Source organism: Streptomyces sp. NPDC048389 (genome assembly GCF_040706335.1).
Classification (GTDB): domain Bacteria; phylum Actinomycetota; class Actinomycetes; order Streptomycetales; family Streptomycetaceae; genus Streptomyces.
This window is the reverse complement of record NZ_JBEZKP010000019.1, coordinates 1-56,636: the sequence shown is the minus strand read 5'-3', so window position 1 is coordinate 56,636 and position 56,636 is coordinate 1. Positions and strand designations below refer to the sequence as shown.

At 70.4% G+C, this 56,636-nt stretch carries 53 protein-coding genes, 2 tRNA genes, 1 pseudogene and 1 riboswitch (1 of these 57 running past the window's edge); of the genes and pseudogenes, 35 read left to right on the top strand and 21 right to left on the bottom strand.

All coding sequences use genetic code 11. The features are described 5' to 3' along the window. From AB0903_RS16090 to AB0903_RS16070, 5 genes are all read left to right on the top strand, one after another. Positions 1-521 carry the 3' portion of an ATP-dependent DNA helicase UvrD2 gene (locus tag AB0903_RS16090; protein WP_366703133.1) on the top strand. 1,711 nt of this gene lie to the left of the window's left edge, so the window shows 521 of its 2,232 coding nt (coding positions 1,712-2,232); its start codon lies beyond the left edge, outside the window; the stop codon is at positions 519-521. Between the two features lie 163 nt (positions 522-684). Then, complete coding sequence (locus AB0903_RS16085) at positions 685-1,008, top strand: hypothetical protein (protein WP_366703131.1); 324 nt, start codon at positions 685-687, stop codon at positions 1,006-1,008. Between the two features lie 170 nt (positions 1,009-1,178). Next, entirely contained in the window at positions 1,179-1,547 is a 369-nt protein-coding gene (locus AB0903_RS16080; protein WP_366703129.1) for a WhiB family transcriptional regulator, read from the top strand. Then, positions 1,544-1,867, top strand: a complete 324-nt coding sequence (locus tag AB0903_RS16075) for a hypothetical protein (protein WP_366703128.1) — start codon at positions 1,544-1,546, stop codon at positions 1,865-1,867. The genes AB0903_RS16080 and AB0903_RS16075 overlap by 4 nt, the downstream gene beginning before the upstream one ends. A 299-nt stretch (positions 1,868-2,166) precedes the next feature. Then, positions 2,167-2,367 (top strand): hypothetical protein, encoded by a 201-nt coding sequence (locus AB0903_RS16070; protein ID WP_366703126.1) that lies wholly within the window; start codon positions 2,167-2,169, stop codon positions 2,365-2,367. A gap of 7 nt (positions 2,368-2,374) precedes the next feature. Here the strand turns inward: AB0903_RS16070 and AB0903_RS16065 are convergent, their stop codons facing one another. Together AB0903_RS16065 and AB0903_RS16060 are read right to left on the bottom strand one after the other, a co-directional pair. Then, positions 2,375-3,730, bottom strand: a complete 1,356-nt coding sequence (locus tag AB0903_RS16065) for an AarF/UbiB family protein (protein ID WP_366703124.1) — start codon at positions 3,728-3,730, stop codon at positions 2,375-2,377. Positions 3,731-3,795: 65 nt separating this feature from the next. Then, the gene (locus AB0903_RS16060; protein WP_366703122.1) at positions 3,796-4,938 is read right to left on the bottom strand and encodes a ThiF family adenylyltransferase; all 1,143 of its coding nucleotides are present in this window, start codon (positions 4,936-4,938) and stop codon (positions 3,796-3,798) included. A gap of 223 nt (positions 4,939-5,161) precedes the next feature. Between AB0903_RS16060 and AB0903_RS16055 the strand changes: the two genes are divergently transcribed. The 4 genes from AB0903_RS16055 (at position 5,162) to AB0903_RS16040 (ending at position 9,012) form a co-directional block, all read left to right on the top strand. Beyond that, the gene (locus tag AB0903_RS16055; protein ID WP_366703120.1) at positions 5,162-5,785 is read left to right on the top strand and encodes a M48 family metallopeptidase; all 624 of its coding nucleotides are present in this window, start codon (positions 5,162-5,164) and stop codon (positions 5,783-5,785) included. A gap of 107 nt (positions 5,786-5,892) precedes the next feature. Next, entirely contained in the window at positions 5,893-7,542 is a 1,650-nt protein-coding gene (locus AB0903_RS16050; protein ID WP_366703118.1) for a TerD family protein, read from the top strand. A gap of 14 nt (positions 7,543-7,556) precedes the next feature. Next, positions 7,557-8,237 (top strand): AIM24 family protein, encoded by a 681-nt coding sequence (locus AB0903_RS16045; protein WP_366703116.1) that lies wholly within the window; start codon positions 7,557-7,559, stop codon positions 8,235-8,237. Between the two features lie 19 nt (positions 8,238-8,256). Next, the gene (locus tag AB0903_RS16040) at positions 8,257-9,012 is read left to right on the top strand and encodes an AIM24 family protein (protein ID WP_366703114.1); all 756 of its coding nucleotides are present in this window, start codon (positions 8,257-8,259) and stop codon (positions 9,010-9,012) included. Between the two features lie 56 nt (positions 9,013-9,068). Here the strand turns inward: AB0903_RS16040 and AB0903_RS16035 are convergent, their stop codons facing one another. Both AB0903_RS16035 and AB0903_RS16030 read right to left on the bottom strand, forming a co-directional pair. Then, the gene (locus tag AB0903_RS16035; protein WP_366703112.1) at positions 9,069-9,641 is read right to left on the bottom strand and encodes an NUDIX hydrolase; all 573 of its coding nucleotides are present in this window, start codon (positions 9,639-9,641) and stop codon (positions 9,069-9,071) included. Continuing rightward, on the bottom strand, positions 9,638-11,164 hold the full coding sequence (locus AB0903_RS16030; protein ID WP_366703110.1) for a zinc-dependent metalloprotease: 1,527 nt from the start codon (positions 11,162-11,164) through the stop codon (positions 9,638-9,640). Before AB0903_RS16030 ends, AB0903_RS16035 begins: the two co-directional genes overlap by 4 nt. Before the next feature lie 191 nt (positions 11,165-11,355). Here AB0903_RS16030 and AB0903_RS16025 point away from each other — a divergent pair, with 191 nt between their 5' ends. The 4 genes from AB0903_RS16025 to AB0903_RS16010 all read left to right on the top strand — a co-directional run bounded on the left by AB0903_RS16025 (position 11,356) and on the right by AB0903_RS16010 (position 14,653). Continuing rightward, the gene (locus AB0903_RS16025) at positions 11,356-12,483 is read left to right on the top strand and encodes an SDR family oxidoreductase (RefSeq protein ID WP_366703108.1); all 1,128 of its coding nucleotides are present in this window, start codon (positions 11,356-11,358) and stop codon (positions 12,481-12,483) included. Between the two features lie 122 nt (positions 12,484-12,605). Further along, entirely contained in the window at positions 12,606-13,064 is a 459-nt protein-coding gene (locus AB0903_RS16020) for a molybdenum cofactor biosynthesis protein MoaE (protein WP_366703106.1), read from the top strand. A 219-nt stretch (positions 13,065-13,283) separates the two neighbouring features. Beyond that, positions 13,284-13,466 carry a hypothetical protein gene (locus AB0903_RS16015; RefSeq protein ID WP_366703104.1) on the top strand — a complete coding sequence of 61 codons (183 nt, stop codon included), beginning with the start codon at positions 13,284-13,286 and terminating at the stop codon, positions 13,464-13,466. A 98-nt stretch (positions 13,467-13,564) separates the two neighbouring features. Continuing rightward, complete coding sequence (locus AB0903_RS16010; protein WP_366703102.1) at positions 13,565-14,653, top strand: PDZ domain-containing protein; 1,089 nt, start codon at positions 13,565-13,567, stop codon at positions 14,651-14,653. A gap of 275 nt (positions 14,654-14,928) precedes the next feature. Here the strand turns inward: AB0903_RS16010 and AB0903_RS16005 are convergent, their stop codons facing one another. Continuing rightward, complete coding sequence (locus tag AB0903_RS16005; protein ID WP_366703100.1) at positions 14,929-15,486, bottom strand: PPA1309 family protein; 558 nt, start codon at positions 15,484-15,486, stop codon at positions 14,929-14,931. 136 nt (positions 15,487-15,622) lie between these two features. On the opposite strand from AB0903_RS16005, the gene AB0903_RS16000 reads away from it, so the two are divergent. From AB0903_RS16000 to AB0903_RS15985, 4 genes are all read left to right on the top strand, one after another. Further along, positions 15,623-18,592, top strand: coding sequence for a UPF0182 family protein (locus AB0903_RS16000; RefSeq protein WP_366703209.1), 2,970 nt, complete (start codon positions 15,623-15,625; stop codon positions 18,590-18,592). A 42-nt stretch (positions 18,593-18,634) separates the two neighbouring features. After that, positions 18,635-18,708: transfer RNA gene (locus tag AB0903_RS15995), tRNA-Met, on the top strand. A 205-nt stretch (positions 18,709-18,913) separates the two neighbouring features. Next, complete coding sequence (locus AB0903_RS15990; protein ID WP_366703098.1) at positions 18,914-21,211, top strand: sel1 repeat family protein; 2,298 nt, start codon at positions 18,914-18,916, stop codon at positions 21,209-21,211. 45 nt (positions 21,212-21,256) lie between these two features. Further along, positions 21,257-21,330, top strand: a tRNA-Met gene (locus AB0903_RS15985). A 220-nt stretch (positions 21,331-21,550) separates the two neighbouring features. Here AB0903_RS15985 and AB0903_RS15980 read toward each other — a convergent pair. Further along, positions 21,551-21,967 (bottom strand): transcriptional repressor, encoded by a 417-nt coding sequence (locus AB0903_RS15980; protein WP_366703096.1) that lies wholly within the window; start codon positions 21,965-21,967, stop codon positions 21,551-21,553. A gap of 161 nt (positions 21,968-22,128) precedes the next feature. Between AB0903_RS15980 and AB0903_RS15975 the strand changes: the two genes are divergently transcribed. Further along, on the top strand, positions 22,129-23,580 hold the full coding sequence (locus AB0903_RS15975; RefSeq protein WP_366703094.1) for a catalase: 1,452 nt from the start codon (positions 22,129-22,131) through the stop codon (positions 23,578-23,580). A 91-nt stretch (positions 23,581-23,671) separates the two neighbouring features. Here the strand turns inward: AB0903_RS15975 and AB0903_RS15970 are convergent, their stop codons facing one another. Both AB0903_RS15970 and hisN read right to left on the bottom strand, forming a co-directional pair. Then, the gene (locus AB0903_RS15970; protein ID WP_366703092.1) at positions 23,672-24,067 is read right to left on the bottom strand and encodes a CBS domain-containing protein; all 396 of its coding nucleotides are present in this window, start codon (positions 24,065-24,067) and stop codon (positions 23,672-23,674) included. 197 nt (positions 24,068-24,264) lie between these two features. Continuing rightward, a complete protein-coding gene (gene hisN, locus AB0903_RS15965) occupies positions 24,265-25,065 on the bottom strand; it encodes a histidinol-phosphatase (protein ID WP_366703090.1) in 801 nt (266 codons plus the stop codon). A gap of 151 nt (positions 25,066-25,216) precedes the next feature. On the opposite strand from hisN, the gene AB0903_RS15960 reads away from it, so the two are divergent. Next, on the top strand, positions 25,217-25,990 hold the full coding sequence (locus AB0903_RS15960; protein WP_366703088.1) for a helix-turn-helix domain-containing protein: 774 nt from the start codon (positions 25,217-25,219) through the stop codon (positions 25,988-25,990). Here AB0903_RS15960 and AB0903_RS15955 read toward each other — a convergent pair. The 4 genes from AB0903_RS15955 to AB0903_RS15940 all read right to left on the bottom strand — a co-directional run bounded on the left by AB0903_RS15955 (position 25,956) and on the right by AB0903_RS15940 (position 29,599). Next, complete coding sequence (locus AB0903_RS15955; RefSeq protein WP_366703086.1) at positions 25,956-26,279, bottom strand: multidrug efflux SMR transporter; 324 nt, start codon at positions 26,277-26,279, stop codon at positions 25,956-25,958. The genes AB0903_RS15960 and AB0903_RS15955 overlap by 35 nt on opposite strands. A gap of 108 nt (positions 26,280-26,387) precedes the next feature. Next, on the bottom strand, positions 26,388-27,401 hold the full coding sequence (gene rsgA, locus AB0903_RS15950) for a ribosome small subunit-dependent GTPase A (protein WP_366703084.1): 1,014 nt from the start codon (positions 27,399-27,401) through the stop codon (positions 26,388-26,390). Positions 27,402-27,405: 4 nt separating this feature from the next. Further along, positions 27,406-28,767, bottom strand: a complete 1,362-nt coding sequence (aroA, locus tag AB0903_RS15945; RefSeq protein WP_366703082.1) for a 3-phosphoshikimate 1-carboxyvinyltransferase — start codon at positions 28,765-28,767, stop codon at positions 27,406-27,408. 97 nt (positions 28,768-28,864) lie between these two features. Beyond that, a complete protein-coding gene (locus AB0903_RS15940; protein WP_366703080.1) occupies positions 28,865-29,599 on the bottom strand; it encodes a M50 family metallopeptidase in 735 nt (244 codons plus the stop codon). 50 nt (positions 29,600-29,649) lie between these two features. On the opposite strand from AB0903_RS15940, the gene AB0903_RS15935 reads away from it, so the two are divergent. From AB0903_RS15935 to AB0903_RS15895, 9 genes are all read left to right on the top strand, one after another. After that, on the top strand, positions 29,650-30,465 hold the full coding sequence (locus AB0903_RS15935) for an SOS response-associated peptidase (RefSeq protein WP_366703078.1): 816 nt from the start codon (positions 29,650-29,652) through the stop codon (positions 30,463-30,465). A gap of 250 nt (positions 30,466-30,715) precedes the next feature. Next, the gene (locus tag AB0903_RS15930) at positions 30,716-31,351 is read left to right on the top strand and encodes an alpha/beta family hydrolase (RefSeq protein WP_366703076.1); all 636 of its coding nucleotides are present in this window, start codon (positions 30,716-30,718) and stop codon (positions 31,349-31,351) included. Between the two features lie 248 nt (positions 31,352-31,599). Further along, positions 31,600-32,265, top strand: coding sequence for a sigma-70 family RNA polymerase sigma factor (locus tag AB0903_RS15925; protein ID WP_366703207.1), 666 nt, complete (start codon positions 31,600-31,602; stop codon positions 32,263-32,265). Continuing rightward, on the top strand, positions 32,262-32,558 hold the full coding sequence (gene rsrA, locus AB0903_RS15920) for a mycothiol system anti-sigma-R factor (protein ID WP_100109000.1): 297 nt from the start codon (positions 32,262-32,264) through the stop codon (positions 32,556-32,558). Before AB0903_RS15925 ends, rsrA begins: the two co-directional genes overlap by 4 nt. A 243-nt stretch (positions 32,559-32,801) precedes the next feature. Next, complete coding sequence (locus tag AB0903_RS15915) at positions 32,802-34,241, top strand: HD-GYP domain-containing protein (RefSeq protein WP_366703074.1); 1,440 nt, start codon at positions 32,802-32,804, stop codon at positions 34,239-34,241. 85 nt (positions 34,242-34,326) lie between these two features. Then, positions 34,327-35,547, top strand: a complete 1,221-nt coding sequence (locus tag AB0903_RS15910) for an HD domain-containing protein (protein WP_366703072.1) — start codon at positions 34,327-34,329, stop codon at positions 35,545-35,547. A 145-nt stretch (positions 35,548-35,692) separates the two neighbouring features. Then, entirely contained in the window at positions 35,693-36,673 is a 981-nt protein-coding gene (locus tag AB0903_RS15905; protein WP_366703205.1) for a hypothetical protein, read from the top strand. An 83-nt stretch (positions 36,674-36,756) separates the two neighbouring features. Beyond that, complete coding sequence (def, locus tag AB0903_RS15900) at positions 36,757-37,392, top strand: peptide deformylase (RefSeq protein WP_366703070.1); 636 nt, start codon at positions 36,757-36,759, stop codon at positions 37,390-37,392. Positions 37,393-37,571: 179 nt separating this feature from the next. Further along, a complete protein-coding gene (locus tag AB0903_RS15895; protein WP_366703068.1) occupies positions 37,572-38,309 on the top strand; it encodes a D-Ala-D-Ala carboxypeptidase family metallohydrolase in 738 nt (245 codons plus the stop codon). An 80-nt stretch (positions 38,310-38,389) separates the two neighbouring features. Here AB0903_RS15895 and AB0903_RS15890 read toward each other — a convergent pair whose 3' ends face one another. Both AB0903_RS15890 and AB0903_RS15885 read right to left on the bottom strand, forming a co-directional pair. Next, complete coding sequence (locus AB0903_RS15890; RefSeq protein WP_366703066.1) at positions 38,390-39,418, bottom strand: ribonucleotide-diphosphate reductase subunit beta; 1,029 nt, start codon at positions 39,416-39,418, stop codon at positions 38,390-38,392. Further along, entirely contained in the window at positions 39,418-41,778 is a 2,361-nt protein-coding gene (locus AB0903_RS15885) for a ribonucleoside-diphosphate reductase subunit alpha (protein WP_366703064.1), read from the bottom strand. Before AB0903_RS15885 ends, AB0903_RS15890 begins: the two co-directional genes overlap by 1 nt. Before the next feature lie 132 nt (positions 41,779-41,910). Further along, positions 41,911-42,042, bottom strand: a riboswitch (cobalamin riboswitch). A 111-nt stretch (positions 42,043-42,153) separates the two neighbouring features. Between AB0903_RS15885 and AB0903_RS15880 the strand changes: the two genes are divergently transcribed. Further along, on the top strand, positions 42,154-42,738 hold the full coding sequence (locus AB0903_RS15880; RefSeq protein WP_366703062.1) for a Uma2 family endonuclease: 585 nt from the start codon (positions 42,154-42,156) through the stop codon (positions 42,736-42,738). Between the two features lie 52 nt (positions 42,739-42,790). On the opposite strand, the gene AB0903_RS15875 is transcribed toward AB0903_RS15880, so the two are convergent. From AB0903_RS15875 to AB0903_RS15860, 4 genes are all read right to left on the bottom strand, one after another. Beyond that, a complete protein-coding gene (locus tag AB0903_RS15875) occupies positions 42,791-43,291 on the bottom strand; it encodes a GNAT family N-acetyltransferase (protein ID WP_366703060.1) in 501 nt (166 codons plus the stop codon). Positions 43,292-43,380: 89 nt separating this feature from the next. Next, positions 43,381-45,015 (bottom strand): monocarboxylate uptake permease MctP, encoded by a 1,635-nt coding sequence (mctP, locus tag AB0903_RS15870; RefSeq protein WP_366703058.1) that lies wholly within the window; start codon positions 45,013-45,015, stop codon positions 43,381-43,383. Beyond that, on the bottom strand, positions 45,012-45,293 hold the full coding sequence (locus tag AB0903_RS15865; protein ID WP_366703056.1) for a DUF3311 domain-containing protein: 282 nt from the start codon (positions 45,291-45,293) through the stop codon (positions 45,012-45,014). Before AB0903_RS15865 ends, mctP begins: the two co-directional genes overlap by 4 nt. A gap of 177 nt (positions 45,294-45,470) precedes the next feature. Further along, positions 45,471-46,235, bottom strand: coding sequence for a GntR family transcriptional regulator (locus tag AB0903_RS15860; RefSeq protein ID WP_366703054.1), 765 nt, complete (start codon positions 46,233-46,235; stop codon positions 45,471-45,473). 512 nt (positions 46,236-46,747) lie between these two features. Between AB0903_RS15860 and AB0903_RS15855 the strand changes: the two genes are divergently transcribed. The 6 genes and pseudogenes from AB0903_RS15855 (at position 46,748) to AB0903_RS15830 (ending at position 54,073) form a co-directional block, all read left to right on the top strand. Further along, on the top strand, positions 46,748-48,052 hold the full coding sequence (locus tag AB0903_RS15855) for a sugar ABC transporter substrate-binding protein (RefSeq protein WP_366703052.1): 1,305 nt from the start codon (positions 46,748-46,750) through the stop codon (positions 48,050-48,052). 124 nt (positions 48,053-48,176) lie between these two features. After that, a complete protein-coding gene (locus AB0903_RS15850; protein ID WP_366703050.1) occupies positions 48,177-49,187 on the top strand; it encodes a sugar ABC transporter permease in 1,011 nt (336 codons plus the stop codon). Beyond that, positions 49,184-50,098, top strand: coding sequence for a carbohydrate ABC transporter permease (locus AB0903_RS15845; RefSeq protein WP_366703048.1), 915 nt, complete (start codon positions 49,184-49,186; stop codon positions 50,096-50,098). The genes AB0903_RS15850 and AB0903_RS15845 overlap by 4 nt, the downstream gene beginning before the upstream one ends. A 9-nt stretch (positions 50,099-50,107) precedes the next feature. Beyond that, entirely contained in the window at positions 50,108-51,643 is a 1,536-nt protein-coding gene (locus AB0903_RS15840; protein ID WP_366703046.1) for a glycoside hydrolase family 3 N-terminal domain-containing protein, read from the top strand. A 94-nt stretch (positions 51,644-51,737) separates the two neighbouring features. Continuing rightward, positions 51,738-52,187: pseudogene (locus AB0903_RS15835) on the top strand (SIS domain-containing protein); the annotation flags it as partial. Between the two features lie 410 nt (positions 52,188-52,597). After that, positions 52,598-54,073, top strand: coding sequence for a PAS domain-containing sensor histidine kinase (locus AB0903_RS15830; RefSeq protein ID WP_366703203.1), 1,476 nt, complete (start codon positions 52,598-52,600; stop codon positions 54,071-54,073). Between the two features lie 225 nt (positions 54,074-54,298). On the opposite strand, the gene AB0903_RS15825 is transcribed toward AB0903_RS15830, so the two are convergent. The 3 genes from AB0903_RS15825 to AB0903_RS15815 form a co-directional block, all read right to left on the bottom strand. After that, positions 54,299-54,556, bottom strand: coding sequence for a WhiB family transcriptional regulator (locus AB0903_RS15825; RefSeq protein ID WP_003953983.1), 258 nt, complete (start codon positions 54,554-54,556; stop codon positions 54,299-54,301). A gap of 319 nt (positions 54,557-54,875) precedes the next feature. Beyond that, positions 54,876-55,844 (bottom strand): diacylglycerol kinase family protein, encoded by a 969-nt coding sequence (locus AB0903_RS15820; RefSeq protein ID WP_366703044.1) that lies wholly within the window; start codon positions 55,842-55,844, stop codon positions 54,876-54,878. A 102-nt stretch (positions 55,845-55,946) separates the two neighbouring features. Next, on the bottom strand, positions 55,947-56,372 hold the full coding sequence (locus AB0903_RS15815; RefSeq protein WP_366703042.1) for a hypothetical protein: 426 nt from the start codon (positions 56,370-56,372) through the stop codon (positions 55,947-55,949). Between the last annotated feature and the right edge of the window lie 264 nt (positions 56,373-56,636).

Here is a 56,636-nt window from a genome sequence, read left to right as displayed (position 1 = left end):
TGGGAGTCACCCGTGCGCGGCTGCATCTCTCCCTCTCCTGGGCTCTCTCGCGCGCCCCCGGCGGCCGGGCCTCGCGCCGCCCGACCCGCTTCCTGAACGGGCTTCGTCCCGGCTCCGCCGCTGCCGGGCCCCGAGCGGCGGGCGGCGCCGGCGGTGTCGAGCGCGGCGGCGGGCGCCGCAAGCGCCGTGGTCCGGTTCTCTGCCGGGTCTGTGGCAAGACACTCACGGACGCCGGCGAGATGAAGCTGATGCGCTGCGAGGACTGCCCCTCGGACATGGACGAGGCGCTGTACGAGCGGCTGCGCGAGTGGCGGGCCGTCCAGGCGAAGGAACTGGGCCAGCCCGCGTACTGCGTCTTCACCGACAAGACGCTGATGGCGATCGCGGAGGCCGTGCCCGGCGACGAGAGCGAGCTGGCCGGGATCTCCGGTGTGGGAGGGCGCAAGCTGGAACGCTTCGGGGATGACGTCCTGACCATCTGCGCAGGTGAAGAGCCTGGCGGGGGTGACGACGACGACTGATACAAACTCGTCGAGAAAATAGTTTGCGCGGGCCCCGGCCAGCCCCATAGGTTCTTAACCACGGAAACAGCGGCTTCTCTGAAGCCCTGTCTTCGTGCTGTACTTACCCGAATAGCGTGACCGGTTCGTCCGGTTCCCGAGACGCCGAGAGGAGGCGATTCCAGTGATCAACATCAACAGCAGCTTCGTCAGCACCGCCAAAGTGACCGATCACTCGGTCGTCTCCGCCTGTTCGCTCGGCTTCTCGTCCGCGTTCCACGGCACCGGTATGTCCGGCATTCCCGCCGCGCTGCCCGTGTCCGGTCTGGGCGGCATGCCCGTCCGGGAGCGCAATGAGCGACCGACCAAGGCACTGGAAGCAGGAGTAGCAGCGGCAGAGGCTCAGACCTACGCCTTTGCGGCGGCCAGTGCCGACACCGAGCAGACGACGCAGCACCACACGAAGTGGGCCTTCCGCGGGCTCGAACCCTGGAGTGATCCAGCCTGATACGGCATCAGGCCGGCGCCTTCAGGGCCGCGGAACCCCACCCGGGATCCGCGGCCCTTCTGTTTTCCCCAGCGGGAGGACAGCGCGAAGGGGCCTCGGGACCAGCAGCATCCGGTACCAACTGCCACCCGGCCCACCGGCCGGAACGACCAGACGAGGAAGAACACACCGTGCAACTCGAAGCGCACGCCCCGTCCGTACCGCCTTCCGAGGCCATCTCCCCGCCCGCTCCTACTGAGGACTCGAACTTGACTCCCCTCACCGCGCTCACCGCGCTCGACGACGCCATCGAGAAGCTGGGTGTACCCGTCCCGTGCCGCTCCTACGACCCGGAGGTCTTCTTCGCCGAGTCGCCGGCCGACGTCGAGTACGCCAAGTCCCTCTGCCGCACCTGCCCTCTGATGGAGGCATGCCTCGAGGGCGCCAAGGAGCGGCGTGAGCCGTGGGGCGTCTGGGGCGGAGAGCTCTTCGTCCAGGGTGTGATCGTCGCCCGCAAGCGGCCGCGTGGTCGCCCGCGCAAGAACCCGGTCACAGCATGAACGCCCTTGGAACCATCGATCGACCCGTCACGCACGACCCCAAGAAGCAGGCCCCGATGACCTCTTCCCCGAGCGAGCCGCAGGGCTCCGCGACCCGAGCTGTCACCACCATTCGCGAGAACGCCTCGCGGCAGAACAGGACACGTGAAATGCAACTCATCCCAGAAGCCCTGGCTCGTGCGCATATGCACGAGCGCCTGCGTGAAGTCGACGCGGAACGCCAGGCCGTGCGCCTGGTTGCCGCCCGACGCATGCAGCGCCGCGCCGAGCGCGCGTCACTGCGCGCCCGTCGCGCCCTGGCCATGGCCGTCATGCACTGACGGCGACGCAGTCCCCGCGGGGGCCGATCCGTTCGGATCGGCCCCCGCGCCGCGTTCCGGCGTGGGCGGGCAGGCGCCGCGTTCTGTCCGGCGTCTGCGCCGTGGGCGGGCAGGCGCCGCGACGTGTTCGCCCTCGGGCCATCGGCGCCCCTGCCCGGCGTCCGTGGCGTTCGGGCCCGGGCCATAGATGTTCCCGCCGGGCGGGGCGGCGGTGCGGTCTGCCTTGGCCACCGGTGTTTCCGCCGGTGCTGCGGTGCGTTCTTCCCGGGGCGGCGAGCCGGCGGCGGTATCGTCGCCAGGTGGAACAGGACAGGGACCCTCAGCCCGAGCAGCCGGGTGGCGATGGCATTGTGTGTGCCGGCTGCGGAACGGTCGCCCAGGAGACGCCGGTGACCTGGACCTGTTCCGTGGAGGACGGTGCCCGGCGCTACTTCTGCGACGACTGCGCCCGCGCCAACCTCAGAGCGATCGAGGGCAGGCTCGACTCGTCGTGGTGGTGAGCGGGCCTCAGGCGCCCTCCGCCTCGGCGACCTCCTCTTCCACCAGGAACCCGGGAAGCCACTCCTCGAGTTCGGCCCGGAGCCGCACCGTCGCGTTCAGCTGGCAGAGCACCCCGATGGTGCTCAGCGTCACACGGTGTATGAGCAAATACGACGGCGGAAGATTGAGCTGCTTGCCCAGCTGATGGGCGGGGGAGCGCACATCGGCGATCCGGGCGGCCTGGGCGCGGATCCAGCCGCGGGTGAACGTGAACTCCTCCACCTCGGCCGGTTCGATGATGGGCACCAGATACTCCAGCACCGCGTCCGGGTCGAGGTCGATGGACTCCTTGACGAAGCCCTCCTCGCACAGCAGTTTGTAGACCGCTTCCGCGTCGCCTTCGAGGGTCATCCGCAGACATTCGCCGATGGTGTCTGGCAACCCGCCCGGCAGCCGGTCCACGGTCCCGAAGTCCATCACCCCCAGCCGCCAGCCGTCCCCTCGGCCGTCGGGCAGCAGCCGGAAGTTGCCGGGGTGCGGGTCGGCGTGGAGCAGCCCCGTGCGCGCGGGGCCGGAAAAGAGGAAGTGGGCCAGGAGCTGGCCCGCGCGGTTTCGTTCTTCGGCTGTGCCGCCGGAGATGACGTCGGCCAGTGGTACGCCGTCGATCCACTCCGTGACCAGGACCTGGTCGCCCTGGTGCACCACGTCGGGGACGAGCACGGCCGGGTCGTCCGCGAATTCCGCGGCGTGTTCCCGCTGAGCCTGCGCCTCCAGTCCGTAGTCCAGCTCTTCGGATACGCGGTCGCGCAGCTCCGAGATCAGCGGCTTGATGTCCATGCCCGGGATGAGTGGCCCCAACAGCTTCGCGAACCTGCTCAGTTGGGACAGGTCGGAGAGCAAAGCCTCCCCCGCTCCCGGGTACTGCACCTTGACGGCGACGTCACGTCCGTCGTGCCACACCGCCCGGTGCACCTGACCGATCGACGCGGCGGCCGCCGGCTTGTCCTCGAAGCTCAGGAAGAGATCACGCCAGTCCTCGCCCAGGCGTTCTTCCAGCGCCGCGTGGACCGTGCGCGTCGGCATCGGAGGCGCCGCTTCCTGCAGCTTGGTCAGAGCGGCACGATAGGGGCCGGCGATCTCCTCGGGCAGCGCCGATTCGAAGACGGACAACGCCTGCCCGAACTTCATCGCACCGCCTTTCAGTTCTCCCAGAACGCGGAACAACTGCTCTGCCGTGCGCTGTTGCAGCTCGCGGGCCACGATCTCGGCCGACTTGCCGCCGATCCGTTTCCCCAGCCCCCATGTGGCCCGGCCGGCGAGGCCCAGCGGCAGGGCTGCCAGCTTGGCGGTCCGGGTGACCGCCTTCCGGGGAAGATCAGACATGCGCCCCTCCAGTTCCCAGACAGCCTGCCGCGGCTTCCGGCGGCGAAGTCCGCCGCCGACCGTGGCTACCGGTTCATTGTCGCGTGCGTCGCTGCGACCGCCGAGGTGTTCCCCCTCTCAGTTTTTCCCGCCGCACCACAGGCGCAGTCGGGATGGGGGTGGACCCGCTCGGCCCGCCAGGACAACTGCGGCAGCGAAAGCTCCCATCTGGATCCCGCGCTCGCGGGTGCTCCGCCGTCGAGGAACGATAGTGCGTGGCAGGCGGCCAGGCCCGACACCGCCGTGGCCAGCGCGACATCGCAGGCCGTCACGGTCCTGCGCCGGCCGGAGCGCCACTGAGCGAGTAGCCGCGGCCTGCCAGGATCGAGATCCGCCCGCCCCCGCTCCATGCAACCCCCGCATGCCGTACAGCCGGGCAGCACCAGGGGGCCGACCACCCCGGTGGCTTCCACAACACCCGTGTAAAGGTGGGGAATGCCGCTCACGGTCCGGTCCTCGGCCTCCTGGACCGTTGGCGCGTACGCGGTCAGCCCGTCACGCGGGGCGAGGACGACCAGGCTGAGCCCCGGCTCCGCACCCGCCGGGTCCCGGGTCTCGCCGGCACGCGGTGGGCCGGCTGGTGCGGCGCGCCGCACCAGCCGCCGGGCTGCCGTGTCCCTGCGGTCCCCGACCGCCTCGGCGGGCAGGCCACCGGGCGCCACATCGGCTGACTCCGTGTATCCGCCGTCCAGCACTTCGACCCGCCCCACGCCGGCGGCCGAGAGCGTCGCGGCGATCGACGCGCCCACCCTGCCGGCTCCGCGCACCTGGACCCGTATGGCCCGCCGGGCTGCCATGATGCCTGCCGCGCCGCCCGGTTCGGGATGGACCACGGACAGCGAGGCGATGTCCGGCCGCAACCGGTCGTGGGCCGCGGCCCGTCTGCGCAGGGCGGCGGCCGCCGGGCCTCCGGCCGTCGGGTCGTCGAGCAGGCCCGCCGCCGTCAGGCGGCTCACGAGAGCTTCCGCTCTGCCGTCCGGCAGGCCCATGGCCCGCGCCTCCTCGCACAGGAGCGGGAGGCCGCGTGTCCCGTCCAGCAACTCCATCAGGGCACCGGTCGCCGTGTCCACCGGTCCCAGAGTCACGGCATGCGCGGGCGTGACTCCGAACTGCACGGACTGGCGGTCGCGCCACGCCCGCCGCAAAACGGGCTTCATCATCGGATGCATTTCCGTATCCCCCGTCGATCTTCGGCTTGGTCCATCCTTTGGCACGGCGGTCTGCGAGCCGCGTTCGAACCGTTGCCAGAATGCAGGGCCGTGGCGAGGCGTGTGAAAAGTTGTCCACAGGCAGGGGGTATTAGTCGTTCAAATGGTGCAGTGATGGGGTGGATCAAGTGGCAGGCGTCCCAGGGACGGGACTTCTCCCACGGACAGCGGGTAACGTCGGAGCGTGTCCGTCAACCCTCCCCCTCGCCTCGCTGGGGAGACCTCGTCGCGCAGCGCGGGAGGTCAGCAGCGCAGCGCGCCACGCCACCCGCCCCGTGGATCGGGGACGAGCGCGGTCGAGGTCCGCCGCAGCGCCCGGCGCAGCAGGACGGTCTCCGCGTACCGGGAGGGCAACCGCACCATCGTATTGATCCCGGCCAGGATGTCGGAGGCGGAGGAACAGCGCTGGGTCGGCGTCATGCTGGACAAACTCGCCGCCCAGGAAAGCAAGCGTGTTATCGGTGACGCCCAACTCACGGAGCGTGCGCAGCGTTTGTCCACCCAGTATCTCGACGGGCGCGCCAGGCCGACATCCGTACGCTGGGTGACGAACCAGAACACCCGCTGGGGTTCCTGCACTCCGGCGGAGGGCAGCATTCGGCTGTCCCACCGGCTGCAGGGCATGCCGGAGTACGTGGTGGACTACGTGCTCGTCCACGAGCTGGCCCATCTGCTCGTTCCCGGCCACGGCCCCCGGTTCTGGCGGCTGATGGAGGCATACCCGCGCACCGAGCGCGCCCGCGGTTATCTGGAAGGCGTCGTCTCCGCCGACCGGCTGCCTCATCTGCCGACCGCTCGCGAAGAGTGACGAGTCGACGGTCCTGTACCGAATGTGTACCGGCTTGGCTCAATGTCGCCCCCAGCGGTTAGCCTGGCGCGACGCATTCAATTCGGGATGGGGGACGGTCGTAACGTATGGCCAGGGAATTCCAACGCGGCCACAAGGCCAAGATCAGTGATCTTACTCCGGGAACGGATCTGTACGTAGGTGTGCAGATCGCCGCTCCTGGTCTGACCTTCGACATCAGTTGCTTCGGACTCGATGTCAACGAGCAGCTGTCCGACGACCGGTACTTCATCTTCTTCAACCAGCCGAAGTCGCCCGAGGAGTCCATTCAGCTGCTCGGTGCGCAGTCCGGCGACACCGAGTCGTTCCGCGTCACGCTCGACCGCATCCCGGCGAACATCCATCGTCTCTCCTTCACCGCCACGATCGACGGTGCCGGCCAGATGTCGCAGGTAGGCCCTGGATACATCCGCATCGTCGCCGGTGGCGAGGAGGTCGTGCGGTACGCCTTCACCGGCTCCGAGTTCACGACCGAGCGCGCCGTGATGCTGGGGGACTTCTACCTCAAGGACGTATGGCGTTTCGCTGCCGTCGGTCAGGGATTCGACGGCGGTCTCGAGGCCCTGCTGAAGAACTTCGGCGGTGAGGTGGCCGAGGAGGAGCAGCAGCCGGCGGCGCAGCAGCCGCAAGGCGCGGCTCCGTCGTTCGCGCCGCCTGCGCAGGCGTCCGCACCGGTACCGGCGTTCGGAGCTCCGGCGGCCCCCGTCGCGGCCTCGGCGCCTCAGGCGCCGCAGCCCGCACCCTCCTTCGGCGCGCCGGCCCCTCAGGCTCTCTCCGCCCAGCAGAATCCGCAGACGCACACCGCGCCGACCATGGCCGCCCCCTTGGCGCCGCCGGCCCCGTCCCCTTATGGACAGCCGCCGCAGCAGCCACAGTTCGGACAGGTCCCCGGACAGCTGCCCGGTCAGGTCCCGGGGCCGCCGCCGCAGCCCGCCATGCCGTCGCCGTACGGTCAGCAGCCCCCCGCCCCGTACGGTCAGCAGCCCCCCGCCCCGTACGGTCAGCAGCCCCCCGGCATGCCCCAGGGCGGTGTTCCCCAGGGCGCCCCGCAGGGCGGCGGCGGTCTGCAGGCGGCCCTGCAGCCGTACCGCGAGACCGCCACGGGTCAGCGGTGGACCCCGCAGAACCAGCAGCTCATGCGCGTGGACCTGACCATGGGCGGCACGCCCGTGCTGGCCCGCCAGGGCAGCATGGTCATGTACCAGGGCAAGGTCGACTTCGGTTACAAGGGCGCCGGTTTCGCGGGCCGCGTCGTCGGCAATGCGACCGGCCAGGAAATGCAGTTGATGCGTTGCAGCGGACGCGGGCAGGTCTTCCTCGCCGAGGACGGAGCCCATCTGCACTCCATCGAGCTGCAGGGTGACGGGATCTGCGTCTCCGCGGAGCACGTCCTCGCCTTCGACGAATCCCTGCAGCACGAGGTCCGCCGCATCGAGGGCCACGGCATCCCCGGCGGTGCGCTGTTCACGATGATGTTCCAGGGCACGGGCACCGTCGTCGTCAAGACGCACGGCATCCCCGTCGTCCTGCCGGTCACGCCCACCACGTTCGCCGACTGCAACGCGGTCGTCGCCTGGTCGGCGGCCTCTCAGGTCATCCTCTCCAGCCAGGTCCGGCTGCGCCGCAACGCGTACCCGGGACACAGCGGTGAGACCGTGAACCTCCAGTTCCGGGGAGCCTCCGGGAACTTCATCGTCGTCCAGCCGTACGAGGTCTGAGGGAGCCCGAAGATATGAACCAGCAACTTGCGGGCTTCGCCCCGACCCCCGTCGCGGCCCGGATGGAGAACCACGGCCGCGCCATGCTGAAGGTCGCCATGGCCACCGGCCAGGACCTGTACGCGCGTACCGGGTCGATGGTCGCCTACGAGGGATTCGTCCAGTACGAGCCCAACCCGCCCGCCGCGCGCCAGATCGCCGCCCAGTGGGTGACCGGCGAGGGCGCGCCCATCATGAAGTGCTCCGGTGACGGACTGCTCTACCTCGCCGACTACGGTGCGGACGTCGTCGTCATCAACCTCAACAACGACTCGCTCTCGGTCAACGGCAGCAACCTGCTGGCCTTCGACGCACACCTCCAGTGGGGCGTCGACAAGGTCAAGGGCCTGGCCAAGTTCGCCGGGCAGGGCCTGTGGAACGTGGAGATCGCGGGGACGGGCTGGGTCGCCCTGACCTCGCGCGGCACCCCGATCGTGGTCGACTGCGGCCGCGGCGAGGACGAGACGTATGTCGACCCCGACGCGCTCGTCGCCTGGTCCCCGAACCTGAAGGTGAAGGGCAAGCGCAGCTTCAAGGCGTCCTCGCTGATCGGGCGGGGAAGCGGCGAGGCGTACCAGATGGCCTTCTCCGGCGAGGGCATCGTCGTCGTACAGCCGAGCGAGGACAGTACCGACCGCCTGCGGATCCGGCACTGAGGGGGAGCGAGAACACATCATGCAGAGCCCACTTTTCAGCTACGCAGAACAGCAGAGCCAGGACCGGTACGTCGTGCAGAACCCGCAGCTGCTGCGGGTCTCGCTGACCGGCCACGACGACGTCCTCGCCCGCAAGGGCGCCATGGTGGCGTACCAGGGACTGGTCGACTTCGACGGGGAGTACCAGTCGAGCAGCCAGCGCCGGGCCCGCGCCAACACCGGTGAGGGCCTCGACCTGATGCGCTGCTCGGGTCAGGGCACGGTCTACTTCGCCAACCTCGCGCAGTACATCCACGTGGTCGACATCGACCAGGAGGGCATGACCGTCGACAGCGCCTACGTCCTGGCGCTCGACTCCACGCTGCACACCGAAGTGATCGCGGTGGACAGCCAGTACGGCATCTCCGGGTCCGGCAAGTACCAGCTCAACATCTCGGGCCGGGGCAAGGTCGCCCTGATGACCTCAGGCCAGCCGCTGATGATGCAGGTCACTCCGGACAAGTACGTCAACGCCGACGCCGACGCCATCGTCGCCTGGTCCACGGGCCTGCGAGTGCAGATGCAGGCGCAGACGCACTCCTCCGGCGTGCGCCGTCGCCGAGGCAGCACCGGAGAGGGCTGGGAGCTCAGCTTCCTCGGCCAGGGCTTCGCCCTGGTTCAGCCCAGTGAGGTCATGCCCCCGCAGAACGCGGACATCGGCCAGGGGGTGCGCGCGCAGTTCGGAACCGGCCAGCACGGCTCCCGCGCCCAGAACCAGAACAACGCCTGGAACTAGTCGGCGCGACGGGCACAGGTAAGGGGCGCTCGCCGAGCGATCGCCCCTTACCTGTGTCAGCCGTCCGTGCCCGCCCGCGCCTGTGTGCCCGGGACGCGCTGAAGAAGCGCCCGTGTACGCTCCACGAGCCGTACGACGGAGGCGTCGGCGACGCCTGCGACCTCGCCGTACCGGAACCAGCGCAGGTCCAGTGATTCGTCGCTGATCGCCGGGGCCGCGCCCGCCGGGGCGAGTGCCGCGTACTGCACGTCCAGGTGCCAGTGGCACGGCGCCGGGATCGGATGGCGGTCGAGCACGACCGGCCCGCCGGGCAGCAGGGAGAGCCCCGCCATCCCGGACTCCTCCGTCGCCTCGCGCAGTGCCGCGCCGGCGAGTGTCGCGTCGTCCGGCTCGCAGTGGCCGCCCATCTGAAGCCACATGCCGAGCTTCTTGTGCAGCGTCAGCAGCACCCGTCCGCGCTCCGGATCGATCACCAGGGCGCTGGCCGTCAGATGCCCGGCGCGGCAGGACTTCCACGTCCCGTCCGGGTGCTGCGCCAGATGGTTCAGATAGGTCTGCCGCAGCTCTGCCTGATCACCTCGGGCGTCGTAGCCCTTGAGCACGAGGACGGCGTCGTCATGAAGGCTCACTTGCCGGTGTCGCCCTCGCCCTTGTCCTCGCCGTTGTCCTCGTCCGTCCCGGGCGCTCCGTCCGTACCGGAGGCTCCCGCGGGGCCGGAGTCGCCCACGGAACCGGTGCCTCCAACGTCGCCGGGCCCGTCCTTGTCGAGCTTCGGTCCCTTGCCCTTGCCGCCGGCCGCCTCGCCGAGCATCTTGTCCAGCTCGGAGAAGTCCAGCTGCTCGCGGTGGACGAAGCCGTCCGGGTCGTCCAGGTCGGTGGCCGTCGGCAGCATGTCCGGGTGCTCCCACAGGGCGTCCCGCCCGTCCATACCGCGTGCGTCCGTGAGCGACGCCCACAGCCGTGCGGCGTCCCGCAGCCTGCGCGGACGCAGCTGGAGGCCGATCAGGGTGGCGAACGTCTGCTCGGCGGGGCCACCGGAGGCACGGCGCCTGCGCAGTGTCTCGCGCAGGGCGCTCGCCGACGTCAGCCGGGACGAGGCCGCCTCGTGCACCACCGCGTCCACCCAGCCCTCGACCAGCGCGAGAGCGGTCTCCAGGCGGGCCAGCGCCGCCTTCTGTTCCGGGGTGTCCTCCGGCTGGAACATGCCCTGCTGGAGCGCTTCCTGCAACTGCTCCGGGTGCGTCGGGTCGAACTGGCCCACGACGTCCTCGAGCTTGGTCGTGTCGACCTTGATCCCGCGGGCGTACCCCTCGACCGCACCGAACAGATGCGAGCGCAGCCACGGCACATGGGCGAACAGCCGCTGGTGGGCAGCCTCCCGCAGGGCCAGATAGAGCCGGACCTCCTCCCTGGGAACCCCGAGGTCCTTGCCGAGCGCGTCGATGTTGAGCGGGAGGAGTGCGGCCTTGCCGGCGGGACCGAGCGGCAGCCCGATGTCGGTCGAACCGACTACCTCACCTGCCAGCACGCCGACGGCCTGTCCGATCTGCTGACCGAACATCGCACCGCCCATCGACCGCATCATGCCGATCAGCGGGCCTGCCATGGCCTGCATCTCCTCGGGCAGCACATCGCCCATGGCGAGGCCGACGCGCTCCGCGACCGGGTCGACGAGCTGCTGCCAGGCCGGGAGAGCCGCCTCGACCCACTCCGCCCGGCTCCAGGCCACGGCGGTGCTCGCGCCCGAAGGCAGCGACGTGGCGCCGTCCAGCCACAGGTCGGCCAGGCGCACCGCCTCCTCGACCGCGGTCCGCTCGACCGGCCCGACGCTGGCGTCCTTGGTGCCGTCCGGGGTGCCCTGGGAGACGGTCTGGCGGGCGATCTGCTTCGCCATGTCCCAGTTGACGGGGCCGCCCTCGTAGCTCAGCATCTGGCCGAGCTGCTGGAAGGCCGCGCCCAGGTCGTTCGGGTTCAGGGAGCCGAACATGGCCGCGAACGGGTTGTCCCCGCCGCTCCCGAAACCGAATCCGAACGGGTCGGCCGGGGACCCTCCGGAGCCCTGGCCACCTTCGCCGGGATTCTTCTTCTTGCCCTCGTCGCCGTTCTCCGGCTCCTCCGGCGGAAGGCCGAATCCGAATGGGGTGTCACTCACGGGTTTCCTCGGCTCGTAGGGCCGCCGGCTTGCTGCCGGCGGCGGCTGCCCGACATCACCACCCAGCGTAGACATCCGAACCGCTTACGGGCTCGGTGCTCCGCCGACGCGTGGCCTGCGGCAGGATGGACGCCACCTGGTGCGTATGCGTGATGCGCTTACGTACTGAAGACAACCGCTGGAGACGCCTGGTGAGTTCCCCAGATCCGCAGGTTCGCGCAGCGCGAAACCACTCAACCCCGGCCACGGGCCGCGGGCCGTCCGGCCGTGGCCCCGTCGTCGCGGTCACCGGTGCCGCCACCGGCGTCGGTGACCTGCTGACCCGGCGCCTCGCCGAGTCCGACGAGGTCAAGCAGGTCGTTGCCCTGGACGAGCGCCGTGGCGAGGTGACCGAGGCGCAGTGGCACATCCTCGACGTGCGGGACCCGGCCATCGCGGAGAAGCTCCGCGGCGTCGACGTCGTCGTGCATCTGGCGCTCGACCTCGGCCTCGAGTCCGATCCCGCCGCGCGCACCGCCTACAACGTCCGGGGCACCCAGACCGTGCTGACCGCGGCCGCCGCCGCCGGGGTCCACCGGGTCGTCCTGTGCACCTCGGCCATGGTCTACGGGGCGCTGCCCGAGAACGACATCCCGCTTTCCGAGGACGCCGAGCTGCGCGCGACGGCGGAGGCGACCGGCGTCGGCGACCTTCTCGAGATCGAGAGACTGGCCCGCCGCGCGCCCCGTGCGCACCCCGGCCTCAACGTGACGGTGCTCAGGCCGGCCGTCCTGGTGGGCGGCACCGACACCGCGCTCACCCGCTACTTCGAGTCGCCCCGGCTGCTCGTGGTCGCCGGGTCGCGTCCGACCTGGCAGTTCTGCCATGTCGAGGACCTGGTGAGCGCCCTGGAGTACGCCGCTCTCGAGAAGGTCGAGGGCGAGCTGGCCGTGGGCTGCGACGGATGGCTGGAGCAGGAGGAGGTCGAGGAGCTCAGCGGCATCCGGCGGATGGAGCTGCCGTCGGCGGTGGCCCTGGGCGCCGCGGCCCGCCTGCACCGGATCGGGCTCACACCCTCACCGGCCGGGGATCTCGCTTACACGATGCACCCCTGGGTGGTGAGCGTCAGCGGCCTGCACGACGCGGGCTGGCGTCCTCAGTGGACGAACGAGGAGGTGCTGGCCGCGCTCCTGGAGGAGGTGGAGGGCCGCCACACGGTGGCCGGCCGTCGTCTCGGCCGCAAGGACGCCACGGCCGCGGGCGCCGCAGGTGCGACCGTAGCGCTGCTGGGCACGGCCGCCCTGGTCCGCCGGGCGCGCAAGGCACGCCGGAGGTTCTGAGGAGCAGGGTGCCGGGCCGCCGGTGCGGGTGCGGGAATTGTGCGAGGCTCCAAGGAGGACCGACCCCGAACGGTTGAATGGGCTATTCCGCGTTGTCGGTGCGGTACGGCACGATGGACGCCATGGCACGCACGCACGACCATCCAGGTGAGCAGGCGGCGACGGACCCGATCCGTCTGCTGGCGGTCCGGGACACGCCGCTGTCCCTCGACGAGGTCTTCACGGCGGTCGGCGACGACGCCGCGGGCGGCACGGCGCTGTTCGTCGGCACCGTGCGCAACCACGACGGTGGCGCCGACGTCGACTCCCTCGGTTACTCCTGCCACCCCACGGCGGAGGCGGAGATGCGCCGCATCGCCGAGAAGGTCGCCGCGGAGTACCCGGTTCGGGCGCTGGCCGCCGTGCACCGTGTGGGTGACCTGGCGGTCGGTGACCTGGCCGTGGTCGTCGCCGTGTCGTGCCCGCACCGGGGCGAGGCGTTCGAGGCATGCCGGAAGCTGATCGACGACCTCAAGCACGAAGTGCCGATCTGGAAGCACCAGCGCTTCTCGGACGGCGCAGAGGAGTGGGTCGGCGCGTAGCGCCGTCGTCGGGGGGTGGTGGTCGGGCGACGGGTGGGCGGGTCGGCGCGTGGCGATCCGCTCCGTGTCGGCGAGTCCGCGCCGATGAGCGGCCCTGAAACCCGGTCGGTTCTCATCCGCCCGATTTGCGTAACCGCACCCCTGCCGTGAGCGTTGAAGCGGCGGATGACTAATCTGCTGATCAGTCGGTGCTTTGGCGCATGGGGTAGGGAGGTCGCGATGGCAGTTCTGGCCTGGTTGCTGATTCCGCTGTTCGCTGTTGTCGGTGCTGCGATATGGGCGGGCTGGGCGTCCAGAAACCGTACGAGCGGTGATATCGCGGAGCTCGCAGGGTATGCCCGCTTCCGTGACGCGATGGAGCGGGCCGCCTCCCCCTCCGACACCGACGCCGTCCGCCCCTGACCCTTTGATCGAACCGACCGACCGTCCCGCGCCTCCGAGGGTCCCGGACGGACCGGCCCCGACGGTGCGTACACAGGCATGTCCCGTACTGTCGTTCCATGCCACGCCGCACCGCGACGATGCTCGCCTCCACGCTCATCTTCATTGCGCTGCTCTGCGCGGGCGTGTTCCTCACAGTGCCGTACGCGAAGATGTCCCCCGGTCCGACGGTGAACACTCTCGGGACTGTGGAGGGCGAGCCGGTGCTCGACATCTCCGGCCGCAAGACTTACCCCACGGCCGGTCATCTCAACATGACGACGGTCCGGGTCACCGGCGCCGAATACCGGATGAACCTCCTCGAGGCCGTCTACGGCTGGGTGGCACACGACTACGTCGTCGTGCCGCACGACACCCTCTATCCGAACGGGAAGACCGAGGAGGAGTCGACCCAGGAGAACGCCGAGGAGTTCAGCCAGTCGCAGGAGAGTGCCAAGGTCGCCGCCCTGCGTGAGCTGCAGATCCCCGTGAAGGCGCGCGTCGTCGTCTCCTCCGTCGTCAAGGGTTCGCCGTCGCAGAACAGGCTGCACGCCGGTGATGTGATCCGAGCCGTCGACGGTACGCCCGTCAAGCAGCCGGAGGACGTGGCGAAGCTCGTCGTGAAGCACGAGCCCGGTGAGAAGGTCGTCTTCACCGTCGTGCCCGCCGACGAGGCCGCCGCCGCGGAGAAGGCGGGCAAGGATCCTGAGAACACCGAGAAGATCACGGTCGAGACGGTGAAGGCCGAGGACGACGGCCGGGCGATCGTCGGGATCCAGGCCGGGACCGACCACACCTTCCCGTTCGAGGTCGACATCAATCTGGCGGACGTCGGAGGCCCCAGCGCCGGTCTGATGTTCGCTCTCGGCATCGTCGACAAGCTCACGTCCGGGGAACTGACCGGCGGCAACTTCGTCGCCGGTACCGGCACCATCGACGATGCCGGCAAGGTCGGACCGATCGGCGGTATCGAGATGAAGCTGGTCGGCGCGCGCAAGGCGGGTGCGGAGTACTTCCTCACACCGAGCGCCAACTGTGCCGCCGCGGCCTCCGACACCCCCGACGGGCTGACGCTGGTGAAGGTGGACACCATCAAGGACGCACGGGCCTCCCTGGCGAAGATCGATACGGGTGACACCGCCGCACTGCCGAGTTGCTCGGCGGGCTGACCGCCGGGCCCGTGTCGAAGGCCCCGATCTCGCTGCCGAAGGCCCCGAGGCGTCGGCCCAAGGCCCCGAGGCGTCGGCCCAAGGCCACGAGGCGTCGGCCCAAGGCCACGATCTCGCTGCCGAAGGCCCGACCTCCTACCCAAGGCGACGAGCCGCGGTCGAAGCTCCGCGGTCGAAGCTCCGCGAGGCGGCAGCCGCGCACCACGACGCCGCGCACGTGCTCACCGTAGGCGACGCCGCCCCCGACCGTCGGGGCCCGGCGTCGCCTCACGGGTCTATGTCTCGAAGGTCGCGTGCAGGGCCTCGGCCAGTCCCGGAACAAGGCCCGCTCCGGTGAGCACCTCGTTCGGGGAGTCCTTGGCGCGCAGCCGCAGCGCGGACTCCCTGCTGCCGTCGCGCAGGACGGCCACCGTCATCCGGACCTCCTGCCGGTCCGGGTGTTCGGCCACCCACTTGGTGAGGGCCGTGTCGTCGAGACCGACCGGTACGTCCGACTCCGCCGAGGGCGGCAGCATCAGCCGTTCCACGGTCAGGGCGCAGCCGGCGACCGCGTCGGGCCACGCGATGGTGCCGAGGAATTCGTCCAGCGGGGTGCCGGCCGGGATCTCGTCCTGCTCGACGGGGGTGAGGGGCGCGGCCTGCTCGGCGGCGTCGAGACCGAGCTGTGAGGCCAGCCCCGGCTCCTGGGATCGCAGCTGAGCGGTGTCGACGAGAGCGAAGAGCCGGGCCGGCTGATCCCAGCCGAGACCGGCCGCGTACTCGTCGATCTCGAGCACGGCGCGGGTGAGTGGGGTCGCGGCCATCGGGGGGCCGGAAGAGGAAACGTTGGGCATGCCCAATATCCTGCCTCCTTCATGCCCCGCGACGGGAACTAGGTAAAGCCTTAGTAAGTTGCATGAGTGGGCTCTACGATCGCGGGGCCCGATTCACACAACCGCGAACTTCGAGGGGCACACGTTGGCTTTCCAGATGCCGGACCGCGGCGGAGGCCCGACAGGGCCACGGATGAGAGTGGGTCGGCCGTCCCGGCGTGTCCGCACCCTGCTCATGACGCTGGGCGTATTGGCCGTCCTGGCCATGGTGTTCGTCATGTTCTCCGGGTTCTGGACCGACTGGCTCTGGTACCGCTCGGTCGATTACTCGTCCGTTTTCACCACCACCCTGTGGACCAAGATCGGCCTGTTCGCCGTCTTCGGTCTGCTGATGGCGACGGCCGTCGGCCTGAACATCTGGCTGGCGCACCGGCTGCGGCCGCCGCTCAGCGCGATGTCGCTCGAGCAACAGAGCCTTGACCGTTACCGGATGAGCATCGCCCCTTACAAGAAGTGGGTGCTCCTCGCGACCACCGCACTCGTCGGACTGATCGCCGGAGCGTCCGCCACGGGCCAGTGGCGGACCTGGCTCATGTGGATGAACGGGGTCTCCTTCGGCGAGAAGGACCCGCAGTTCAGCATGGACGTGTCGTTCTTCGCGTTCGACCTGCCGTGGTACCGGTTCATGCTCGGCTTCGGCTTCGCGGCCGTCGTGCTGTCGCTGATCGCAGCCGCGCTGACCCACTACCTGTACGGCGGGCTGCGCATCACCAGCCCGGGCGCCCGCGCGACCGCCGCGGCCACCGGCCACCTGTCGGTGCTGCTCGGCCTGTTCGTCGCCCTGAAGGCCGTGGCGTACTGGCTGGACCGGTACGGCCTCGCGGTGAAGTCCAGCGACTTCAAGGCGACCGACAACTGGACGGGCCTGCGCTACGTCGACGCCAACGCGTATCTGCCGGCGAAGACGATCCTGTTCTGCATCGCCGTCATCTGCGCGTTGCTGTTCTTCGCGACGCTGTGGCGCCGCACCTGGCAGCTGCCGGTGATCGGCTTCGGCCTGATGGTGCTGTCCGCGATCCTGATCGGCGGCCTGTACCCGGCGATCGTGCAGAAGTTCCAGGTCCAGCCGAACGAGCAGGCCAAGGAAGCGCCGTACATCGAGAAGAACATCGAGGCGACGCGCAAGGCGTACGGCATCGACGGGGTGAAGGCCGGGGACTACACGGGCCGGGGCGAGGTCAAGAACCCGGAGCAGCAGCGGAAGAACGCCGACGCCGCCGCCAGCTACCGGATCAACGACCCGAACATCGTCTCGCCGACGTTCCAGCAGCTGGAGCAGGAGCGGAAGTACTACCAGTTCCCGTCCACACTGGACGTCGACCGGTACAACGGTCAGGACACGATCATCGGTCTGCGCGAGTTGAACCTCGCCGGAGTCGACAAGCGGAACTGGATCAACGACCACTTCACCTACACCCACGGTTTCGGTGCCGTCACCGCCAAGGGCACCGCGACCGCCGAGGGCACCAGCGGCTCGCCGGCCTTCACCGAGTCCGGCCTGCCGACCAAGGGCATGCTCGGCGACTACGAACAGCGGATCTACTACGGCGAGAAGACCACGCAGTACTCGATCGTGGGCGGCCCCCAGAAGGAGCTGGACTACGAGCAGGACGGCGGTGGCCAGGCCACCACGAGCTACCAGGGCAAGGGCGGCATCGACGTCTCCGGCCCGCTCAACCGCGCCGCGTACGCCGTCGCCTTCAGTGAGCCGCAGATCCTGTACTCGGGAGCCATCGGCGACGGTTCCAAGATCCTCTACAACCGCACGCCCAAGCAGCGCGTCGAGGCGGTCGCTCCGTGGCTGACCATCGACGGCGATGCCTACCCGGCCGTGATCGGCAAGCGGATCCAGTGGGTCATCGACGCCTACACCACCACCAACGGCTACCCGTACGCCTCGCGGACGACGCTGGGCGACACCACGGCCGACTCGCTGACCGACCGGCAGCGCGCGGTGGTCGCGCAGCAGAACCAGGTCAACTACATCCGCAACTCGGTGAAGGCCACCGTCGACGCCTACGACGGCACGGTCACGCTGTACGAGTGGGACGAGAACGACCCGGTCCTGAAGACCTGGAAGAAGGCGTTCCCGGGCACGGTGAAGGACAAGGCCGACATCCCGGACGAGCTTCAGGAGCACATGCGGTACCCGCAGGACATGTTCAAGGTCCAGCGCGAGCTGCTCGCCCTGTACCACGTCACGGACGCGGACCAGTTCTACAACGCGAGTGACGCCTGGCAGGTCCCCAACGACCCGACGAAGTCGGACAGCAACGCGGTTCCGCCGTACTACCTGTCGATGAAGCTGCCGGGTGACGAGGCGCAGCAGTTCTCGCTGACGACGACGTTCACGCCGAGCGGGCGGCCCAACCTCCGGGCCTTCATGGCGGTCGACGCGGACGCCACGAGCGCCGACTACGGCAAGATCGAACTGCTGAGAGTGACCGACGACAATGTCGACGGCCCCGAACAGGTGCAGAGCCGGCTCAACCGCCATGGTCCGATCGCCACTTATGTCCGTGACCTCAAGGGCGCGGACTCGACGATCAAGTACGGCAATCTGCTGACCGTTCCTCTCGACAGCGGTTTCCTGTACGTCGAGCCCATCTACGCACAGGGCCGCGGCTCGGAGTTCCCGCTGCTGAGCAAGGTGGCTGTCGTCTACGGGCAGAAGATCGGCTTCGCCGACGACCTCGCCGGCGCCCTCAGCCAGGTCTTCGGGGTGGAGGGCGCTCCGGACGAGGAGACACCGCCGACCGACCCGGCCGAGCCGCCGGGCGAACCGACCGAGCCCCCGGCCACCGGGGAGGCTGCCCTTCAGAAGGCCATCGCGGACGCCCAGAAGGCGTACGACGACGCCAGGGCGGCCCTCGAGAAGGAGCCGACGGACTGGGCCGCCTACGGCAAGGCGCAGGCCGACCTGGAGGCGGCGCTGAAGCGCGCTGCCGACGCACAGAAGGCACAGCCGGACTCCGCGCCCGGTGCCGCGTCCGACGCGAAGCCGGACGCGGAAAAGGATGCCGAGCCGGACGCGAAGCCGGACGGAGGAGCGCCGCCAGGGGAGTGAGCAGGCACCATCCCGCGTCGTGGTACGGTTGCAGCACAACGACGCGGGGTGGAGCAGCTCGGTAGCTCGCTGGGCTCATAACCCAGAGGTCGCAGGTTCAAATCCTGTCCCCGCTACTGAAGAAGAGGGCCCGGATCCTTCCAGGATCCGGGCCCTCTTCATGTTGCCTTCTTTCTTTCCGGCTCCGAAGTGCGTGCCGCGGAAGGCGAGTTGGGGCCGTTCGTGTTTGACTTGTCTCCCTGTGGGCATGTCGACAAAACGCTGAAGTGACCTCACTGGCTGCGGTATACCAGGTGTACGCGGGTTGCAGGTGGTGCGACGATGGAATTTATGGGGGACAGGGCAACTCTGTTGAAGACAGGGCGGTTTGTGCAGCCGCATGCCGGGGAGGTGGCGGACGCGATCGACGTGGTGCTCGGCGCCGGTCACCACAGCGATGACCACACCGACGACACCGACACCGAAGACAACAACACCGACGCGCTGGAGACCGCCGGCGCGGAGGCGCGCCACCGGAGCGCCGCCGACGCCGGGGACACCGCGGCCATGAGCGTCCTCGGGGCGCTGCTGCTGCGCCGTGGAGACCTGGACGGCGCGGAGCCCTATCTGCGGGGTGCGACCGCGGACGGCGACCGCGCCGCGGCCAACAATCTCGGCGTGCTTCTCCACCAGCGCGGTTACGCGGAGGAGGCGGCCGGCTGGTGGCGGATCGCCGCCGTGGCCGGTTCCGCCGCCGCCGCGCACGCCTTGGGGCGCCACTTCCGCGAGCGGGGCGACGAGCCCGCCGCGGAGTACTGGCTGCGCCAGTCCGCAGAGCAGGGTCACGCCCTGGGCGCCTACGCCCTCGCCGACCTGCTGGAGCACCGCAGCGACACGGGCGCGGAGCGCTGGCTGCGTACGGCTGCCGAACAGGGCCATCGCGAGGCGGCGTACCGCCTTGCCCGCGCCCTGGAGCGCCGTGCGGCGGAGGAGTGCCGCAAGAGCGACGGACTCGACCGCCTGGTCCGCGGCGCAACCGGCCTCCGGGCCACCGCTGCCCCCGAGCGGCGGGCAGCCGCCACGCGACCTGCGACGGCCGGCCCGGCTCGGGCCGGTGACGCGGCCGCTCCGGCACGCTCCGTACGCCACGCCCGCAACCCCGCCCCCGCCTCCGAGCCGGGAGCCGCTGCCTTGCGGCGGGCCGCGGGTACTGTCCGCGAGGCCGATGCGGCGCGCCCCGGCCCGCTCTGGCAGACGGACGCCGCGCTCCGCGCCCTCGCGGACGCGGAGGCCGCGAACCGGGCCTCCGGGGGCGACGAGGCCGCCGGCACCGTGAGCGGCACGGGCAGGGCCGGCCGCCGGGCCCGTGCCGGCGGTCCCGGCGAGCACGGAACCGGCACGGACAGCGGTTCCGCCGCTCCCGGCAGGGCCCCGCTCGACGAGGCCGCGCAGTGGTACCGGCAGGCCGCCGCACGCGGCCACCGGCGGGCAGCGCTGCACCTGGGGGCGATCCTGGAGAAGCGCGGCGAGCTCAAGGAGGCAGGCCGCTGGTACCTCACCGCCGCCAAGGACGGAGAGGCCCGTGCCGCCTGTGCGCTCGGCTTCTTGCTGCGCGACGCCGGCGACGAGGAGAGCGCCGCCGTGTGGTGGCTGCGTGCCGCCCAGGACGGCGACGGCAACGCGGCCAATGCGCTCGGTGCGCTGCACGCCGCACGCGGCGAGCAGCAGACGGCGGAGCGCTGGTACCGCGCCGCCATGGACGCGGGCGATGTCAACGGCGCGTACAACCTCGGGCTGCTCTGCGCGGCCCAGGACCGTACGGCCCAGGCCGAGCAGTGGTACCGCCGGGCCGCGTACGCCGGTCACCGGGAGGCCGCCAACGCGCTGGCCGTCCTGCTGCTCCAGGCCGGCGACGCGGTGGGCGCCGAGCCGTGGTTCTCCAAGGCGGCCGAGGCCGGAAGCGTCGACGCGGCCTTCAACCTCGGCATCCTGCACGCCGGCCGGGACGACGACCGTACGGCTCTGGCGTGGTACGAGCGGGCCGCCGCGGCCGGGCACACGGAGGCCGCCCTCCAGGTCGGCATGGCCCTGCTGCGGGACGGTGACGAGCAGAGCGCCGAGCGCCACCTGCGCTGCGCCGCGGGCGGTGGCAGCGCGGAGGCGGCGTTCCGGCTCGCCGCCGTGCTGGACTCCCGCCGTCCGCCGCTTGGACCACCGGCGCTCGGGGAGCCGGTGGCGGCGAAGGGTGAGTGCGAGGAGTGGTACGAGAGGGCCGCCGAGCAGGGGCATCGCCGGGCTCAGGTACGGGTCGGCATGCTGGCCGCCGCGCGCGGTGACATGGCGGAGGCCGCCCGCTGGTACCGCGACGCTGCCGAGGCGGGCAGCCGCAGCGGTGCGTTCAACCTGGGGCTGCTGCTGGCCCGGGAGGGCAGCGAGCGGGAGGCGTCGCTGTGGTGGACCCGTGCCGCCCGGGCCGGTCATGGCCGGGCCGCACTGCGTCTCGCGCTGCTCGCCGCCCGAAGGGGTGAGCTGGCCGAGGGCCAGCGGTGGTGCGCGAGGGCCGTCGAACTCGGTCCCGCAGAGGTGGCTCAGCGGGCGGCGCGGCTGCGTGAGGCGCTGCTCCAGGAGCTCACCGCATAGGGATTTGCGCTGGTCGGCGGGGTGACGTAATGTTGTGTTCATCGCCGCGGGGTGGAGCAGCTCGGTAGCTCGCTGGGCTCATAACCCAGAGGTCGCAGGTTCAAATCCTGTCCCCGCTACTACTGCGCTCGAAGAGCGTGGCGAAGGCCCGGATCCTCAAGGATCCGGGCCTTCGGCGTATCTGCGCCTCGCTCATTGTCCGATGCCTGCGACTTGTCCGATGCCTGTGACTTGTCCGGCGCGTGCGGCTTGTTCGGTGCGTACGGCTTGTTCGGTGCGTACGACGAAGCAGGCCCCGACGCTCTCAGCGTCGGGGCCTGCTTCGTCGTACGCGGTGCGTCAGGCGGTGGCACAGTTCGGGCAGGTGCCGCGGTAGGTCACCTCGACGTCGGAGATCGTGAAGCCGAAGCGCTCCGTGTCCGGGAGGTCGGCCAGTGGGTCGCCCGCCGGGTGCACGTCGCGCACGGCGCCGCAGCGGGAGCAGACCAGGTGCTGGTGCGGACGGTGCGCGTTCGGGTCGTACCGCTTGGCGCGGCGGTCGGTGGACACCTCGAGGACCTCGCCGAGGTTCACCAGCTCGCCCAACGTGTTGTAGACGGTCGCCCGGGAGATCTCCGGCAGTCGCTCCGCCGCACGGGCGTGCACCTCGTCGGCGGTCAGGTGGACGTGGTCGCCGTCGAGGACCTCGGCCACGACACGCCGCTGTGCGGTCATGCGCCAGCCGCGGCTGCGAAGTCGATCCAGAAGGTCACTCATGGGGCCCAGCCTAACAGTGGGAGGGGCGCAGTCCCGAACCGGTGTGACTTTGGATGTTCACTTGACTTAGACAATGTCCATTGTAGGATCGACACCGGCACTGGCCAAGGGCAGGGAAGTGCCGAAAGACCACTGGGCAGTACATGACGCAGGAGGCGCACGTGACGCAGGGACCGCTCACCACGGAGGCCGGGGCTCCGGTCGCCGACAACCAGAACAGCGAGACCGCGGGCGTCGGCGGGCCGGTCCTTGTCCAGGACCAGCTCCTGCTCGAGAAGCTCGCCCACTTCAACCGCGAGCGCATCCCGGAGCGTGTCGTCCACGCACGCGGCGCCGGGGCCTACGGCACCTTCACGGTGACGGCGGACGTGACCGAGTACACACGCGCCAAGTTCCTCTCCGAGGTCGGCAAGCAGACCGAGACCTTCCTGCGCTTCTCGACCGTCGCAGGCAACCTCGGTGCGGCCGACGCGGTCCGCGACCCGCGTGGCTTCGCGCTGAAGTTCTATACCGAGGAGGGCAATTACGACCTCGTCGGCAACAACACTCCGGTGTTCTTCATCCGGGACGCCATCAAGTTCCCCGACTTCATCCACACCCAGAAGCGCGACCCGTACACGGGATCGCAGGAGGCGGACAACGTCTTCGACTTCTGGGGTCTGAGCCCCGAGTCCACCCACCAGGTGACCTGGCTGTTCGGCGACCGGGGCATCCCGGCCTCCTACCGCCACATGGACGGCTTCGGCTCCCACACGTACCAGTGGAGCAACGAGGCCGGCGAAGCCTTCTGGGTCAAGTACCACTTCAAGACCGACCAGGGCATCAAGAACCTCACCGCCGCGGAGGCCGAGGAACTGGCCGGCAAGGACCCCGACTCGCACCAGCGCGACCTGCGCGAGGCGATCGAGCGCGGCGACTTCCCGTCGTGGACCGTCGGTGTGCAGATCATGCCGGTGGCCGAGGCGGCGACCTACCGCTTCAACCCGTTCGACCTGACCAAGGTGTGGCCGCACGCGGACTACCCGGTCATCGAGTTCGGCAAGCTGGAGCTGAACCGCAACCCGGAGAACATCTTCGCCGAGGTCGAGCAGTCCATCTTCAGCCCGGCCCACTTCGTGCCCGGTATCGGTCCGTCCCCGGACAAGATGCTCCAGGGCCGCCTCTTCGCCTACGGCGACGCCCACCGCTATCGCGTCGGCATCAACGCCGACCATCTGCCGGTGAACCGTCCGCACGCCACGGAGGCGCGCACCAACTCCCGTGACGGCTTCCTGTACGACGGTCGCCACAAGGGTGCGAAGAACTACGAGCCGAACAGTTTCGGCGGCCCGCACCAGACGGACCGCGCGCTGTGGCAGCCGATCGCCGTCACCGGCGAGACCGGCGAGCAGTCCACGCCGCGGCACGCCGAGGACGACGACTTCGTGCAGGCGGGCAACCTCTACCGCCTGATGTCGGAGGACGAGAAGCAGCGCCTCGTCGACAACCTCGCGGGTGCCCTGTCCGGTGTCACCCGCGACGACATCGCCGAGCGTGCGATCAACAACTTCCGTCAGGCCGACGGAGACTTCGGCAAGCGGCTCGAGGCCGCGGTCCAGGCCCTTCGCGGCTGACCCGTACCGCCTGTCGCAGAAGAAGGGGCCGGATCTCTGTCCAGGGGGCCGGCCCCTTCCGCGTGCCCGGAACTCCGGTGCGCCTCTGTGGTCAGGCGACCGTCGGCACCCGGTGCCTGGCCGGTGCCCAGCAGCGGATGATGTCGCGGACGGAGACGACGCCGACCGGTCCGCCGTCGTCCGTCACGATCAGATGGCGGAAGCCGCCGTGCGCCATTGCCCCGGCCGCCTCCTCCAGGGTCCAGGAAGGCGCGGCGAAGACGACGTCGGTGGTGGTGTGCGTGCCGGCGGTCTCCAGGTCGGGGTCCTGCCCCTGGCCCAACGAGTTCAGGATGTCCCGTTCGGTGAGGATGCCGAGGCTCGCGTCGGAGTCGAGGACGACGGCCGCGCCTACGCGGCGCGCGGCCATCAGCCGGGCCGCCTGGCGGAGTGTGTGTGCGGGTCCGATGGTGAGGACGACGGTGCTCATGGCGTCACGGACGAGCATGGATGGAGCCACCTCCTTGGTGATCGGCCGTTCGAGAACCGATTCACAAGTTCACAAGTGGGGGGACTCTCAGAGTCCCAGTCCTGCGACAGGGCAGCAAGAGGGCGTACGGGGGCTCGTGGGCCCGTTGCCCACCGCCGCACACTCCGGCGTGCGCCCTTCAAAGGGGCGGGCGCGTCCGAGCCGTCGACAACCGCTCAGTACCGCTGGTTGAGGTAGCCCAGCAGCTCGTGGTGGAGGAGCCCGTTCGAAGCCGCGGCATTCCCGCTGTGCGGCCCGTCCCGCCCGTCGAGGCCGGTGAACGAGCCGCCCGCCTCCTGTACCACGATCGCCGGAGCCGCCATGTCCCACAGCGACAGCTCCGGCTCGGCGCAGATGTCCACCGAGCCTTCCGCGACCATCATGTACGGCCAGAAATCGCCGTACCCCCGGGTGCGCCAGACCGCCCGCGTCAGGTCCATGAAGCCGTCGAGCCGCCCCTGGGCCTCCCAGCCGGTCAGTGACGAGTAGGCGAACGAGGCGTCCCTGATGTGCTCGACCTTCGAGACGTGCAGCCGGCTCGCCGAGGTGAGGCTGCGGCCCGTGAACGCGCCCGCCCCCTTCGCCGCCCACCAGCGCCGGCCGAGCGCCGGGGCGGACACCACGCCCACCACCGGCCGGTAGCCGCCCTCGCCCGCCTCCATCAGCGAGATCAGCGTCGCCCACACCGGCACGCCGCGCACGTAGTTCTTGGTGCCGTCGATGGGGTCGACGACCCAGCGGCGCGGCCCGGTGCCCTCGACGCCGTACTCCTCGCCGAGGATCGCGTCGCGCGGCCGTGCTCGTTGCAGATGCCCGCGGATCAGCTCCTCCGCCGCCTTGTCGGCCTCGCTCACCGGAGTCATGTCGGGCTTCGTCTCGACCTTGAGGTCCAGAGCCTTGAACCGCTCCATGGTGGTGGCGTCGGCGGCATCCGCGAGGACGTGGGCGAGGCGCAGATCATCGTGGTAGTCGGACATGTCGCCACTCTATCGGTGCAGGCCCGCTCCCTCCCGGGTGGCGGCCGGTGGCCCCGGTGGGTCCGCCCGGGGTGCCTGCCGGAGCTATTGACAGGGGAACAGGGCCCGTCAACCCTGTGACCGGAGTTGCTCGGCCGGGGAGGTGACCTGCATGCCTGCAGCGCGGGAATCACTGCTGAACGCCGCTCTCGCGGCCCTCGGCGACCGGCCCTGGTCGGGGGTGCGGATGGCCGACGTCGCCGCCGCCGCGGGCGTCTCACGCCAGACCCTCTACAACGAGTTCGGCAGCAAGGACGGCTTGGCCCGCGCCCTCGTGCGCCGCGAGGCCGACGCGTATCTGCGCGGTGTGGAACGGCTGATGGGGCAGAGCGCGGAAGCGGTCGACCGGCTCGTGTCCGTCGCCGAATGGACCGTCGGCGAGGCGCGGGCGCGACCTCAGCTGCGGGCCCTGCTCACCGGTTGCTGGGAAGGCCGGCTGCCTGCACCGGAGCCGGCCCGCGGCAGGGCCGTCTTCTCGCGCGTGCCCGCTCAGCGGCGCGCCGACGCGAGGCTGCCCGTGCCAACCGAACTCGTCGCCGCGGTGCGGGAGCGCACGCTGACCGCGCTGCACGGGCGGCGTTCGAAGGCCGGGGACGGAGGGCTCGGGGCCGGCGGCGGAGGGCTGAGGGCCGGATACGGGCGCCCGGATGCGACAGAAGCCGGTGCGCGGGCCGGTGCGCGGGCCGGGGCCGAATTCGGGGCCGAAGCCGGTGGGAAAGAAGGAGGAGCCGAGGAGACGGCCGATCTGCCGCAGCGCTGTGAGTTGGCGGTGCGGCTCGCGCTCTCCTACGTCGTCGCGCCGTCCGGCGGCGGCATCGCCCGGCTGGTGCGGGCGGCGGTGGGCGACGGCGTCACTGAGAGGAGCCCGAGAGCTGGAGACCGATGACGCCGACGATCACCAGCGTGATCGAGACGATCTTCAGAGTCGAGACCAGGTCGTCGAGGAAGACCATTCCGTAGATGGCGGTGCCGGCGGCTCCGATACCCGTCCACACCGCGTACGCCGGGCCCACGTCGAGCTTCTTCAACGACAGGGTCAACAGCCCGAAACTGCCGAGCGCGAACACGGCGAAGGCGACCGTCGGCCACAGCCGGGTGAAGCCGTGCGACAGTTTGAGACAGACGGCGAAGCCCGTTTCGAGAAGTCCCGCCACCACCACCAGCAGCCACGCCATAAATCCTGGGCCTCCCGCGTAGTGCCGACGAACTGCCTGGCCGGGAACTCGTCCGACTTGGTGCGATTATGCCCTTACCAGGGGACGTGGCCGCCAAACGCAGACAGCTCAGTCACCTTCGCGTCGCTCGCGGGTGGCCAGCAGCCGCCGCAGCGAATAGAGCCTCGCGGGATCCGCGTGCCCCTCTGCCACCCACGCGTCCAGCGCGCAGTCCGGCTCGTCGTGACTGCAGGCCCGCGGGCACCCCTCCGTGCCCGGCACCAGATCCGGGAACGCGTTGATGACCCGGGACGCATCGACATGGTGCAGTCCGAACGAGCGCACGCCGGGCGTGTCGATCACCCAGCCGCCCTGCTTGTCCGCGAGCGGCAGGGCGAGGGCCGACGTGGTGGTGTGCCGGCCGCGCCCGGTGACCGCGTTGACGACGCCGGTGCTGCGCCGCCTCTCCTTCGGGACCAGGGCGTTGACCAGCGTCGTCTTGCCGACGCCCGAGTGCCCGACGAAGGCGGTCGTACGGCCGAGCAGATGTTCCAGCACCCGGTCCGCGGCGAGACCGTCGACGAACTCCTCGCGGGTGGTGACCACATGGGGAACGCCGAGCGCGCCGTACATGTCCAACAGTTCGTCCGGCGAGGCGAGATCCGACTTGGTCAGCACCAGAAGCGGCTCGAGACCGCCGTCGTACGCGGCGACCAGACAGCGGTCGATCAGACGCGGGCGCGGCTCCGGATCGGCGAGCGCGGTGACGATGGCGAGCTGGTCGGCGTTGGCGACGACAACCCGCTCGAACGGATCGTCGTCGTCTGCCGTACGGCGCAGCACGGATGACCGCGGCTCGATGCGGACGATCCTCGCGAGGGTGTCCTTGTCCCCGGAGAGGTCTCCCACGATGCCGACCCGGTCACCGACGACGGCCGCCTTGCGGCCCAGCTCGCGGGCCTTCATCGCCATCACGACCCGGTCCCCGACGAGGCAGGTAAGCCTGCCGCGGTCGACGGTGAGGACCATGCCCTCCAGCGCGTCCTCGTGCTTGGGGCGGATGCTGGTGCGCGGTCGGTTGCCCTTGCGGTTCGGGCGCGAGCGGATGTCGTCCTCGTCGGTGTGCTTGCCGTAGCGGCGCATGACGTCAGGCCCCGAGCATTTCGGCCCACATCTGCGGGAAGTCGGGCAGCGTCTTCGCCGTCGTCGCCACGTTCTCGATCTGCACGTCCTTCACCGCGAGACCGATCACCGAGCCCGCCGTCGCCATCCGGTGGTCGTCGTAGGTGCGGAACACGCCGCCGTGCAGCGTGCGCGGGCGGATGTGGAGGCCGTCCTCCGTCTCGGTGACGTCGCCGCCGAGCTCGTTGATCTCCTTGGTGAGCGCGGCCAGCCGGTCCGTCTCGTGCAGCCGCAGATGCGCCACACCACGCAGCGTCGACGGGGAGTCGGCCAGCGCCGCGACCGCCGCGATGCCCGGGGTCAGCTCGCCGACCTCGCCGAGGTCCACGTCGATGCCGTGGATGCGGCCGCTGCCGGTGAAGACCAGCGCCGTCCCGTTCGGCGTCGTCGTGAGCTCGCAGGAACCGCCCATCTCGGTGAAGATCTCGCGCAGCGCGTCACCGGGTTGGGTGGTCCGCTCGGGCCAGTCGGGGATCGTCACCCGGCCGCCGGTCACCAGCGCCGCCGCCAGGAACGGCTGAGCGTTCGACAGATCGGGCTCGATGGTGAGGTCGCGGCCGAGCAGCGCGCTGTGCGACACCCGCCAGACATCGGGCTCGCCGCCGGTCTCCGGCTCGTCGACCTGCGCACCCACGGCGCGCAGCATGTCGACCGTCATCCGGATGTGGGGCATGGACGGCAGTCGGCTGCCGACGTGCCGTACCTCGACGCCCTGGTTGAAACGCGGAGCGGACAGCAGCAGCGCGGAGACGAACTGCGACGACGACGAGGCGTCGATCCGCACCGGACCGCCCTCCAGGGCGCCACCGCCGTGCACGGTCAGCGGGAGTGCGCCGCGGCCGTCGTCGTCGATCCGTGCGCCAAGGGTGCGCAGCGCGTCGATGACGCCGTTCAGGGGCCGCTCGTACGAACGCGGATCACCGTCGAAGCGGATCGGGCCGTCGGCGAGGGCGGCGACCGGCGGCAGGAAGCGCATCACCGTGCCCGCGTTGCCCACATCGACGGTCGCCGGGCCGTGCAGGCCGGACGGGATGACGCGCCATGCCTCGCCGGCGCCGGCGGCGGCCTCGTCGACCGGGCCGCCCGCGGTGCTGGAGGAGACGGTCTCCTCGATGCCCACGCCCATCGCCTGGAGGGCCGCGGACATCAGCAGGGTGTCGCGTGAGCGCAGCGGGCGGCGCAGCCAGCCGGGCTCGGAGGCGAGTGCCGCCAGGACCAGTGCGCGGTTCGTCACGGATTTCGAACCGGGCACGGTGACCGTCGCTTCGACGGCTCCGGTCGCGAGGGGGGCGGGCCAGAGGGCGGGGTGCACGGCGCTTTCGGTCATGGCCAACACTTTAGTGGCTCCGCGGGGGCCCGGATCTTGATCGAAACCGTGTGGCCCGGGCCCGGACGCGACGGTGGTACGGGGCGCACACCGCCGCTCAGAGCCCCAGCAGCCAGCGACCGCCGCCGATCAGCGAGCAGAGCGACACCGCGTGGAAGAAGAACAGCCAGATCACCGGTGGCGCATGGGTGAGGCGGGCGAGCTGGTCGGCGTCCGAGTCGGGAGCGCCACCGTGCCGCCGCTTCGACTGCAGCTCGAACACCGGCCGTACACCGCCCAGCAGCATGAACCAGACGGCCGTGTACGCGAAGACGGCCTGAACGGCGGGCTCGGTCAGCCACGAGACCAGCAGAAACGCCGCGCCGGTGACCGTCACCGTCAGCACTCCGTACGCGTTGCGGACCATGACGAGCAGCGCCAGCAGCAGCGCCGTCGCCAGCCACAGCAGCAGCGTGATGTGGTGCGCGGCGAGCAGCCAGGCACCGCCCAGGCCGAGCAGCGGAGCGGCGGTGTAGCCCGCGGCGGCGGTCAGGACCATCCCGATTCCGGTCGGTCTGCCCCGGCTGACGGTCAGACCGCTGGTGTCCGAGTGGAGCCGGATGCTCTGCAGCTGCCGGCCCGTGAGCAGGGCGACGAGCCCGTGGCCGCCCTCATGGGCGATCGTCACGGCGTTGCGGGTCAGCCGCCAGAGGACGTTCGGCATGACGGCGGCCAGTGACACGAGACCGGTGACCGCGACGAGCCACGGCTCGGGCGCGGTCTGCGTGTCGAAGACGCGATCCCACAGATCGGTGAGCGACGCGCTTGCCGCGCCGGCGTGTGTGATGACCATTTCGCGGGCGGCTCCCTCGGACGGCGTACGGAAGTGGCAGTGTGGCACTTATGTGCGGACGGTATGCGGCGAGTCGTAGGCCCGAGGATCTCGTGGGGATCTTCGAGGTCGAGAAATGGGAGCCGGAGGAGACGCTGGCACCCGACTGGAACGTGGCGCCCACGAAGGAGGTCCATGCCGTTCTCGAGCGCCCTCTCAAGGACGCCGGCGACAGCTCTCCGGTTCGCCAGCTGCGCACGCTGAAGTGGGGGCTGGCGCCGTCGTGGGCCAAGACCCCGGAGGGCGCGGCCCGGATGATCAACGCGCGGGCGGAGACGGTGCACGAGAAGCCGGCCTTCCGCCGGCCTTTCCTCACCCGTCGCTGCATCCTCCCCGCCGACGGCTATTACGAGTGGGTGACCGGCGCGGGTGAGCGGGAGCTCGAGGTCGAGGGGAAGAAGAAGAGGCCGCGGAAGCAGCCCTACTTCGTGACACCGGCGGACGGATCGGTGTTCGCGATGGCCGGCCTGTACGAGTTCTGGCGCGACCGCACTCTCCCGGACGACCATCCGCAGGCGTGGCGGGTGACCTGCTCCGTGATCACGACGGAGGCGGAGACCGGGCCGCTGGGGGTGGCTCCCGCGGAGGGGCCGCGGTCGCTGGCGGACATCCACCCGCGGATGCCGCTGATGCTGACGCCGGACCGGTGGGACCCCTGGCTGGACCCGTCCCGGACCGACCCGGACGAACTGCGGTCGCTGCTGGAGCCGCCGCCGGGCGGGCTGATGCGGGCGTACGCGGTGCCGACGGCGGTGAGCAACGTGCGGAACAACGGGCCCGAGCTGCTGGAGGAGCTGGCGGGGCCGGAGGAGGCGACGCTGTTCTGACGGTCGGGTGGGGCGCCTGGTGCGCCTGGGATGCGCGGCGCGCGGGGCGGGCTTGTCCCCTTCCTGCCCCTCTCGAAACCGGGGCGGGCCCGGACCCAGTACGGCCTTCGGTCGTGCCCTCGGATCGCCGGGCGGGCTTCTTCGGAGCCCCGCCGGCGAAGGTTCGGCAAGGGGCGGGGCGGCGGAACGGCTGCGCGCCGGCGGTTTGGCACCGCCTCCCCGCCCCTTGCCCGCGCGGGACAATGCCCCCATGGAGCGGAAAGAGATCGTCGCGGTCGATGCCGGCGACGCCCGTATCACCTGGTTCGGCGCCGAGCGCGCCCGGCTGGTGCTGGCCCTCGGTCACGGCGCCGGCGGCGGCGTCGAGGCCCGGGATCTGCAGGCGATCGCGCGTGTGCTGCCCGGGTGCGGCGTCACCGTCGCTCTGGTGGAGCAGCCCTGGCGCGTCGCGGGCAAGAAGGTCGCCCCCGCGCCCCGGACCCTGGACGCCGCCTGGAGCGGCCTCTGGCCGGCGCTGACGAAGAGAGGGCTCCCCGTCGTGGCCGGCGGCCGCAGCGCCGGCGCGCGCGTGGCCTGCCGGACCGCGTCCGAGCTCGGCGCGGCCGGGGTGCTCGCGCTGAGCTTCCCGCTGCATCCGCCGGGACGGCCCGAGAAGTCCCGCGCCGCCGAACTCCTCGGCGCCGGCGTCCCGACGCTCGTCGTGCAGGGCGGCAACGACCCGTTCGGCAAGCCCGAGGAGTTCCCGGCGGGGGCCTACGAACTGGCGGAAGTGGCGTACGGGGACCACGGGTTCGCGGTGCCGAAGCGCGCCGGGATCGACGAGGAGGAGACGCTCGTCACCATCACGGACGCGGTGGCCCGGTGGGTTGCCGCGCTCCGGGAATGAGACACGGGGGCCGGCTGTTGTGGCGGATGTCAGTACAGAGCATGGAGTAGGGAGTCCGCCGCATGGGTACGACCTTCTGCCCGACAGCCGACCGCACCGACGGGCTGGACTGGACGGTGCTGTCGCAGGGCAAGAGCGGGCCGGTGCCTGCGGCGGGCGACGGCAATCGGCAGGGCCCGGCACAGCATGGTCGACTATTCTCCGATTCGAGCGGGTCCGAATTCGGCCCCGGCACAGCGTTGGAGGAGGTGGGTCCGGTCACTGGGACCGACGCAGGGACCGATGACGGTCAGGCGCAGAAGTCCGAGGAGACGGCTGGAGAGCGCAATGCCCGCTTCGAGCGGGACGCGCTGGGGTACCTGGATCAGATGTACTCGGCCGCGCTGCGCATGACGCGCAATCCCGCCGATGCGGAGGATCTCGTGCAGGAGACGTACGCGAAGGCGTACGGATCGTTTCACCAGTTCCGTGAGGGCACGAACCTCAAGGCGTGGATGTACCGGATCCTCACCAACACCTTCATCAACTCCTACCGCAAGAAGCAGCGCGAGCCCCAGCGCAGCGCGGCGGAGGAGATCGAGGACTGGCAGCTCGCGCGCGCCGAGTCGCACATGTCGACCGGGCTGCGCTCCGCGGAGTCCCAGGCCCTCGACCACCTGCCCGACTCGGACGTCAAGCAAGCCCTGCAGGCCATCCCGGAGGAGTTCCGGATCGCGGTCTATCTCGCCGATGTAGAGGGCTTTGCGTACAAGGAGATCGCGGACATCATGGGAACACCCATCGGTACGGTGATGTCCCGCCTGCACCGCGGCCGCCGCCAGCTGCGCGGCATGCTGGAGGACTACGCCCGCGAGCGCGGGCTCGTCCCGGCCGGTGCGGGGGAGTCGAACGACGCGAAAGGCTCGGGCTCATGAGCTGCGGAGAGCCGCACGAGACGGACTGCTCAGAGGTCCTGGACCATCTCTACGAGTTCCTCGACCACGAGATGCCCGACAGTGACTGCACCAAGTTCGAGGTGCACTTCGAGGAGTGCTCCCCGTGCCTGGAGAAGTACGGTCTCGAGCAGGCGGTGAAGAAGCTGGTCAAGCGGTGTTGCGGGCAGGACGACGTGCCCAGCGACCTGCGGGCCAAGGTCATGGGGCGTATCGATCTGATCCGTTCGGGCCAGGCCGTTCCCGACAAGGACGTGGCGACGGCCCAGGAGTAGGGCCTCGGCAACCGGTACGCGCATCCGGGGTGCGTCGCGACACCGCGGCGCACCTTCTGCGTTCGCCGGGTGTTTCGCCGCCGGTAGTCGGGCTGCCCGGCCTTCCGCCGCCAGTCGTCCGGCCGCCGGGCGTCCGGTCGGCGGTTCACTCGTACGTGCGAATGGGCGGCGTACTCGCCCCTCCCGCCTCTCGACTCGCTAGCGTGGCGCTGCTTCGGGCGAGTTGCGAAGGGGGTGCGAGAAGTGACGGCCATACCTGCGGCGGCACGCGGCTACATCGCCGCCGCTGTCCTGTGCGCCGCTGCCGCAGCCGCCCCTGTCACGGCCGTCCCCGTCTCCGCCGTCCCCCTCCTCGCTCCGGCCACGTCGGACATCGCTGTGCCCTGGACGAGCGTCCTGCTGCTCGCGGTCCTGTACGCCGGATGCGAGCTGCCCGCCCTGCCCCTGCGGCCGGCGGCGCGGGAGGAGGACAGGTCCCGCCGTCCCGACGACCCGGCTCCGGTGGGGGCGGGCACGTTCTTCCCGGTGCTGCTGGCCGCCGCGTTCCTGCTGCCGCCCGCCGCTGCCGCGCTGGTGCCGGTGCCCGGCGCGCTGCTCGGACCGGTGGACCGGCCGCCGGCCGGTGCCCGGCGGGTCTGGCGCGCGGCCCGGCTGGCCCTCGGGACCTGGGCGGCCGCCCACGCGTATCTGCTGCTCGGCGGTGAACGGACCCCGGGCGCACCGGACTTCCCGTACGCGCTGGTGCCGGCGCTGGGCGGGGCGCTGGTCTTCTGCCTGCTGCTGACGGTCCTCGACGGGGGCATCCGCGCCACCGCCGAGCCGGTGCCCCGCCTGCGGGGCACGCTCCGCACGGTGCGGCGGGACTTCTCGGCCTCTCCGGCGCCGTACTGCGTGCACGGTCTGGCCGGGCTGATGATGGCGGTGCTCTGGGGGAGCCCGTACGGGCCGCTGTCCGCCCTGCTGGTGCTGCTGCCGATGTACATCTCCTGCTGGATCTTCGCCCAGTACCACCGCGAGCGGGCCGCCCACCAGGCGACGATCCGCGCGCTGGTGCAGGCCGTCGACATCAAGGACCGGTACACCCGCGGGCACAGCGAACGCGTCGGCCGGGCCTCCGCGCTGATCGCCCGGGAGCTGGGCATGGCGGAGGAGCGACTGGAGGTCGTCCGGTTCGCCGGGATCCTGCACGACGTGGGCAAGCTCGGCGTGCCGACGAGGGTGCTGCGGAAGGAGGGGCCGCTGACCCCGGCGGAGCGGCGGGTGATCGAGCTGCATCCCGAGTACGGGCACGAGATGGTGCGCGGTATCGGCTTCCTGAAAGAGGCCAGGGCCGCGATCCTGCACCACCACGAACGCATGGACGGCAGCGGCTACCCGTACGGGCTGGCGGGCGCCCAGATCCCCGAGTACGCCCGGGTGGTGGCGGTGGCGGACGCGTTCGACGCGATGACGTCCACCCGCTCCTACCGGCGGGCCCGGCCGGTGCCGGTCGCCCTGGCCGAACTGGAGCGGTGCGCGGGGGCGCAGTTCGACCCCGTCATGGTGCGAGCCCTGGTGCGCGCGCTGGAACGGCACGGTTGGCAGACATCGGTGACCTCGGACGAGACGGCGGTGCCCCCGGGCCCGCCACGGATGCCCGAGACGCCGGGGACAGGGGCCTCGCATCGGTTACGGACAGGGTGAGCGGCCCGCGTACGCGGCGTCGCACGGCCTCCGGGCACCTCGGCCCGCCGTGGTCGTCCGTGCCGTCCACGGGGCCGCCGCCGCCGTGACCGCGGCCGCACTCGCGTGGGTGGTGGCCCGTGGTGTGGCGCAGCCCGGGAACGCTCTCGCCTTCGGGGTCTTCATCGCCGTCGGCGAGCTCGCCCGGTGGGGGAACGTACGCAGGGCGGGGGAGTCTCCCCTGCTCGCGGGAGCCGGGGGGAGGGAGTCCGCGCCGCTGGGCGCCGCGGGCGCGCTGGCGTACGCGCTGCTCGGTGATTGCGCGGGGGAGCGCACCGGGCACGGGGCCTTCCAGGTGGTGGCCGTCGTCGTCGCCGGTGCGCTGGTCGGAGCCGTACCGCAGGTCGCCCGGGGCCGGGGGCCGGTACTCGACCATGTGGCGCGGCGGGTGATGACCGTCGGATTCGCCGCAGTGTGCTTCCAGCCGCTCTACGGATCCGGCGAGTTGGAGCGCCGGCTCGGCCACGGATCCGGCTACGCCCTCTTCCTGGCGCTGCTGCTGCTACTGACCGCCCTGTGCGACGCCGTGCTGGCCGCCGTCCTGATGCGCGCCCGCACCGGCCATCCCTTCGGGCCGCTGCTGCGCGACGAGCTGCGGGCGCTGCCGGGGATCGGCTCGGCGGTCTGTGCGACGGGCGCGGTCATGGCCCTCGCCGTGGCGGTCGCCGGGATGTGGGCGCTGCCGGTGTTCTGCGTACCGCTGCTGCTGACCCAGCTGTCGCTCGGGCGGTACGCGGCCGTGCGGGCCACCTACGGGCAGACCATCGCCTCGCTCGCCCGCGCGACCGAGGTCGCCGGGTACACCCGGCCCGGCCACGCCCACCGGGTCGCGGCGCTCAGCACGGCCGTCGGGCGTGAGATGGGGCTGTCCGGAGCCGAGCTGACGCTGCTGGAGCACGCGGCGCTGATGCACGACATCGGCCAGCTCTCCCTCGTCGATCCCGTGCCGGAGGGTGCCACGTCCTCGCTGCCGGCCGCCGAGCAGCGCCGGATCGCGCTGCTCGGCGGAGCGGTGGTCCGGCAGACCGGGGTACCGGCGGCCGTCGCCGCCGTCGTGGAGCAGCAGGCAGACCCGTACCGGGACCAGCCGCTCGCCGCCAGGATCGTCCGCGCCGTCAACGCATACGACGACCTGGCGGGGGGAAGCGGAGCAGGAGCGGGGGGAGCTCTGGCCGCGCTGGAACAGCTGCGGCTGGGCACGGGACGCGACTACCAGCCCGAGGTCGTCGAATCCTTGGCCAGAGTGCTCGGCAGAGTGCTTGCCTGAGGCGGTCTGACCCTTGTCCCACCGGGGTAACCCATGGGTAATGAGCGAGCCTGCGACCGGGCATGATTGGATGCGAAAGAAGGCAGTAAGCAGGCACACAGTCATGCGTCCGGGCAGTGACCCGAGCGACCGGCAGGCGGGAATCGTGAGGATCTTCGGGAAGGTACGGCATCGGCCTTCCGCCTCTTGGCGGCAGGCCACGGACCGCGCGTTCACGCTGATCGGCGACGGCCGGTACGAGGACGCGGGCGCGCTGCTGACGCGGGCGGCGGACCTGGAGCCATGGCTCTCGGAGTCCTGGTTCAATCTGGCGCTGCTGCACAAGTTCCGGCACGACTGGGAGCAGGCCCGCGCGGCGGGGCTGCGGGCGGTCGCCCTGCTGGACAAGGAGACCGGCGCTCCCGACTGGTGGAACGTCGGCATCGCCGCCACGGCCCTCCAGGACTGGCCGCTGGCCCGCCGGGCGTGGCAGGCGTACGGCCTGAAGGTCCCAGGAGCGGCCGCGGCGAACGGCGAGCCGGTCGGCATGGACCTGGGCAGCGCCGCCGTGCGGCTCTCGCCGGAGGGCGAGGCCGAGGTGGTCTGGGGCCGCAGGCTCGACCCGGCCCGGATGGAGGTGCTGTCCGTCCCGCTGCCGTCGTCCGGTCGCCGCTGGGGCGAGGTCGTGCTGCACGACGGTGTTCCGAACGGCGAGCGCACCACCAGCGCGGGGCCGGCGTTCCCGGTCTTCGACGAGATCGAGCTCTGGGCACCGTCTCCGGTGCCGACGTGGGTGGTGCTGCTGGAGGCGGCGACCGAGGTCGACCGGGACGCCCTGGAGCGGCTCGCGGCGGATGCCGGTTTCGCCGCGGAGGACTGGTCCTCCTCCGTGCGGCTGCTGTGCCGGGCCTGTTCCGAGGGGAGTATGCCCAGCGCGGAGGGCGAGGGCGAGCACCTCGACCCGCACGATCACAGCGAGCCGGGCCACCCGGGTCCGCTGGGGCACCGTACGGGCGGGGACCTCTGGTCGCCGGAGCGCGAGTGCGGCATAGCGGCCCCCGCCGGTCTGGTGCGGGGTCTGCTGGACGGCTGGGTGGCCGACAGTCCGGACTCCCGTGAGTGGCGGGATCTCGAGGAAGTCTGCTGACGCCTGCCCGTAGGCTGTACGGACGCGTAAGTGACCGGGCATCGGGCCGGGGATCGGGTACTGAGAAGGGCGCAGAAGCTGACATGGCGTCGCAGCAGCAGGAGACGGACGAGCAGGTCAACGACGGTTTTGTCGTGGACACGGAGAACTGCGAGGAGCGCGAGCGGGAGTACCGCGAGCGTGGCACCGCGCGTCCGATCACGGTCGTGGGCAACCCGGTGCTCCACAAGGAGTGCAAGGACGTCACCGAGTTCGACGACAAGCTGGCGGCCCTCATCGACGACATGTTCGCCAGCCAGAAGGCGGCGGAGGGCGTCGGCCTGGCCGCCAACCAGATCGGTGTGGACCTGAAGGTCTTCGTGTACGACTGCCCGGACGACGAGGGTGTGCGGCACACCGGTGTCGTCTGCAACCCGGTTCTGGAGGAGCTGGCGCCCGAGCAGCGCGTCCTCGACGACTCGAACGAGGGCTGCCTGTCCGTGCCGACGGCGTACGCCTCGCTGGCCCGCCCCGACTACGCGGTCGTGCGCGGCCGGGACGCGCAGGGCAATCCGATCAAGGTGCGCGGCACGGGCTACTTCGCCCGCTGCCTGCAGCACGAGACCGACCATCTGTACGGGTACCTGTACATCGACCGGCTCTCGAAGCGCGAGCGCAGGGACGCGCTGAAGCAGATGGCCGAGGGCACTCCGCGCTACGCGGTCGTCCCGAACGACTGACCTCCGCGCTCCGGCAGCCGGGCCCCGCTCGTCCGGGCGGGGCCCCTCGCTGTCGCCGTGCCGTCATTGGGCCGACAAATGACGGCCGCTCAGGGGGTGTTGACGCGCGTTGACCGCCACGACAAGCTCTGCCCTGCTATCCGATTCCGCCAGTACCGCCCTCACGGCACGGAGGTCCGATGCTGAGACGTACGGCCCGACTCCTGGTATCTATTGTCATGTTTATGGCTGCAACGACGGCCGGTGTCATGGCGACGGCCGGCACCGCGCAGGCCGACTCCTGCTACACGTGGTCCCGCACCCTCTCTCAGGGCTCCTCGGGGTCGGATGTCAGGGAACTGCAGATCCGCGTCGGCGGATACCCCGGCTACGGCGGTGTCCTCGCCGTCGACGGGCAGTACGGCCCCGCCACCGCTGCCGCGGTCAAGCGCTTCCAGGCCGCCTACGGCCTGTCCGCCGACGGAGTGGCCGGCCCGGCCACCTTCAGCAAGATCTACGCCCTGCAGGACAGCGACTGCACCCCCGCCCACTTCAGCTACGCCGAACTCAACCGGTGCAACTCCACCTGGTCCGGCGGTGCGGTCAGCGCCGCCACCGCCAAGGCCAACGCCCTGCGCGCCATGTGGAAGCTGGAGGCGATGCGGCACGCGCTGGGCGACCAGCCCATCAGGGTCACCAGCGGCTTCCGCTCCTACGCCTGCAACAGCGCGGTGGGCGGGGCCTCCGGCAGCCGTCATCTGTACGGCGACGGCGTCGACCTCGGCGCGGGATCGCACTCCCTGTGCAAGCTGGCCCAGCAGGCCCGCCACCACGGGTTCAACGGCATCCTCGGCCCCGGCTACCCGGGCCACAACGACCACACCCACCTCGACCACCGGTCCAGCCGCTACTGGTCCGCGTCCAGCTGCGGGATCTGACCGCACCACCGCGGCCCGCACCTCCCCCGTGAGAGGTGCGGGCCGCGGTGACGGGCGCCGGATCAGCGACGGGCGCCGGATCAGAAGTCCTCGTCGAGGTCCACCGATCCCTCCACGGCCACCTGGTAGGCGGACGGGCGGCGCTCGAAGAAGTTCGTCAGCTCCTGGACGCCCTGCAGCTCCATGAAGGAGAACGGGTTCTCGGATCCGTAGACCGGGGCGAAACCGAGCCGGGTGAGGCGCTGGTCGGCGACGCACTGGAGGTACTCGCGCATCGACTCCGTGTTCATGCCCGGCAGGCCGTCCCCGCACAGGTCGCGGCCGAACTGCAGCTCGGCCTCGACGGCCTCCTGGAGCATGTCGGTGACCTGCCGGTTCAGCTCGTCGTCGAAGAGGTCCGGCTCCTCCTTGCGGACGGTGTCCACGACCTCGAAGGCGAAGTTCATGTGCATCGTCTCGTCACGGAACACCCAGTTGGTGCCGGTGGCCAGACCGTGCAGCAGTCCTCGCGAGCGGAACCAGTAGACGTAGGCGAACGCCCCGTAGAAGAAGAGGCCCTCGATGCAGGCCGCGAAGCAGATCAGGTTGAGCAGGAAGCGGCGGCGGTCGGCCCTGGTCTCCAGCCGGTCGATCTTCTCCACGGAGTCCATCCAGCGGAAGCAGAACTGTGCCTTCTCGCGGATCGACGGGATGTTCTCGACGGCGGCGAACGCGGCGGCCCGGTCGTCCGGGTCGGGCAGATAGGTGTCCAGCAGCGTCAGGTAGAACTGGACGTGCACGGCCTCCTCGAACAGCTGGCGCGACAGATACAGCCGCGCCTCCGGGGAGTTGATGTGCTTGTAGAGGGTGAGCACCAGGTTGTTCGCGACGATCGAGTCGCCCGTCGCGAAGAACGCGACCAGCCGGCCGATCAGATGCTGCTCACCGGGGGTGAGTTTGGCCAGGTCGGTGACGTCGGAGTGGAGGTCGACCTCCTCCACGTGCCAGGTGTTCTTGATGGCGTCCCGGTAGCGCTCGTAGAAATCCGGGTAGCGCATGGGGCGGAGGGTGAGTTCGAAGCCCGGGTCGAGCAGGTTCTTGACGGGTGCGGCGGTGTCGGTGGAGCTCATCACTGGCATGCCTCGCAGGACTCGGGGTTCTCCAGGGAGCAGGCGACGGCCTCTTCGGGGGTCGCCTGCGCGGGGACGGGCACGGTCGCGGACGCGGCGCGGGCGATGCGGGTCGCCGGGCGCGAGCGCAGGTAGTAGGTGGTCTTCAGACCCTGCTTCCAGGCGTACGCGTACATCGAGCTGAGCTTGCCGATGGTCGGCGTCTCGAGGAACAGGTTCAGCGACTGGCTCTGGTCCAGGAACGGGGTACGGGCCGCAGCCATGTCGATCAGACCGCGCTGCGGGATCTCCCAGGCCGTGCGGTACAGGGCGCGGACGTCGGCCGGGACCCAGCCGAAGCCCTGCACCGAGCCGTTCGCCTCGCGCAGGGCCTCACGGGTCTGCGCGTCCCACACGCCGAGCTTCTTCAACTCGTCCACCAGGTAGGAGTTGACCTGGAGGAACTCGCCGCTGAGGGTCTCGCGCTTGAAGAGGTTGGACACCTGGGGCTCGATGCACTCGTACACACCGGCGATCGAGGCGATGGTGGCGGTCGGTGCGATGGCGAGCAGCAGGGAGTTGCGCATGCCGACATCTGCGATCCGGGCGCGCAGCGCCTCCCAGCGCTCGGGCCAGGTGAGCGTGGTGCCGTAGTGGTCGGGGTGCAGTACGCCGCGCGCCGTGCGGGTCTCGGCCCAGGCCGGCAGGGGGCCGTTGCGCTCGGCGAGGTCGCAGGACGCCTCGTAGGCCGCGAGCATGATCCGCTCGGCGATCCGGGTCGACAGGGCTTTCGCCTCGGGGGAGTCGAAGGGCAGCCGCAGCTTGAAGAAGACGTCCTGCAGGCCCATCGTGCCCAGGCCCACCGGGCGCCACCGGGCGTTGGACCGGCCGGCCTGCTCGGTCGGGTAGAAGTTGATGTCGACGACCCGGTCGAGGAAGGTCACCGCCGTGCGGACGGTCTCGTCCAGCCGCTCCCAGTCGATGCCGTCGCCGCCGGCTCCTTCGGTGACGAACGCCCCCAGGTTCACCGAACCCAGGTTGCAGACGGCCGTCTCGCCGTCGTTCGTGACCTCGAGGATCTCGGTGCACAGGTTGGAGGAGTGGACGACCCGGCCCGGTTCCGCGGTCTGGTTCGCGGTGCGGTTGGCGGCGTCCTTGAAGGTCATCCAGCCGTTGCCGGTCTGGGCGAGGGTCCGCATCATCCGGCCGTACAGCTCACGGGCCGGGACCGCCTTGCGGGCCAGCCCGGCGGCCTCCGCCCGGTGGTACGCGGCGTCGAACTCGTCGCCCCACAGGTCGACCAGCTCGGGCACGTCGGCGGGGGAGAACAGCGACCACTCGGTGTCCGCCTCGACGCGGCGCATGAACTCGTCGGGGACCCAGTGCGCGAGGTTCAGGTTGTGTGTACGGCGGGCGTCCTCGCCGGTGTTGTCGCGCAGCTCCAGGAACTCCTCGATGTCCGCGTGCCAGGTCTCCAGGTAGATCGCGGCGGCCCCCTTGCGGCGGCCGCCCTGGTTCACCGCGGCGACGGAGGCGTCGAGGGTCTTCAGGAACGGGACGATCCCGTTGGAGTGCCCGTTGGTTCCGCGGATGAGTGAACCGCGGGCGCGGATGCGGGAGTACGAGAGGCCGATGCCGCCGGCGTGCTTGGAGAGGCGGGCGATCTGGTGGTACCGGTCGTAGATCGAGTCCAGTTCGTCGAGCGGCGAGTCCAGCAGATAGCAGGACGACATCTGCGGGTGGCGGGTGCCGGAGTTGAAGAGGGTGGGGGAGGAGGGCAGGTAGTCGAGCCGGCTCATCAGCCGGTACAGCGCGGCCACCTCGTCCACCGAGCGGGAGCTGTCGTCCTCCGCGAGACCGGACGCGACGCGCAGGATGAAGTGCTGGGGCGTCTCGATCACCTGGCGCGTGACCGGGTGCCGCAGCAGATAGCGGCTGTAGAGCGTGCGCAGACCGAAGTAGCCGAACCGGTCGTCGCCCTCGGGGTCGATCAGCGCGTCGAGCCGGTCCGTGTGCAGGCCGACGAACGAGGCCGTGCGGTCGGCGATCAGGCCCTCGCGGTGTCCGACGGCGACCGAGGCGGAAAAGCACACCGCACCCTGCCCGGCGGCCTCCTCCGCGATCGTGCGGGTGAGCAGACGGGCGGCGAGCCGGGAGTAGGCGGGGTCCTCGGAGATGAGGCCGGCGGCGGCGTCGGTGGCGAGGGAGCGCAGTTCGGCCTCGTCGGACCCGGCGTGCCGGCCGCGCAGCGCGGCAGCGGCGACCCTGCCCGGGTCGGTGTCGGCCAGGTCGGCCGTGAGGTCCGTCAGGAGCCGCAGCAGCGCGGTCCCGGGGCCGTCCTGCCGCGTCGCTGAAACCGGATCGGCCGGCGCGATCGTCATGTGGTGCTCTCCCTCACTCGGTTCTGGGCCGGCGGGGAGGCGGGGGCCGTGGCGGCGCGTACCTGGGCAGCACGGCGCACGGCGTCCACCGGCCCATCCGCGAGGCCCGGACGTCTGGGCATCCGGATCGGTCGAACCGGATGCGCTGCCGGCAGGTCGTCGGACTCGTCACGGGTACGGCAGTGCGCACCGGATCACACCGTTGCGGGACAGTTCCGGATTCTCACCGGATTCCCCTGCGGCGACAGCGAGATGAGCATACATGTGGGGGCGGGTCTGAGCGCCCACCCCCACATGTTGTGTCTGCGGGTCGGAAGTCGATTCCCGCGCCCGGGAGTGGGAGCCCCGCTATCGTGGTCGGTGAAGGGAGGGTTCATGACCGTGACCACCGATCGCCCGCACCTGGACACCGAAGACTTCGACGAGGCTTTCCGCATACTGGCCCGCACGACCGAGGGCGTGCGCCTGGAACTGATCGACGGGAAGCTCAGGAGCAAAGCGGTGCCGGACGGGGATCACGGGCGCATCATTCAGTGGCTGACGCGCATCTGCATGCAGTCGCGTCCGGAGCTGTGGCTGCACCCCGACCAAGGGCTCAAGGTCCAGGAGTACCGGAAGGGCAGGGCCCGGCCGGACGGCTCGCTCGCCCCCAGCGGCACTTTCGTCGGGCAGGGCGAGTGGGCGGAGCCCGACCAGGTGCTCATGGTGGTGCATGTGATCTCCTACGACTCGGACACCGACGGGCGCGACCGGGTGGAGAAGCCGCGTGCCTACGCCCAGACGGGCATCCCGGTGTACCTGCTGATCGACCGGGACAGCCGCGAGGTGACGGTCTTCAGCGAGCCCGACGGCGTGCGCTACGAGAACGCCCGCACGGTCCCGTTCGGCAAGGACGTCACACTGCCCGCCCCGGTGGACATCACGCTGGCGACCGAGCAGCTCAAGGACTGGGTGCACTGAGCGGTGGACGACGGGCGGTCCTGCTCCGCGCGAGCCCGGGCGGGGCCGCCCGTCAGAGTTCCAGCGCGTACGTCAGCAGCGGGACCGCCGGGATCGGCGACCAGTCGCGTTCCGGGGTGCGGACGAAGCCGAGCCGGTCGTAGAGGCGGTGCGCCGCGTACATCATCGGCTGCGTCGACAGCACCAGCCGTACGCACCCCGGAACAGCCCGCGCCCGCTCCACGCAGGTGCGCACCAGTGCCTCTCCGGCGCCGCGGCCGCGTGCCCCCGCGTCCACGGCGAGCATCCGGAACTCGGCCTCGCCGGGGCCCGCGATGTCGGCGAACGGGCCGGCGGCCGGGACGAAGGTCACCCCGCCGAGCAGCGTGTTCCGTTCGTCGACCGCGACGTGGACCTCGGCGTGCGCGTCCCGGCTCGCGACGTCACGCAGCACCTCCAGATACGGGTCGTCCTCGCCCAGGTCCAGCAGCCCGCCGTCGAGGTACGCGTGGGCGGTCAACCGGCCGAGCGCCACGTGCTCCTCGGGTTCGATTCTCCTGATCGTGATGTCCATGTCCGGCAGTGTGCATCAGCGCACGGCGAAGGGCCGCCGCATTTCTCTTTCTCCCGGGGGAGAGGCGACGGCCCTCGGTGCGCGACCGGTCAGTGACCGCCGGGTGCGCCCGCCGTGGCCGGCGGGAGCTCGACCTTGACGCCGGGGTCGCCGGCGTCCGCGGTGTAGTCGGACGGGCTGGTCTCGTCGATGCCGTCGGGAGCCTTGGCCGCCCGCATGACGAAGGTGAGGACGACGGTCACGACGACGTTCAGCACGAACGCGGTCAGACCGATGTAGCCGATCTCGCCGATGCCCGGGATCACGGCCGACGAGCCGCCGAAGTGCTTCTGGGTCGGGCCGGCGACGTTGTAGGCGCTGATCGTGCCGTAGAGCATGCCGACCGCCCAGCCGCCGATCAGCGCCCAGCGGTGGAACCAGCGGGTGAACAGGCCGCCCACCAGCGCCGGGAAGGTCTGCAGGATCCAGATGCCGCCCAGCAGCTGGAAGTTGATCGCCACGGTCTTGTCCATGGTGAGGACGAAGACCAGGGCTCCCACCTTCACCAGCAGCGAGACCAGCTTGGAGACCTTGGTCTCCTGTGCCGGGGTCGCGTCGGGCCGGATGAAGTCCTTGTAGATGTTCCTGGTGAACAGGTTGGCCGCGGCGATCGACATGATGGCCGCGGGGACCAGTGCGCCGATGCCGATGGCGGCGAAGGCGACGCCCGCGAACCAGTCGGGGAACATGTTCTCGAACAGCTGCGGGATGGCCAGTTGGCCGTTCTTGACGTCCACCCCGGCCGCGATCGCCATGAAACCGAGCAGCGCCAGCAGCCCGAGCATCACCGAGTACAGCGGCAGGATCGTGGTGTTGCGGCGGATCACCTCGCGGCTGCGCGAGGACAGTGTCGCCGTGATGGAGTGCGGGTACATGAAGAGCGCCAGCGCGGAGCCGAACGCCAGGGTGGCGTAACCCCAGTGGGCCACGTCGCCGGGCACCAGCGATCCGGTGGGCTTCCCCGTCGCCTCGTTGACCTGTGAGAACTTCTCCTCGGCCGCGGCGAAGATCTGGTCGAAGCCGCCCAGTTTGATCGGGATGTAGATGATCGCCACCGCGATGACGACGTAGATCAGGGTGTCCTTGACGAACGCGATCAGCGCCGGTGCGCGCAGTCCGGAGGAGTACGTGTAGGCCGCGAGCACACCGAAGGCGATCAGCAGCGGCAGGTCCTTGACGAACCAGTTGGTGGTCTCGCCGCCGCCGACGCCCATCACGTCGAGCACGGCCTGGATGCCGACCAGTTGGAGCGCGATGTACGGCATCGTGGCGAGGAGGCCGGTCAGCGCGACCGCCAGGGACAGGCCCCTGGAGCCGTACCGGCCGCGGACGAAGTCGGAGGTCGTCACGTACCCGTGCTTGTGCGACACCGACCAGAGCCGCGGCAGGAAGGTGAAGATCAGGGGGTAGACGAGGATCGTGTACGGGACGGCGAAGAAGCCGGCCGCGCCCGCCGCGTAGATGGCCGCCGGTACGGCTACGAAGGTGTACGCGGTGTACAGGTCGCCGCCGAGCAGGAACCAGGTCACCCAGGTGCCGAACGAGCGGCCGCCGAGGCCCCATTCGTCGAGGGTGTTCTCGTTCGCGGCCTTGCGCCAGCGCGCGGCCAGGAAGCCCATGACCGTGACGGCCACGAAGAAGAGGATGAAGACGGCGAGTGCGACGCCGTTCACGCCGTCCTTCACTGCGACGCACCCCCCTTGCGGCCGCGCTGGTCACGCTGCCACAGCTTGTAGGCGACCATCGTCAGGGCCGTCGAGATCAGCACCCAGAGCATCTGGTACCAGTAGAAGAACGGCATGCCGATGAAGGTCGGATCGACCCTGGCATAGGAACCGACCCAGAGCATCGCCACGAAGGGTGCGAAGAGGCAGAGGGCGATGATCACGCGCACCGGTGTGACGACCGGCTGTTTCGCCTCGGGCGCTTGTGGCGCGTCGGGCGCATCGGGCACTGCTGACATGCGACTCCGTCCCCTCACTGGTCACTTGTAATGCGCACGAAATCTAGGCGAGCCGTTCTCGTGCAGTCACCCCCGGTCCGTATATCGGTACGGCAAAAACTTGCTGCTGCGGGGCGCAAAACATGACATGGCGCCGCAACACGTTGCGGCGCCATGTACGTCGGGGTGTTCTGCGGGTCAGCCGTTCGGCCGCTGGAGTCGCGCCACGAACTTGTAGCGGTCGCCCCGGTAGACCGAGCGGACCCACTCCACGGGCTCGCCGCGGGCGTCCAGCGAGTGGCGCGAGAGCATCAGCATCGGCAGGCCCACGTCCGTGCCGAGCAGGCCCGCCTCACGCGGCGTGGCGAGCGAGGTCTCGATCGTCTCCTCGGCCTCCGCGAGATGGACGTCGTACACCTCGGCCAGTGCCGTGTAGAGGGAGGCGTACTTGACCAGGCTGCGGCGCAGCGCCGGGAAGCGCTTGGCCGACAGATGCGTGGTCTCGATGGCCATCGGCTCGCCGCTGGCCAGCCGAAGCCGCTCGATGCGCAGCACCCGCCCGCCCGCCGCGATGTCCAGCAGTCCGGCCAGGGTGTCGTCGGCTGTGACGTATCCGATGTCCAGCAGTTGAGACGTGGGCTCCAGGCCCTGTGCGCGCATGTCCTCGGTGTACGAGGTGAGCTGCAGCGCCTGCGAGACCTTGGGCTTGGCGACGAACGTGCCCTTGCCCTGGATGCGTTCGAGCCGGCCCTCCACGACCAGCTCCTGGAGCGCCTGGCGGACCGTGGTGCGCGAGGTGTCGAACTCCGCGGCCAGCGTCCGCTCCGGTGGCACGGGGGTGCCGGGCGGCAGGGTCTCCGTCATGTCCAGCAAGTGGCGCTTGAGCCGGTAGTACTTGGGCACGCGCGCGGTACGCGCCTGTGCCCCGCCCTCGGCCTCGGTGCCGCCCCCGTCCGTGGTCATGGCCCGCCTTCCCGACTGCTGTGCTCCTGCCGTCACCGGCTCCTCCGTCTCCAGGCCCTGTCCGGCCGATCCTGCCGGGCTCGCGTGCCCCGGCACGCACTCCCCGCAGCCTTCGGCGCGGGAGGTGCCCCCACGCCGCGTCGGCGTCGGCTGCCGATGCTCCGCGTCGACTCGATCCTCCGCCTTGCGATCGCACGCACCAGACCCGGCGTGGGGGAACCCCCACGCCGGCCCGGCCTGATCGGCCGGACAGGATCTGGCGGCTCACATGGTGGCACGGACCGGTCACGGGACGTCGTCCTCCCTCAGGTGTCGGTCCGATAACGGACACGACAGCCCTTCTTATACACCCTTGACACCCCTAAAGGTCTAGGCCAAGCTCCCGGTACTGGTCTAAACCATTAAGGGCCAGGTCCCGGCCCCAGGGCAGAATCTCGGCGCGTGTCCGTCAAGTGCAGCGCGACTCCCGGGTGGTGGGGGGGCAACTCTTGCATCCCTTTGAGGAGGGTGGCGTGAAGCGCAAGCTCATAGCAGCGGTTGGTGCGGCGGCCATGATGGCCTCGGTCGCGGCGTGTGGATCCGACGGGGGTGACAACACCTCCGCGGACCCCAAGGACCGCAAGGAGACGCTCACCGTCTGGCTGATGGTGGACGCCCAGAGCACCTGGCCCGAGCTGGTCAAGGATGTCAACGCCCAGTTCAACAAGAAGTACCCGGGTGTGAAGGTCGACGTCCAGTACCAGCAGTGGGCGGACAAGGCGAAGAAGCTCGACACGGCTCTGGGCGGCGACAAGTTCCCGGACGTCGTCGAACTCGGCAACACCGAGACGATGCAGTACATCCTCAACGGGGCGCTCGCGGAGATCGACCCGAAGAAGTACGACAACTCCGACACCTGGATCCAGGGTCTGAAGGACACCTGCACCTTCGAGGGCAAGCAGTTCTGCGTGCCCTACTACGCCGGTGCCCGGGTCGCCATCTACAACACCGACATGCTCAAGAAGGGCGCGGGCACCGAGAAGCTGCCCGAGACAGAGGACGAGCTCCTCAAGGCGATGGACCAGGTCACGGCCGAGTACGGCAAGAAGGACAAGCGCTTCTCGTCCCTCTACCTGCCGGGCCGCTACTGGTACGCCGCCATGTCGTACGTCGCCGCCTACGACGGAAAGATCGCCGAGTACGACGAGGGCTCGAAGGAGTGGAAGGCCGCGCTGTCCTCGCCCGAGGCCCAGAAGGGCATCGAGCACTTCATCAACCTGGTCAAGAAGTACAACAAGGCCGACCTGACCAAGGACGAGCAGGACCACGCCAATGTGATGGCCAACGAGAAGGCGGCCCTCATCTACGGCAACGGCTGGGAGTCCGGCTCCGTCGTCGACGGTGAGAACAACGGCAACCCGAAGCTCGAGGGCAAGATCGCCACGGCCGGTATGCCCGGACCGAACGGCAAGGCGCTGCCCTCCTTCATCGGCGGCTCCGACCTCGCGGTGGTCAACAAGTCCAAGGTCACGGACCTCGCCCAGGAGTGGATCTCCCTCTTCACGAGCGAGAAGTCCATGGAGGTGCTCACCTCCAAGAACATCCTTCCGAACAACACCAAGCAACTGGAGCCGCTGAAGGCGAAGCCGGAGACCGCTCCGATCGCCAACGCGGTGCCGGACGCGTGGTTCACCCCGATCGCCCCGGGGTGGACCTCGATCGAGAAGGAGGAGGTCCTGGAGAACATGCTCCTGGCCATCCTCAAGGGTGACTCCGTGGAGAAGGCCACCAAGGCGGCCGACGAGAAGATCAACGAGCTGATCAACCAGGAGTCCTGAGCCCCGGGGCCCCGGGGCGCGGTGCCGCCTCGGGGCCCGCAGGCTCGGCGGTGGCGGGGCCCCGCACCACGCGGCCTCGCCCCCGCCCTTTTCGGTGCAGAAGAAGAAACGGAAGGTCAGCCACGTGACTGCCGCCGACACCCAGGCCGCCGGCCCGCCGGTACCCGTACCACGTGCCCCGGAAGGAACGGGCGCCTCGCCCGTCCTCGACAAGGGGGGTCCAGACTCCCGTCGGAAGAAGCGGAAGAAGGGCGCGCTCCTTCCGTATCTGCTGATACTCCCGGCACTGGTCGCGATCGCCGCGGTCTACGCCTTCCCGCTGGCCAAGACCGTGATCATGTCCTTCCAGGACATGGGCCGCAAGGAGCTGTGGACGGGCCAGTCGCCGCCCTGGGTCGGCTTCGAGCAGTTCACCAACATCCTCGGCGACTCCGAGTTCTGGTCGGTCACGGGCCGCACGGTCGTCTTCATGACCGTCTGCGTGACGCTCACCATGGCCGTCGGTCTGCTGCTCGCCCTGCTGATGAGCCGGCTGACCACCTGGGTGCGGCTGGTCCTGACGGCTGCGCTGGTCGCCGCGTGGTCCATGCCGCTGATGGTCGCCGCGTCGATCTTCCGCTGGCTCTCCGACTCCGACTACGGCCTCATCAACACCCTGATCGCCAAGGTCGCCGGTGAGGACTTCCTGGGCCACAACTGGTTCCTCGACCCGAAGCAGGGCTTCGCGATCATCTCCCTGCTGGTCATCTGGGGTGCCATCCCGTTCGTCGTGATCACGCTGTACGCGGCCCTCACCCAGGTGCCCAAGGAGCTGGAGGAGGCCGCCTCCCTCGACGGGGCGAACGCGCCCGCCGTGTTCCGGTTCGTCACCTGGCCGGTCATCCGCCCGGTCTTCACCATGGTCGCCACCCTCTCGGTGATCTGGGACTTCAACGTCTTCGGCCAGATCTGGCTGCTGCGCGGCAACAAGCCGGAACCGGAGTACGAGACTCTCGGCCTCTACTCCTTCTCCAAGGCGTTCGAGTCGACCTCGTTCAGCCAGGGCACCGCGATCGCCCTGATCACCGTCCTGATGCTGTCCGGTGTGGCCGTGTACTACCTGCGTCAGCTGATGAAGACAGGAGAGGTCGAATGAGCACCTCCACCGCTCCCTCCCAGGCCGGCGGCCGGCAGGACCTCGACCGGACGCCGCGTCAGGGGCCGAAGCAGGAACTGCGGCCGGACCGCAGGCGGACCCGCTGGCACTACGACATCATCGGCCTGCTGGCCGCGGTGCTGATGGCCTTTCCGGTCTACTGGCTCGTCGTCAGTTCCCTGCGCCCCAACCACGAGATCCGGTCCTACGACCAGACGCTGTGGCCCTCGTCGCTCACCTTCGACAACTTCGCCCGCGCGGTGAAGCAGGAGAACTTCGCGACCGCGGTCCAGTCGAGCCTCATCGTGTCGGTCACCGCCGTCGTCGGCGGCATGATCATCGCGACACTCGCGGCCCTCGCCATCGGCCGCTTCCGCTTCTTCGGCCGCAAGGCGCTGCTGATGGTGCTGATCCTGGTCCAGATGCTGCCGCCGACCGCGATGCTCATCCCCATCTACGCCCAGCTGAACGCGATCGGCGGGCTGGACGAGTACTGGGGCCTCATCGTCGTCTACCTGGTGTCCACCCTGCCCTTCGCGGTCGTCATGATCCGGGGCTTCGTGGTGAACATCCCGGTGGAGCTCGAGGAGTCGGCGATGGTCGACGGCTGTACCCGCATGGGGGCCTTCCGCCGGGTCATCTTCCCGCTGCTCGCCCCCGGACTGGCCGCCGCGTCGATCTTCGCGCTGGTCAACGCGTGGAACGAGTACCTCTTCGCGTACATCCTGATCAACGACAACTCCAAGTACACGCTCAACGTGTGGCTGATGACGTTCACCACCGAGCGCGGTACGGACTACGGCGCGCTGATGGCCGCCTCCACCCTCATCGCCCTGCCCGTCGTGGTCTTCTTCATGATCATCCAGAAGAAGATGGCCGCGGGCCTCACTTCCGGCGCCGTGAAGGGATAACGCCACCTCATGACGACTCTGGTACGCGGAGCGGCAGGCACCCTGACCCGCGACGCGCTCACCGTCCTGCAGCCCGGTTTCGTCGGCACCAGCCCCCCGGACTGGGTGCTGAGGCGGATCGGCGAAGGGCTCTCGTCCGTCGGCCTGTTCGGCCGCAACATCACCTCCCCCGGCCAGCTGGCCGCCCTCACCGCGCGGCTGCGCGCGGAACGGGACGACGTCCTCGTGGCCATCGACGAGGAGGGCGGTGACGTCACCCGGCTCGAGGTGGCCCACGGCTCCTCGTTCCCCGGCAACTACGCGCTGGGCCTCGTGGACGACGTGGAGCTCACCCGCGCCGTGGCGAACGAACTGGGGCGCAGACTCGCCGAGTGCGGGGTGGACCTCAACTGGGCGCCGTCCGCCGACGTCAACTCCAACCCGGACAATCCGGTCATCGGTGTGCGGTCGTTCGGTGCCGACACCGCGCTCGCCGCCCGGCACACCGTCGCCTATGTCGAGGGGCTTCAGGCCGCCGGCGTGGCGGCCTGCACCAAGCACTTCCCCGGACACGGCGACACCAACGTGGACTCGCACCACGCGCTGCCCCGGATCGATGTGGACCTGCACACACTGCACGCCCGTGAACTGGCACCTTTCCGCGCGGCCATCGCCGCGGGTTCCAAAGCGGTCATGAGTGCGCATATCCTGCTGCCCGCGCTCGATCCCGACCGTCCCGCGACGCTGAGCCCGCAGATCCTCACCGGCCTGCTGCGCGAAGAGCTGGGATACCAGGGCCTGATCGTCACGGACGGCATGGAGATGCAGGCCATCTCGTCCACGTACGGCATCGAGCGCGGCTCGGTCCTCGCGATCGCCGCCGGAGCCGACGCGATCTGCGTGGGTGGCGGCCTGGCCGACGAGGAGACCGTACTGCGGCTGCGCGACGCGCTGGTCGATGCGGTGCGCAAGGGCGACCTGCCCGAGGAGCGGCTGGCCGACGCGGCGGCGCGGGTGCGCGCCCTCGCGGACTGGACGCGCCGGGCCAGGGGGGCTGCAGCAGAGCCGGGCGCGGCTTCGGAGGAGGGGACCGCGCCCGGCTCCGACCGGGAGATCGGCCTGGTCGCGGCGCGCCGCGCGGTGCGGGTCACCGTCGGTGAGCAGCCCTACGAGCCGGTCACAGAGGCGCCGTACGTCGCCTCCTTCGCCGCGGCCGCCAACATCGCCGTCGGTGACGAGACGCCGTGGGGTGTGGCCGCGGAGCTGGCCGCCCTGCTGCCCGGCACCCGGGCCGGCACCTACACCGATGACGTCGATACGCCCAATATGGTGTCACATGTGCTGGTGGCGGCGGCGGACCGTAGGATCGTCGCCGTACTGCGCGACGTCCACCGCCATCCGTGGATGGCGGACGCCCTCGACGCGCTTCTCGCGGCCCGTCCCGACACGGTCGTCGTCGAGATGGGCCTGAACCGGGCGGCACCCGCGGGGGCCCTGCACATCGCGACCCATGGCGCCGCCCGCGTCTGCGGACGCGCCGCCGCGGAGGTCGTCACCGGCGGATGAGGCCGGGCGCGACCGACGCCGACCGTGCGGTGCCGGGCGTGTGCCGGGAAGCCCCGGCACCGGCACCCTGGAGCGCCCCCTGAAGGCAACCGGTATGTCCGCCATCACTTCGTCCGGCCGCGACGAGCACGAGGAGTACCCGGGCCGGATCATGTCCGGCGAGACGGCGCAGCAGCCGGCGGTCCTGCGGCGCATCCTCGACGAGGGTGCGCCGAGGATCCGCCAGGTCACCGCGGCGATCGCGGCGAAGGGGCCGCGGTTCGTCCTGCTGACGGCCCGCGGCACCTCCGACCACGCCGCGCTCTACGCGAAGTACCTGATCGAGATCCGGCTCGGTCTGCCCTGCGGGCTGACGTCCATGTCCACCACCACCGCCTATGGCGCGCGTCCCTCGCTGCGTGACGTCCTGGTGATCACCGTCAGCCAGTCGGGCGGTTCGCCCGACGTGGTGGCCTCCACGCGGGCGGCGCGGGAGGCGGGCGCGGTCACCCTGGCGGTCACCAACAACCCGGACGCGCCGAGGGCGCTGGCGAAGGTGACGGAGACCCGGTAGGGCCCCGTCCACGGGCCCGGGGGCGCGGAGCCGTACGGCGGGGGACCGTGATCGCGACGGGCGGGTGTGACGAGGGGCCCGCCCGTCGTGCACGCACCGGTACGGGGCGCGGCTTCATACTTCGCCGATTCATAAGTATGGTGGCGGAACTAAACTCGGCGGAGCATGGACAGCCCTGAATGGTCTAGTCCACAATGAGTTTGCACAAGCTTCCGCCCTCCCCGCACAGGAGGGTGGAACGAGGTCGCCGGCGCTCTCTGCCCTGACTGCGCCGAGACCTCCATACGGCCGACCGGGACCGCACACCCTTCGGCCGCGCAACTCCGGGCTGCGGTGCCGGACGGGTCGAGGGTCCCGTCACGGCGCCGCGGCCCGCGGGTACCCTCGCTGACGTGCCCTCCATGAACGACCTCGTCCGCCAGCACACCGCTCTGAGTGAGACCGACCTCGAGTGGCTCCATCTGCTGGTCTCGGAGTGGCAGCTGCTCTCCGACCTCTCCTTCGCCGACCTCGTCCTGTGGGTCCCCACCCGCGACGGCACGCGGTACGTCTCCGTCGCCCAGATGCGGCCCAACACGGGTCCCACCTCCTACCAGGACGACATGGTCGGCCACCTCGTCCCACGCGGCCGGCGCCCGCTGCTGGACGCCGCGCTGGACGAGGGCCGGATCGTGCGTGAGGGCGACCCCGAATGGCGGGAGGAGGTGCCGGTACGGGTCGAGTCGATCCCCGTCCGCCGGGAGGGCCGGGTCCTCGGTGTCATCGCCCGCAACACCAATCTGCTCACCGTGCGCACCCCCTCACGGCTGGAGCTCACCTACCTCCAGTCCGCCTCCGACCTTGCGCAGATGATCGCTGCCGGAACGTTTCCCTTCCCTGACGAGCAGGTCGAGATGGACTCCTCCCCGCGTGCCGGGGACGGGCTCATCCGTCTCGACGCGGACGGCATCGTCCAGTACGCCAGCCCCAACGGCCTCTCCGCCTACCACCGGCTCGGTCTCGCCTCCGACCTCGTCGGCCAGCACCTGGGCCGGCTCACCGCCGAACTCGCGCCCTCCCGCGGGCCGGTCGACGAGGCCCTGGCCAAGATCGCCAGCGGCTACGCACCGCGCGAGACGGAGGTCGAGGGCAACGGCGGCGTCATCCAGCTGCGGGCGATCCCGCTCAAGCCCAAGGGTGTGCGGATCGGCTCGCTCGTGCTGCTGCGGGACGTGACCGAACTCCGCCGCCGTGAGCGCGAGTTGATCACCAAGGACGCGACCATCCGGGAGATCCACCACCGCGTGAAGAACAACCTCCAGACGGTCGCCGCCCTGTTGCGCCTCCAGTCGCGCCGGATGGACTCCGTACGAGGCCGCGAAGCTCTCGACGAGGCGGTGCGGCGCGTCGGTTCCATCGCGATCGTGCATGAGACGCTGTCCCAGAATCTGGACGAGCGGGTGGAGTTCGACGACATCGCGGACCGGGTGATCGCGATGGTGGCGGAGATCTCACCGGGCAAGGTCGACTGCCGGCGCACCGGCCGTTTCGGCATTCTCGACGCCGAGGTCGCCACGCCCCTGTCCATGGTCCTCACCGAGGTGCTGCAGAACGCCCTCGAGCACGGCTTCGCACAGGGGGAGTCGGGCTCGGTGGAGGTCGCGGCGGTCCGTGGCGAGACGCGCGCACAGGGCTCCCGCCTGCTGATCGCGGTCCAGGACGACGGGGCCGGTCTGCCGGAGGGCTTCGACCCGCAGCGGGCCGGAAATCTGGGGCTCCAGATCGTCCGGACCCTGGTCGAGGGGGAGTTGGGCGGAACCTTCGACATGCTCCCGGTCCCGGCGCCGGGGCGCGGCACCCGGGTCGTGCTGGACGTCCCCGTGCCCGACAAGCGCTGAGCCGCCCGGCGCCGGCGCGCCTGTTCGTCGCGCTTCTTCTTCGTCGGCGGGGCAAGGCATGCACAGCGAAGAGCCCCGGACCGTGTGAAACGGTCCGAGGCTCGAAGCTCACGTTGCTCGCGTGTGCGATGCGCATCGGGGTACTGCGCGCTGCGGCTCGAAGGCGGTGAGTGCGTACTCTCTGTACGCGCCGCCGGCGGAGGCCGTCAGGTCCGCGGGGTGGCGTCAGGCGCTGGCGTTACGCGCCCGGTTGCGGGCGGCACGGCGCTTCATCGCGCGGCGCTCGTCCTCGCTGAGGCCACCCCAGACGCCGGAGTCCTGGCCGGACTCGAGCGCCCACTGCAGGCACTGCTCCATGACGGGGCAGCGACGGCAGACGGCCTTGGCTTCCTCGATCTGCAGCAGCGCAGGACCGGTGTTGCCGATGGGGAAGAAGAGCTCGGGGTCTTCCTCGCGGCAAACGGCGTTGTGACGCCAGTCCATGGCTGCTACCTCTCCTTGGTATTACGTTCAAGTTGCTTGTGAATGTGAACGCTTTCACGAATCCCTCCGCGAGGGAAGGGCTGATCGCCAGTTGCCCGGCGTTGGGTCCTGGATTCGTGGAAGGGGTTCCGGCGGTCTGTGGGGCCGATGTTGCGGGCCGTCCCGATCGCCATGTAGAGATTCGCAAACCTCGGCGGCGGATACAACCCCTTCCGGAAAGTTTTTTTTGATTCCTCGGTGTCGACTAGGTCACAGCCGTACTTCTATGGGGTGGACCGCAGCCCATACGTTCGAGATAAAGGACTTTCGGTCCTTCTGGTCACACAATCACACGCAGTGCACGGCGTACGCCTGTGAACGCCACGCTCGTACGGAGCCCGAGGTGGTCACCGTCCATCTGGAAGGGCAGCGGCACCTTTGAATGCAAGGTGAAGTCGGTCTGGTCGTGAAGTGTGAGCGCGTGCTTTCCGCGCGGTCCGCGCTCCGGGCTCGAGGTGAGCAACTGGCTCCCGTAACGGGCCACGGCGGGGGTCGACATCTTCGACAGCCCGAGCACGTCCAGAGCCGTGTCGAAGGAAGCCTTCGGGGACGCGTACACCGGGCGATTGCCCAGGTAGGTCCAGGGGGACGTGTTACAGACTATCGACAGCACCAGGCCCGCGACGGGGTCCGCCCCGGGCCGCTCCAGGGTGATCGTTCCATGCCGGCGGTGCGGGTCGTCCAGGAACTGGCGCAGCACCTGACGGACGTAGAGCGAGTGCGTCGAACGCTTGCCGCGTTCTCGGTGCTGTTCGACCCGGCCGACGACACCGGCGTCGAAGCCGAGCCCGGCGCAGAAGGTGAACCAGCGCGGCGGGACACCCTCGTCCTCGGTTCCGGGGACGCCGGCCGCGTGCCCGAGGCCGACCGTCTGCTCGGTGCGGTCGCGCAGGGCGTCCAGGATCGCGCCGGTCGCCTCGACGGCGTCGTTCGGCAGCCCGAGGGCACGGGCGAACACGTTCGTGGAGCCGCCCGGCACGACGGCGAGCCGGGGAAGGCCGTCGGGATCGGGGCCGTTGTGGAGCAGTCCGTTCACGACCTCGTTGACGGTGCCGTCGCCGCCGAGGGCGACGACGAGGTCGATGTCGCTGGACTCCGCGGCGCGGCGGCCGAGGTCGCGGGCGTGGCCGCGGTACTCCGTCGTGACCGCCTCGATTTTCATCTCGCTCGCGAGCGCGTGGATCAGCACGTCGCGTGTGCGTGCACTGGTGGTGGTTGCTGCCGGATTGACCACGAGAAGTGCGCGCATGCGATGCAGCGTACCTACTGGGGGGTACCTGGCCCAGCCCGGGTTTACGGGCCCGGCCCAGGGTGCCCGGCGGTGGGTGCCTGGCGGTGGGCCGGTCCGGCACTACGCGCGGCCGCGAATGCCCAGCGCCTCCGCCGTCGTCGGGTTCACCAGCAGCACCAGGCCCGTCACCGCGACCGCAGCCAGCACCAAACCCAGCGGGATCAGCGCGCCCGACGCGCGCAGCAGTGTCCACGCCGGGATCAGCGCGATCAGCTGGGTGATGATCGCGGGCCCGCGGCTCCAGCCGCGCAGCCGGAGCAGCCCTCGCGCGGCCGCCAGCGGGATCGCGCCGAGCGCCATCAGCGTCAGGCCGCCCATTTCCGCCTGGGAGGCGCTGTCGGACCGCCCCATCAGCCCCATCACGAGCATGTACACGCCACCTGCGATCAGCGCCAGCCCCTCGGCGGCGCACACCGCGGCCGCCGCGGTCAGGCGGGGCGGCCGCGAAGGGTGGTCGGTGCGGGTGGTCCGGTCGTCACTGCTCACCTCAGCAGGGTAGCGGCCGCAGGTGAGCGCCCCTGCCGGCGGTGGCCCGGGTCGACGGGTGGCGCCAGTCACGGGCGGGGCGGGGCGGACGCGGTCGGGGTGGTACGCCTCTGCCGGTCGGTGGCGGCTGCGGTCGGGGCGTCCGGCTCCGGGTCGGGGGCGCGCCGGCCCCGGGGGTGGTGGCTGTGTTGGTGGTGGGTGGCGGGGGGCGGGGCCTCCGGAGGGGGGTGTCCGGAATGGCTTTCCTCACCGCGCTGCGCGCGG

Coding starts and splice junctions, on each gene's coding strand:
- AB0903_RS16075 (WP_366703128.1), top strand. CDS start 1,544: ATGAACGCCCTTGGAACCATCGATCGACCCGTCACGCACGACCCCAAG.
- AB0903_RS16065 (WP_366703124.1), bottom strand. CDS start 3,730: ATGTCTGATCTTCCCCGGAAGGCGGTCACCCGGACCGCCAAGCTGGCA.
- AB0903_RS16060 (WP_366703122.1), bottom strand. CDS start 4,938: ATGCATCCGATGATGAAGCCCGTTTTGCGGCGGGCGTGGCGCGACCGC.
- AB0903_RS16050 (WP_366703118.1), top strand. CDS start 5,893: ATGGCCAGGGAATTCCAACGCGGCCACAAGGCCAAGATCAGTGATCTT.
- AB0903_RS16045 (WP_366703116.1), top strand. CDS start 7,557: ATGAACCAGCAACTTGCGGGCTTCGCCCCGACCCCCGTCGCGGCCCGG.
- AB0903_RS16040 (WP_366703114.1), top strand. CDS start 8,257: ATGCAGAGCCCACTTTTCAGCTACGCAGAACAGCAGAGCCAGGACCGG.
- AB0903_RS16020 (WP_366703106.1), top strand. CDS start 12,606: ATGGCACGCACGCACGACCATCCAGGTGAGCAGGCGGCGACGGACCCG.
- AB0903_RS16015 (WP_366703104.1), top strand. CDS start 13,284: ATGGCAGTTCTGGCCTGGTTGCTGATTCCGCTGTTCGCTGTTGTCGGT.
- AB0903_RS16010 (WP_366703102.1), top strand. CDS start 13,565: ATGCCACGCCGCACCGCGACGATGCTCGCCTCCACGCTCATCTTCATT.
- AB0903_RS16005 (WP_366703100.1), bottom strand. CDS start 15,486: ATGCCCAACGTTTCCTCTTCCGGCCCCCCGATGGCCGCGACCCCACTC.
- AB0903_RS16000 (WP_366703209.1), top strand. CDS start 15,623: ATGCCGGACCGCGGCGGAGGCCCGACAGGGCCACGGATGAGAGTGGGT.
- AB0903_RS15990 (WP_366703098.1), top strand. CDS start 18,914: ATGGAATTTATGGGGGACAGGGCAACTCTGTTGAAGACAGGGCGGTTT.
- AB0903_RS15980 (WP_366703096.1), bottom strand. CDS start 21,967: ATGAGTGACCTTCTGGATCGACTTCGCAGCCGCGGCTGGCGCATGACC.
- AB0903_RS15970 (WP_366703092.1), bottom strand. CDS start 24,067: ATGCTCGTCCGTGACGCCATGAGCACCGTCGTCCTCACCATCGGACCC.
- hisN (WP_366703090.1), bottom strand. CDS start 25,065: ATGTCCGACTACCACGATGATCTGCGCCTCGCCCACGTCCTCGCGGAT.
- AB0903_RS15960 (WP_366703088.1), top strand. CDS start 25,217: ATGCCTGCAGCGCGGGAATCACTGCTGAACGCCGCTCTCGCGGCCCTC.
- AB0903_RS15955 (WP_366703086.1), bottom strand. CDS start 26,279: ATGGCGTGGCTGCTGGTGGTGGTGGCGGGACTTCTCGAAACGGGCTTC.
- rsgA (WP_366703084.1), bottom strand. CDS start 27,401: ATGCGCCGCTACGGCAAGCACACCGACGAGGACGACATCCGCTCGCGC.
- aroA (WP_366703082.1), bottom strand. CDS start 28,767: ATGACCGAAAGCGCCGTGCACCCCGCCCTCTGGCCCGCCCCCCTCGCG.
- AB0903_RS15940 (WP_366703080.1), bottom strand. CDS start 29,599: ATGGTCATCACACACGCCGGCGCGGCAAGCGCGTCGCTCACCGATCTG.
- AB0903_RS15935 (WP_366703078.1), top strand. CDS start 29,650: ATGTGCGGACGGTATGCGGCGAGTCGTAGGCCCGAGGATCTCGTGGGG.
- AB0903_RS15930 (WP_366703076.1), top strand. CDS start 30,716: ATGGAGCGGAAAGAGATCGTCGCGGTCGATGCCGGCGACGCCCGTATC.
- rsrA (WP_100109000.1), top strand. CDS start 32,262: ATGAGCTGCGGAGAGCCGCACGAGACGGACTGCTCAGAGGTCCTGGAC.
- def (WP_366703070.1), top strand. CDS start 36,757: ATGGCGTCGCAGCAGCAGGAGACGGACGAGCAGGTCAACGACGGTTTT.
- AB0903_RS15895 (WP_366703068.1), top strand. CDS start 37,572: ATGCTGAGACGTACGGCCCGACTCCTGGTATCTATTGTCATGTTTATG.
- AB0903_RS15890 (WP_366703066.1), bottom strand. CDS start 39,418: ATGAGCTCCACCGACACCGCCGCACCCGTCAAGAACCTGCTCGACCCG.
- AB0903_RS15885 (WP_366703064.1), bottom strand. CDS start 41,778: ATGACGATCGCGCCGGCCGATCCGGTTTCAGCGACGCGGCAGGACGGC.
- AB0903_RS15880 (WP_366703062.1), top strand. CDS start 42,154: ATGACCGTGACCACCGATCGCCCGCACCTGGACACCGAAGACTTCGAC.
- AB0903_RS15875 (WP_366703060.1), bottom strand. CDS start 43,291: ATGGACATCACGATCAGGAGAATCGAACCCGAGGAGCACGTGGCGCTC.
- AB0903_RS15865 (WP_366703056.1), bottom strand. CDS start 45,293: ATGTCAGCAGTGCCCGATGCGCCCGACGCGCCACAAGCGCCCGAGGCG.
- AB0903_RS15860 (WP_366703054.1), bottom strand. CDS start 46,235: ATGACCACGGACGGGGGCGGCACCGAGGCCGAGGGCGGGGCACAGGCG.
- AB0903_RS15845 (WP_366703048.1), top strand. CDS start 49,184: ATGAGCACCTCCACCGCTCCCTCCCAGGCCGGCGGCCGGCAGGACCTC.
- AB0903_RS15840 (WP_366703046.1), top strand. CDS start 50,108: ATGACGACTCTGGTACGCGGAGCGGCAGGCACCCTGACCCGCGACGCG.
- AB0903_RS15830 (WP_366703203.1), top strand. CDS start 52,598: ATGAACGACCTCGTCCGCCAGCACACCGCTCTGAGTGAGACCGACCTC.
- AB0903_RS15825 (WP_003953983.1), bottom strand. CDS start 54,556: ATGGACTGGCGTCACAACGCCGTTTGCCGCGAGGAAGACCCCGAGCTC.
- AB0903_RS15820 (WP_366703044.1), bottom strand. CDS start 55,844: ATGCGCGCACTTCTCGTGGTCAATCCGGCAGCAACCACCACCAGTGCA.